This is a genomic window from Kocuria tytonis, assembly GCF_003226895.2.
GTDB lineage: Bacteria > Actinomycetota > Actinomycetes > Actinomycetales > Micrococcaceae > Kocuria > Kocuria tytonis.
The window spans coordinates 1-57671 of the sequence record NZ_PNJG02000006.1 but is presented as its reverse complement, the minus strand read 5'-3'; the positions used below and the strand labels follow the sequence as shown (position 1 = coordinate 57671).

Below are 57671 nucleotides of genomic sequence, written 5' to 3'. Positions count from 1 at the left end.
AGGGTGACCCGGTGGCCCGCTGCCGCGAAGCGGTGCGCGAGGTTGGCGAACGGAACGACATCCCCGCGGCTGCCGATCGCGGATACAGCGACCTTCACCCGATGTGCTCCTCGACGTCGTCTCTGCTTCCGCCCCGGCGACGACGTCGGCGGAACCGCGGGCGAGCGCTCTGTCACGCCCTCCGCTCCATGGTAGTGGTTCGGTGCCGGGGCAGACAGTCGGGGCAGCGGCGTCGGGTCGTGCCTCCCGGCGGACGCGGACCGGGCGCCCCGTCGCTCCCGTGCACCGGGGCGGGACCTCACGCACCCGCCCCGGTGCACCGCGGTTCGACCCGCCGTCCGGCGCACGGGCGCGAACACCCCGGCCGCCATACCGGTGCGCGGGTCAGCGGACCGCGCCGACCACCGCCCGCGGCGCGGTCCCGGGCGCCGCGCTCACACCGGGGCGGGCGGCGTCGTCCTCCCGGGCGAGTTCCGCGCGCACCGTGACGGCCGCGGCCACCAGGCGGTCCAGCGCGGCCTCGGTCTCCGGCCACCCGCGCGTCTTGAGACCGCAGTCCGGGTTGACCCACACGCGGTCGGGGCCGAGCGCGGCGGCGGCGCGGCGGACCCGCCGGACGACCTCCTGGAACGTGGGGACGCGCGGCGAGTGGATGTCCCACACCCCGGGCCCCACGTCCCGGGGGAAGTCCGCGGCGGCGAGACCGGCCACGATGCCCGAGCCGGAGCGCGAGGCCTCCAGCGTGGTGACGTCCGCGTCCAGGGCGTCGATGGCGTCCAGCACCGTCTCGAACTCCGAGTAGCACAGGTGGGTGTGGACCTGGGTTCCGGTGGCCGCACCTCCCGTGGCCAGGCGGAAGGCGTCCACGGACCACCGCAGGTAGTCCGGGCGGTCCGCGTCCCGCAGCGGCAACAGCTCGCGCAGTGCTGGCTCGTCCACCTGGATCACCGCGGTGCCGGCCTCCTCCAGGTCCGCGACCTCGTCCCGCAGGGCAAGCGCGACCTGGTCCGCGACCTCGGCCGCGGGGACGTCGTCCCGCACGAAGGACCACGCGAGGATCGTCACCGGGCCCGTGAGCATGCCCTTGACGGGGCGCTCCGTGAGCGACGCCGCGTAGCGGGTCCAGTCCACGGTGATCGGCGCGGGGCGGGAGACGTCCCCGAACAGGATCGAGGGGCGCGTGCACCGCGAGCCGTAGGACTGCACCCAGCCGTGGCGGGTGGTCACGAAACCGTCGAGCGCCTCGGCGAAGTACTGCACCATGTCGTTGCGCTCCGGCTCGCCGTGCACGAGCACGTCCAGGCCCAGCTCCTCCTGAGCGCGCACCGTGCGGGCGATCTCGGACCGGATGGCTTCCCAGTAGGCGGCGCCGTCCAGGCGACCCGCCCGGTGGGCGGCGCGGGTCGCCCGGATCTCGGCCGTCTGGGGGAAGGAGCCGATGGTCGTGGTGGGCAGCGGGGGCAGCTGCAGGCGCTCGTGCTGCGCCGTCCGGCGCTCCGCGGCGGATGCCCGCACACGGTCCTCGCTGCGCACGGCGGCGGTGCGCTCACGGACCGCCGCACGGTGCGTCGCGGGGTGCGCGGCGCGGCCCGCCCGGATCTCCGCGTCCCGGGCGAGGGTCCCGGCAATCGCCTCCCACCCCTGCTCCACGCCGCGCGCCAGCTCGACCACCTCGGTGACCTTCTGGTCCGCGAAGGCCACCCAGCTGCGCACGTCCGGGTCCAGTTCGGTCTCGCGGGTGACGTCGTGCGGGACGTGCAGCAGGGGCGTGGCCGTGCCCACCGGGACGGGACCGTGCGCCGCGGCACGCAACCGGTCCAGGGTGTTCTTCGCCCGCGCCAGGTCCGTGCGCCACACGGTCCGGCCCCCGACGACGCCGCCCACCACCGGCCGCTCGCCCCACGCCTCGAGCGCGGCTCCACCGGGGACGTCCCCGCGGTCGAGGTCCACCGCGAGAGCGTCCACGGCCGTGCGGGCCAGGGCGAGGTGGGCGTCCTCCCCGGCGTCCCCGTAGCCCACCGTGACCAGCACCGCGGGGTGGTCGGCCAGGGACGTCAACCGGGTGTACGCGGTGGTCACGGCGGAGATGATCCGTGACCGCGGGACGCTCCAGCCGTCCGCGGCCAGTGCCGGCTCGTCCAGCTGCACCCATTCGACGCCGGCCGCGGCCAGCGAGCTGAGGATCGCGACGTACTGGGCCAGCACGTCGTCGAGCCGGGCCAGCGGATCCACCGGGGCGGCGTCGTCGGCGGGGGTCTCCGGGCGGGAGAGCAGCAGCAGGGTCACCGGCCCCACCAGCACGGGGCGGGTCCTGACCCCGGTGCGCCGCAGGGTGTCCCGGTAGCGGGACACCAGACTCTCGGGGTGCGCGTGCAGCGGGGTGTCCGGATCGAGCTCCGGCACGTAGTAGTGGTAGTTGGTGTCGAACCACTTGGTCAGCTCCAGGGGCTCCACCTCGTCCGTCCCCCGGGACAGCGCCGTGATCAGCTCGATGCCGCGCACGGTGTCCGGGGCGGCGGGGGAGAAGCCGTCCGCCCGGAACCGGGCCGGGACCGCACCCAGGGCCAGGGCGGTGTCCAGCACGTGGTCCACGGCGGAGCCCTCGGAGGGGATGGCGTGATCCGCGTCCAGGCCCAGGTCCTTCAGTCGGACGGTCGTGCGCTCCCGCAGCCGGGCGAGGGTGTCCAGCACGGTGGTGGCCGGGTGCTGCACGGAGTCCTGCCAGTAGGACTCGAGCGCGCGCTTCAGCTCGCGGTCCGGGCCGATGCGCGGGTAGCCCAGGATGGTCGCGGACGGCAGCGGGGCGGTGTTCAGGACGGACATGGGATCTCCTCGGGGGTGATGTGGTGCTGACGATGGGGAAAATGGGTGTGCGGGACCCGCGCCGCGTGCGGGTGCGCTCGCGGCGGGAGCGCGGCGGGGTGGGTACTTGCCGGGGCCGGCCGGGTCAGGCGGCGGGGCTACGGCCGCGGTATTCGCGGGCGGCGTCCCGCACGCGCAGGTGCTCCAGGATGGTGAGGGCGGCCTCGGGGCGGTTGAACGTGTACAGGTGGAAGCCGGCGCAGCCCAGGTCCAGGAGGTCGTCGATGAGCGACAGCGTGGCGGCCGTGCCGCGGTGGCGCAGATCCTCGGCGGAGTCCGCGGTCAGGAACTCCGTGAGGTGCCGCGGCACGGGCACCCCCGTGATCTCGGTCATCCGCCGCAGCCGGCGCGGATCCGTCAACGGCATGAGCCCCGCGACCACCGGGAGGTGGATGCCCTCCGAGCGGGCGCGCTCCAGGAAGCGCGCGTAGTCCTCCGGCTCGTAGAGCACCTGCGTGATCGCGTAGTCCGCGCCGGCCTCCTGCTTGTCCCACAGGGAGGCCAGGTCCGCCTCGAAGTCCCGGCCCCGCGCGGGCGAGGGGTAGCACGCCACGGACACGGACAGCGGCCGGTTCCCGGGGCGGAAGCCGCCCCCGAAACGACGCCGCTCCACGTCCCGGACGAGCCGCACGAGTTCCGCGGCGCGGCCGATGCCGCCGGGCGGGGTCTCCCACTCGCCGGCGCCCAGCGGCGGGTCCCCGCGCAGCGCGAGGAGGTCCCGGACGCCGTCGTCCACCAGCCGTTCCACGGACCGTTCCAGCCCGGCGCGGTCCGTGCCGCCGCACGTGAAGTGCGCCATGACGGGGGTTTTCGTGGTGCGGCGCAGATGGCGCAGCGCCGCACGGGACACCCCGCCGCTCGCGGAGTGGCCGTGGGTCACGGAGAAGAAGTCCGGACCGGCCTGCGCCATGGCATCGATGCTCCGCCACACGGTGTCCGGGTCCGCGGTGGGGCGCGGCGGGAAGACCTCGAAGGAGACCAGGGTGGAGCGGCGGGGCCTGCGCACCAGCCAGGACGTGCCCGTGGGCGGTTCCACCGTGGCATCACGAACGTGGTGGGAATCGAGCAGTGGTGCTGACATGTGAGAAATCCTCCGGCGGTAGGACGCCGGAGGACTCCGAGCGCCGTACTTGCCGAGCACGCGGTCGCGTGACGGCCGGATCGTCATCTGGGGCACCCCACTACAGCGGGAGGGTTGCCGTCCGGCCAGCCAGAGCTTTGCGCCGGAACTCATGATCCTTCAGTGGTAGCGAAGGTAGCACGGATGGTGAGTGTGTCAAAGGAGGGGGTGGGGCATCCGGCCCGCCCGCGGGCAGGACGGATCCCCGAGCCGCGGCGCGTGCCGCCTCACCGGGTGGCGGGGGCGGCGGTGCAGCAATCGCGGGCCGCGGTGGCGGTCAGCTGCGCGGGGTCCTGGCAGGACCGTCGATCCCGGGGGAAGCGGCCGTGCTCCCCCGGCCGCGGGGACCGAGAGGGGGGTCGAATTCGTGGTCCGGGTCGTCGTCGGGGCGGTGGTCCTGGTGGAAGAGCCGGACCAGGGAGAGCGTCACGGCCGTGAGCGTGCACGAGCTGGCCACCACCACCAGGAAGAACGGGAGCACGGGCAGGTGGGCGGACCAGTCGTCGTGGACGTAGGACACGGCGTAGGCGAGCACGCCCACCGCCCCGAACACCACGGCCAGGATGTAGAAGATCCGCTCTAGGAGATGCGGTCGCGCAGTTGCCATGGGGGCCTTCTCGACGGGAACCAGGGGGGAGGGCCACGATTCGCGGGGCCGCGACCGTGTGGAGCGCGGAGATGCTCCGTGGTGCGCCGATCATAGCAAGCGAAGACATCGTCGCAGGTGAGACGCCACTCACGTGCTGCTGGGCGCGGTGGTCCGTTCTATGCGTCAGCATGCACGTGCCGGTGCATGCCGGGTGCGTGGGACGTGTCACCACGGCCTCCCCGTCCGTGGTGAACGTCGTGTGCCTCGACGTGCGGACCGGCCGGCACGTCCGCAACGCGAACCAGTGGCGCGTCCCCGCGGTGCTCGCGAACCGGAGTCGACCGTGGCTGTCGGCGGGCGGTGCTAGACAGGAGTCATGGCACACCTCGAGCAACTTCCCCGGGACCTGGTGGACGAGCTGCGCGTCACGGACGCGCGTCCCCTCAGCGGCGGCGACAGCGCCAACGCGTTCCGCCTGGACACCCCGGACGGGCCGCTCTTCGCCAAGACCATGCCCGGATCGCCCGTCGGCGTGCTGCCGGTGGAGGCGGCCGGGCTGGAGGCCCTGCGGGCGGTCGCCCCGGAGGAGGTGCGGGTCCCACGGGTGCACCACGTCAGCGACGCCGCCCTGGTCCTCGAGTGGATCGAGGAGGGTTCGGGTGGGCCGGACCGCGCCGCGGAGCGCAGCATGGGCATCGGTCTGGCCGCCGTCCACGGGGCCCGGGCCCCGCACTTCGGGTGGTTGTCCCCCGAGCTGCCCGAACGCATCGGTTCCGTTCCCGTGGACCTGACCCCCACGAACGACTGGTCGGACTTCCTGCTGCACCGGCGCATCGAGCCCCTGCTGCGCGAGGCGGTCGACTCCGGGAACCTGGACCCGGCGGCGTCGGCGCTGCTGGCCGAGCTAGCGCCCCGTGCGGCCGAGCTCGCCGGCCCGTCCGAGCCCCCGAGCCTGCTCCACGGTGACCTCTGGGCCGGCAACCGCGTGGTGGACCGCTCCGGGGCCAACTGGCTCATCGACCCGTCCTCGTTCTACGGGCACCGCGAGTACGACCTCGCCATGATGCAACTCTTCGGCGGATTCGGCCGCGAGTGCTTCGCCGCGTACGACGACGCCCACCCCCTCGCCGACGGCTGGCACGACCGTGTGCCGTGGTACCAGCTGCCCCCGCTGCTGATCCATGCGATCAGGTTCGGCGGCGGATACGGCGGAGCGGTCATGCGCGCCCTGCGCCGGCTCTCGTGACGGGTGCGGGCCGGCACGTGGTTGGACACGCCTCGCGGCGGTACAGCATGATGCTCACTAGATTGCCAAGTTATCGCTGAGACGAGGGTGTGATGGACGGCAGTGGATCGTGGCACGGTGACGCCGGTCCGCAGTCGCGTGCCCTGCGCCGGGTGATCACGCTGAACCAGGAGATCGGGTACCAGGTGCGCCGCATCATGGGTCTCAAGGACACCGACTACACGGCCATGGCCCTGCTCATGCGCCAGCCCATGGGGCCCACCGAGCTGGCCCGGGCGCTGCACATCACCACGGCCTCCGCGACGGCCATGGTGGACCGGCTCGTGCGGGCCGGTCACGTGGTGCGCGAGCCCCACGAGGCAGACCGCCGCCGGATGACCGTGCGCGCACTGGACGGCTCCAAGGACCAGGTCGCGGGCCACGTGGTGCCCATGATCCACATGGTGGAGGACGAACTGGCCACTCTGGACGACGCCGGGCGAGGAGCGGTCCTGCAGTTCCTCACGGGCACAGCCGTGCGCATGGCGGAGCACCTGAAGCAGCTGCGCGACCGTCCGGTCCAGGTCTCCACGGACGCGAACCGCTCCGAGCCCGCGCGCACCGCAACCACCGCAGCCACTCCCGCGGGAGCCTCCCCCGCGGCCCAGCCGCACTCCGAGACCACCGCGAGGAAAGCATGACCGGGGACCTTCGCAGCTGCGGGCCGCAGCGCACGCTGACGGACGCTGCCGCGGGGCAGCACGGGGTGACGCCGCCGCAGATGCTCCCGGGCGACGACGCCGGCTGGGACCGGTTCCGCGACGCGGTGCACCGCGAGCTGGACGAGTTCTTCGCCGCCCCGGGCAACCGGGTTCCCGCCAGTCCGGGGTTCCCCGTGCTGTGGGAGCGGATCCGCGAGCAGCTGGCGGGCGGCAAGCTCATCCGCCCCCGGCTGACGTACATCGCCTGGCGCTCCTTCACCGCGGCGACCCCGGCGGCGGGCGAGGCCGCCGCCCCGGTGCCGGACGCGCAGTGCGTGCGCCTGGCGGCGTCGTTCGAGATGCTGCATGCCGCGCTGCTGGTGCACGACGACGTCGTGGACCGGGACTGGCGCCGCAGGGGACGGCCCACGGTGGGGGAGCTGTTCCGCCGGGACGCCCTGGCGGCAGGTGCGCCCGAGCACGAGGCGGAGCACGCGGGGGAGTCCGCCGCGATCCTCGCCGGGGACCTGCTGCTGGCGGGAGCCCTGCGACTGGCCACCACGTGCACGTCCCATCCGGAGCGGTCCCGCGCGGTGGCGGACGTGGTGTTCGAGGCCGTGGCGGCCTCCGCAGCGGGGGAGCTGGACGACCTGCTGCTCTCGCTGCACCGCTTCGGGGCGGAGCACCCGGCGGTGCAGGACATCCTGGACATGGAGCGGTTGAAGACCGCCACGTACTCGTTCGAGGCGCCGCTGCGCGCCGGGTCGCTGCTGGCCGGTGCTCCCGCGGAGCTCGCAGAGCGGCTCGCGCACGCCGGGGCCCTGCTGGGCGTGGGGTACCAGGTGGTGGACGACGTCCTGGGGACGTTCGGCGACCCCGAGGTGACCGGCAAGTCCGCGGACGCGGACCTGCGTTCCGGCAAGGCCACGGTGCTCACCGCCCACGGGATGCAGGTGCCGGACGCCCGCCGCGTCCTGGAGGAGCTCGCGGCGGGGGACACCACGGTGGCGGCGGCACGTCGTGCGCTCACCACGTGCGGGGCGAAGGAGGCGGCCGTGGAGCTGGCCACGGACCTCGTGAACCGCGCCCGCACCACACTGGACGAGCTGCCGCTGCCCGCGACCCAGCGTGCCCAGCTCGATGCCCTGTGCCACCACGTCCTGAACCGCAACTCGTAGTGAGGACCCCCATGATGCACCCGGACGTGCCGTCCACCGCGTCGCTGAGCCTGTTCACCGGGACCGCGCTGTCCTCGTCCGGGGTGGTGATCGGCAGGTACTCCACCTCCTTCTCGCTCGCGTGCCGCACCCTGCCGGGGCCCGTGCGCCGGGACATCGCCGGGATCTACGCACTCGTGCGCGTGGCGGACGAGGTGGTGGACGGCACCGCCCGCGCCGCCGGGCTGGACGACGCGCAGGTGAGGGCCGCACTGGACGGCTACGAGGCTGCGGTGAACGCGGCTCTGGCCACCGGGTTCGCCACGGACCTGGTGATCCACGGCTTCGCGGACGTGGCTCGGCGCCACGGCTTCGGCACCGAGCTGACCGCGCCGTTCTTCGCCTCCATGCGCGCGGACCTCTCGGTGGCGGAGCACGACGGTGCCTCGCTCGACTCCTACATCTACGGCTCCGCGGAGGTCGTGGGACTCATGTGCCTGGAGGTGTTCATGGACATGCCCGGGACCCGCGCGGAGACCCCGGAGCAGCGCGAGCTGCTGCGATCCACAGCCCGGCGCCTGGGTGCGGCGTTCCAGAAGGTCAACTTCCTGCGGGACCTCGGTGCGGACCACGAGCAGCTGGGCCGCACCTACTTCCCCGGCGCGGACCCCGAGCACCTGACGGAGGCCCAGAAGGCGGAGCTGCTCGCGGACCTCACCGCGGACCTCGACGCTGCCGTGCCCGGCATCCTCGCGCTGGACCGCCGGGCGCGCCGCGCGGTGGCCATGGCCCACGGACTGTTTCGCGAACTGGCACGGCGGATCGGACGGATCCCCGCGCAGGACCTCTCACGACAGCGCATCAGCGTGCCCAGCGCGGTGAAACTGCGGATCGCGGCGCGCTCCCTCTCGGACTCGGCGGTGGTGGCATGACACGCACAGTGGTGATCGGCGGCGGTTTCGCGGGGCTGGCCACGGCGGGGTTGCTCGCCCGGGACGGCCACAGCGTGACCCTCCTGGAGCAGCGGGACACCCTCGGCGGGCGTTCGGGGCGCTGGTCCGCGGAGGGCTTCACCTTCGACACGGGACCCAGCTGGTACCTCATGCCCGAGGTCATCGACCGGTGGTTCCGGCTCATGGGTTCCAGTGCCGCCGCGGAGCTGGAGCTGCGCCGCCTGAGCCCGGGGTACCGCACGTTCTTCGAGGAGCACCTGGACGAGCCGCCCACGGACGTGGTGAGCGGCCGGGCGGAGGAGCTGTTCGAGCGGTTGGACCCGGGCTCCTCCCGGGCGCTGCGGGAGTACCTGGACTCCGGGGCGGAGGTCTACGAGCTCGCCAAGAAGCACTTCCTCTACACGAACTTCTCCCACCCCACGGATCTCATGACGCCCGAGGTGCTCAAGAACCTGCCGCGGCTGGGCGGGCTGCTGACCACGTCCATGCAGCGCTACGTGGCCCAGCGCTTCAGCGATCCCCGCGAGCGCCAGATCCTGGGGTATCCCGCGGTGTTTCTGGGCGCCGCACCGGACACCGCGCCGGCCATGTACCACCTCATGTCCCACCTGGATCTCACGGACGGGGTGCAGTACCCCGTGGGTGGGTTCGCGGCCCTCGTGGACGCCATGACGCGGCTGGTGCGCGCCGCCGGCGTGGAGGTGGTCACCGGGGCCACGGTCACGGACATCCACGTGGCCGGGGCGTCGGCCACGCTGCGCTCCCGGGTGGGTGCCGCACGCGCACGACGCCGATCGGCCGGCTCGGTGACCGGCGTGAGCTACCGCGCGGCGGCGGCGTCGGGCGGTTCGGGTCACTCCGGTACCGGCACCGGCACCGGCACCGGCACCGGTACCGGGGTCGAGGGTGTCGGATCCGGGTCGGCAGGTTCCGCGGCGGACGGCCCGGGCGGCGTTGGCACCGGGAGCGGTCGGGCGAGCATCCCCGCGGACGTGGTCATCGGCGCCACGGACCTGCACCACGTGCAGACCCGGCTGCTGCCCGGCGAGTACCGCGCCCCGGAGTCCCACTGGAAACGCCGGGACCCGGGCCCCTCGGGCGTGCTCGTGTGCCTGGGCGTGCGCGGGAAGCTGCCCCAGCTGGTGCACCACAACCTGCTGTTCACCGCGGACTGGGACGACAACTTCGCGCGGATCGCGGACGGGACGCCCCTGGCGCAGGAGACGTCCATCTACGTGTCCATGACCTCCGCCACGGACTCCGGTTCCGCCCCGGCGGGGGACGAGAACCTCTTCATCCTGGTGCCCTCCCCCGCGGTTCCGGACTGGGGTCGCGGCGGGGTGCGAACCTCCGAGGTGGACGAGCCCGGCTCGCCGCGCGTGGAGCGGGTGGCGGACGCCGCGATCGCCCAGCTCTCCCGGTGGGCCCGGATCCCGGACCTCGAGGAGCGGATCGTGGTGCGCCGCAGCTACGGCCCCGGGGACTTCGAGGCGCAGTTCAACGCCTGGCACGGGTCCATGCTCGGCCCCGGCCACACCCTCGCCCAGTCCGCGCTGTTCCGCCCCGGTGTCACGGACCCGGGGATCGAGGGACTGTTCTACGCGGGATCGTCCGTGCGGCCGGGCATCGGGGTGCCCATGTGCCTGATCTCCTCCGAGGTGGTGCGGGACGCCGTTCGGGAGCGCGTGGACCGCTGAGACGCCCACGGCCGACGCCGCGCGGAACGGGAGCGGGCGTCGTCGCGGGGTGGAACCGTCAGGACCAGTTGTCCGCGAGCAGCTGCATGGACTGCAGGACGTCCTGCTTCCGCGTGGACAGCGGCGAGATCATGAGCTCGTCCGCATCCGCGTGCTCGGCGAACCGGTGCAGGTAGTCGGTGACGGTGTCCGGGGTGCCCGCGCCCATGTAGCTGAGCATGTGCAGGATCTGGGACGCGGCGGGGGAGGCCATGACCATGTCCATCTCCTCGTCCGTGAACTCGCGGCCGCGGCCCAGCATCATCTTCACGCGGGCCCGCTGCGTGGCCTCGAGCTGGCGTGCGGCGTCCTGCGCGTCCTCGGAGACGATCACGTTCACCGCCGCGATCACGTACGGCTCCGCGAGCTGCTCCGACGGCTGGAACTGCGAGCGGTACGCGGCCACGGCGTCCACCAGGGCGTCCGGCGCGAAGTGCGAGGCGAACGCGTAGGGCAACCCGTAGGCCGCCGCGAGCTGGGCGCCGAACAGCGAGGAGCCCAGGATGGTCAGCGGCACGTTCGTGCCCTCACCGGGCATCGCCTGCACACCCGGGATGAGTGAGTTGCCGGTCAGGTAGCCCCGCAGTTCCTTGACGTCCTGGGGGAAGCTCTCGGCGGATTCGGGGGAACGACGCAGCGCGCGCAGCGTGCGCGGATCCGTCCCGGGAGCGCGGCCGAGCCCCAGGTCGATCCGGCCGGGATGCAGCTCCGCGAGGGTGCCGAACTGTTCCGCGATCGTGAGCGGGGAGTGGTTGGGCAACATGACACCGCCCGAACCCAGCCGGATGCGTTCCGTGTGCGCGGCCACGTGGGCGATCAACACTGCCGGTGCGGAGGACGCGATCGTGGGCATGTTGTGGTGCTCCGCGTACCAGACCCGCGTGTATCCCAACCGTTCCGCGTGCCGGGCAAGGGTCACGGAATCCGTGAAACTCTCACCCACCGATTGGTTCTCGCGCACGGTGGCGAAGTCGATGACCGATAGGGGCAGTGCCATGAATGAAACCCTTTCCAGAGAAAACTTTCTGTGGGAATAACGGGCTCACGGGGCGCGATATTCCGCGGGCCGCTGCTCTCCTGGGTGTGCTGAACAGGTTGTTCGGGGTGGGAGGGGATGAGCGGGGGAGCGGGGTGAGGGAGCGCCTACCGGCAGACTCGGGGCCACCACCGGACCCGGACTTGCCGGTCCAGTTCTCGGGGCGCCCCGCTCGGATCGCCCCAGCCGGCGCCTGGCGGCGCGTGTTGTGGGTGTCGGGGGTCGGTCATAGGCTCACGGGCATGGCCGAGTACGAGGTCACCGAGCTGTTCAGCGTCCCCCGCGAGCCCACCGTGCTCGCGCTCGGGGCCGTGCACGTTCCCGATTGGCTCCCCGTCGCCCGGCAGCACGATCTCGTGGCCGCGTGCCGTGACTGGGTGCGCTCGGCCCCCATGCGTCACCAGGTGATGCCGGGCGGCGGTCGGATGTCCGTGCAATCGGTCATGCTCGGCGCGAATCGGACCCCCTACCGCTACGGGGCCACCGGGGGAGCGGGGGTCGCGGCCCTGCCGGACTGGCTCGTGGACCTGGGTGCGCGGGCCGTGGCGGACGCGTACGGAATGGTGGACGCGGGCGATGTGGGCGTCCCCGGAGTCGAGGACGTCGTCCGCGGTTTCGTCCCCGACTCCGCGCTGGTCAACTACTACGACGGCGCCGCGCACATGGGGATGCACCAGGACAAGGACGAGTTCTCGGCGGCGCCCATCGTGTCCCTGTCCCTGGGGGACACGTGCACGTTCCGCTTCGGCAACACCGAGACCCGCACGGCTCCGTACCGGGACGTGGAACTGCGCTCGGGGGACCTGTTCGTGTTCGGCGGACCCTCCCGGTACGCGTTCCACGGCGTGCCCAAAGTGTTCCCCGGCACGGGTGGCCTGCACCTGGGGTTGAAGAACGGCGGGCGGTTGAACATCACGCTACGCATGACGGGTGGACACCGGCGAGCACGCTGACGTGCTGAGAGCGACCCCATCTGCCGGCACACGAGGGCGGGCGCCCTGCTCGAACGCGAGGGTCTGCGCGCCGCTCGGTCACGAGAACCGGCGCCCCGCTCGGACCCGGGGCCGCGACGGGCGCGATGACACACTGGGGTCATGCAGAACGAGACCCTGGATCCCCGCCCCACGGACGCACAGGTGGAGCGCTACCGCACCCTGGCCGCCGATCACGCGGTGGGGGTGGGCGTGGTGTGCTCGCGCTACCGGGGCAAGGACCACGCGATCACCGTCACGGCGTTCGCGGACGTCTCCTACGATCCGCCCACCATGCTCGTGTGCCTGTACGATATGGGGCGAATGTGCGAGGCCGTGGAGAGCTCCGGGTCCTGGACCCTGTCCCTGCTGAACGCGGATCAGCGGTCCGTGGCGAATTGGCTCGCGAGTCCAGGCAACCCCGTGGACGGACTGCTGGACACCGTCCCGTTCCACCGCACCGAGCGCACGGGGACACCTGTGATCGACGGGTGCCTGAGCTGGTTCGAGCTGGACTCCGTGTCCACCCACACCGCGACAACCCACCTGGTGGTCGTGGGGCGTGTCACGGCTATGGGCCGAGGGGTGGGCGCGGGTGCCGCGGACCGTCCCCTGATCCATTTCGCGAGGGAGTACAAGAGCATCGGGTGATCCCGGCCGCAGGTGGGCGTACGGTGAGAAGTGGGGGATCGCTCGTCGCACGGGGCGCAGCGGTGGTGTCCCCCAATGTGACGTCTCATTGCGCCGTGTGGCCCAGAATGTGGACTACGAAACCATGTGTTGGACATGGGATGCCTGGCAGGATTTAGCCTGTCCGGATAACGGCAGCCGGACCGCCAATCCGGGAACACAGCCGTGTGAGAGGACCCACCATGCCGGACCGCGTCAGCCAAAACACCTCAGTAGATCCCGAGACCCCCGACTCCGCTCAGGGGTTGGACGGTGTCCCGGCATCCGGGGGTGAGGCAGAACGGGTCGCCGCACACGCCGTGGACCTCGTGGCCCCCACGGGGGCGCTGCACAGCGATCCGCGCCTGACGGAAGGGTTCAAGTCCGCGTTCGGTCAGCATCCCGCGGGCATCGCAATCATCACGGTCGCCGGGCCGGAAGGCCCCGTGGGCCTCACGGCGTCCTCCGTCTCCTCCATCTCCGCCGACCCCCCGATCCTTGGCTTCTCGCTGCAGGCCAAGCGCGGTTCGGCAGCCGTCGTGGCAACGGCCGATTCCTTCGTGGTGCATTTCCTGGATTCCGACAACGTGGAACTCGCACGTTCCTTCGCCATTTCGGGTGCACCCCGTTTCGGGGGCGACATGGAGTGGACCATGCTGCCCACAGGCGAGCCCCGCTTGCTCGGGGTGCGCCGCGTGCTGCGGGCCATCCCGCTCGCGCGGATCAAGGCCGGGTCGGCCCTCGTGTTCAATGCCGCCGTCGTGGAGGTCCTGGGTGAAGAGGGCTCGGGCAGCCCGCTCGTGTACCACCAGCGGCAGTTCCACGGCCTCAGCGACAGCTCGGTGCTGGACCTGCACCTCTGACGGGCGGGCCTTCACGGTGCCGTGTGTGACGCTGTTCACCCAAAGTTTTCTCCAGAATAGGTTGACGCATCAAACAGCGGGTCGTAAATTAGTTTCCGAAGCAACCAATTAGGCCGCCCGATGCCAAGGAGAAACGAATGACCACGCTCGAAGGTATGACCCCCGGAACCTGGACCCTGGACCCTGCCCACACGGAGGTCGCGTTCTCCGTCCGCCACGCCGGTATCTCCAAGGTGCGCGGTGTGTTCAGCGACGTCTCCGGTGAACTCAACGTGGCCAAGGACGCTTCGCAGTCCAACGGCCAGGTGGCCGTGGGGATGAACTCCGTGGACACCAAGAACGAGACCCGCGACAACCACGTGCGCTCGGCCGAGTTCTTCGACGTGGAGAACCACCCGCAGATGACCTATAAGATCACCGGCCTGGAGCTCAACGACGGTGAGGGCACCGTGACCGGCGAGCTCACCCTGCGTGGCGTGACCAAGCCCGTGAAGCTGGACGCCGAGTTCAACGGCGTGGCCGTGGACGCCTTCGGCACCACCCGCGCGGGCTTCACCGCCTCCACCTCGATCTCCCGCAAAGAGTTCAATGTGACCTGGAACGCCGCCCTCGAGGCCGGCGGGGTCATGGTCTCCGACAAGGTGCGCATCGACCTGGACGTGGAGTTCACCGCTCCGGAGTCCGCCAACTAAACGACTCGCACCTGAGCATCTCGCGCCCGAGCGACTCGCTCCCCACGTGAACAGTGCCCCACCGGTTGTCCGACCGGCGGGGCACTTGCGTTCCGTGGGGCAGGGGCGCGGCTAGTGCAGCGACTGCACGATGAAGTAGATCAGCGGGACCAGCACGAGCCCCAGCAGGGCGATGCGGCGCACCCGCACCTCCATGCGCGCGGGGTTGATGTGGTGCCTCTCGCGGCCGCTCCGCTCGCTGTCCGCAGGCTGGGCGGCGTCCTCCGCAAGGGGGCCGGGGCGCGCGCCCGCGGGAGCCGCGGCGCCGTCCGGGGTCCGCCCTGGCTCCGAGCCCGGGGAGGACGAGGGCGCCGGGTGCTGCCCCGCGTGCCGTCCCGGTTCCTGCGGGTCCTGGGCCGGGCTCTCGTGCGGGCCGGGTGCCCGGTTCATCGCCACTGCGTGGCCATGATGAGCCCGGAGAGCATGAATCCCAGCCCGATCACGAGGTTCCACACGCCGATCCCCGGGATGGGGACCACGCCTTGGAACAGGTAGTAGGTGATGATCCACAGCAGACCCAGGATCATCAGCCCGATCATGATCACCTTGAACCACAGCGGGGTGGGCCGGTAGTCGTCCGCGCGGCGGGCACGGGCCTCGGCCTTCGCGGCCTTGGCCTCCCGGCGCTCGGCGTCCCGGCGTGCCTTGATGCGGGCCTTCGTCTGCGCGGGGGTCTCCTCCGGCGCGTCTGCGGGAGGGGTGGCCTCGCCCGCGGGAGCCGGCGCGGCGGCGTCGTGCTCCGCAGCGGACGACGACGACGCCGTGCCCGCCGCACGCGCCGCCCGGCCGCGCTTCTTCCGGGAGACGGACTGCGCGTCCGGTGCCCCGGCGGTCTCCGGGGCGTCGTCGAGCTCCGTGGTGTCCTCGGCGGGGGCCGTGTCCGCCACCGCGTCCCGCGCGGCCACGGAGGTGGAGCCGGCGTTGCGCGTGGCCGTGCGCTCGAACGAGGCGGCGGCACTGTTGCGGGGCAGGATCTCAGCGGCCAGGGCCGCGAGCTCCCTGTCGCGTTCCGTGAGGGTGAACTGCTGCGTGTCCTCCTGGGCGTTGCGGGACCTGCCGAAGCGCTTCTTGGGCTGGGACACTGCTGATCAATCCTCCTGCTGCGTGGGCCTCCCGGACCCGGTGCCGTCGGAGCGGGCCCGGGGCCCGTGGCGGCCCGCCGGTGGTCCCGGGTCCGTCCCCGGTGCGGAATCAGCGTTCAGTCTATCCGTCCGTGCGGGCGTAGACTTGCGCGAGTTCTTTCAACCGGTGAACCCGCAGGAGTTCTTGAGTGTCTGTGAAGATTCTCGTCGTGGACAACTACGACAGCTTTGTCTACACGCTGGTGGGTTACCTCCAGCAGCTGGGTGCGCAGACCACGGTGGTGCGCAACGACGACCTCGACGTCGCCGCAGCCACGGCCCTGGCCGGCGAGCACCAGGGCGTGCTGCTGTCCCCGGGGCCGGGTGCACCCGCGGACGCCGGTGTGTGCTCGGACCTGATCCGCTGGGCGGAGCAGACCCGCACCCCGCTCCTGGGCGTGTGCCTGGGCCACCAGGCCCTGGGGGAGGTCTACGGCGCCCGCGTGGGTCACGCACAGCAGCTCATGCACGGCAAGACGTCCCAGCTGGTCCACGGCGGGGACAGCGTGTTCGCGTCCGTCCCCTCCCCGTTCACCGCCACGCGGTACCACTCCCTGGCCGTGGCCGCGGACAGCGTCCCGGACTGCCTGGAGGTCACCGCCACCACGGACGACGGCCAGGTGGTCATGGGGCTCCGGCACCGCACCGCCCCGCTGCACGGCGTGCAGTTCCACCCCGAGTCCGTGCTCACGGAGGGCGGCTACCTCATGCTCGGCAACTGGCTGGAGGAGGTCGGCCAGCACGGCGCGGCCGCCGCGGCCGCGGGGCTGTCCCCGCTCATGACCGCCTGAGCGCCGTTCCGGATCCGCCGGTCACCGCCGTGGGCCGCTGCGCGCCCCGGGCGGCTCCCTGACCACTGCCCGGTCCGGCTCGTCGGACCGCCACGGTCTCGTCACCGCCGGAAGAATTCCGCACCGCCGTGCCCCGGGGAGCTGGGATCAGCCGTTCTCGCCGCTCGTTCCCGTGGGCCGCGGGGTGGGTTGCGGGGCAGGCTGCGTGGCCGTGGGCGCCGGAACGCTCGGCTCCGGTTGCGTGGGCGCTGGCGTGGGCTCCGCGGTCTCCTCCGGGTCCGGGGTTTCCGTCGCGGTCGCCGAGGGCGTGGGAACGGGCGCCGGCGTGGGGGAGACCTTGCGGGCCACCGTGAGGGTGATCGTGGATCCCTGAGCCACGGAGGACCCGGCGGGCGCGGACTGCTCCAGCACGGTGCCGGTCTCGGCCTCCTCCGTCTCGCGGACCACCACGTCGGAGTCGAGCCGGACGTCGTCCGCCTGCAGGGCCCGCTCCGCGTCCGCCCGGCTGCTGCCCACCACGTCCGGGACCGTGACCTTGCCGGAGGACACCTGCAGCCCGACCGCGCTGCCCCTGGCCACGGACGCGCCCGGGGCGGGATCGGAGGAGAGCACCACGTTCTGCGCCGCCGTGGCGCTGTTGACCGTGCTGACGGGACCCACCGTGAGGCCCGCGTGCTGGATGGACTGGCGGGCGTGCTCCAGGGGCCGGCCCGCGAGGTCGCCCGGGACCTGCACGCTCTCCGGGCCCTCGGACACCACCACGGCCACGGGGGAGTTCCGGTCCACCTCGGTGCCGGACGCGGGGTCCGTGCTGATCACGTGCTTGTCGGGCACGCTGTCACTGTGCCTGGTGGTGAACGACGGCTCGAGACCGGCGTCCCGCAGGGTGTTCTCCGCGGTGGTGCTGTCCATGCCCACCACCTGGGGAACACCGACCCGTGCCACCTGCTCCACCCGCTGGCCCTGCCACCACTGGACGCCCAGGACCGTGCCCACCCCGAGCAGCGAGAGCAGCAGGACGAGGACCAGCGGCAGCAGCCAGCGCCGCCGACGGCGCGGCGGTGCGGTGGCCCGGGCGGGCGCGGGGGCGGCGTCGCCGTCGGGATCGAAGCGCCCGGCCTGCGCGGCGGTGAGGTCGGCGGCCTCGGTGTCCTCCGTGTCCTCGCTGCGGCCGGCGGCGGTCACGGCCGCAGCGGGGGCGCCCGCGCCCACGGCCGGCAGGGTCTTGGTGCTGGGGTCGGCGGCGTCGGTGGCGTCCACGGGGCGGGTGGCCCCGAGATCACCGGGCAGCTCGCCCGCGAGCTGCCGCAGGGCCCGGCGCATCTCGGCGGCGTCCGCGAAGCGGTCCTGCGGGTTCTTGGCGAGCGCCCGCTCCATGAAGCGGTCCACGGCGGGGGGCAGCTGCGGATTCAGTGCCGACGGCGCCGGGGGCGCATCCCGCACGTGCTGCGCGGCGATTGCCACGGAGGATTCGCCCACGAACGGGGCGCGGCCGGTGAGCATCTCGAAGAGCACGCACGCGGCGGAGTAGAGGTCCGAGCGGGGGTCCACGGCCACGCCGCGCGCCTGCTCGGGGGAGAGGTACTGGGCGGTGCCGAGCACCGCCTGGGACTGCGTGAGGGCCGCCCGGGTGTCCTCCACGGCGCGCGCGATCCCGAAGTCCATGACCTTCACGCCGCCGTCGGGGGTGACCTTCACGTTGGCGGGCTTGATGTCCCGGTGCACGATCCCGGCGCGGTGGCTGAAGGACAGGGCGTCCATGATCCCGAGCATGTACTCGACGGCCTGTCCGGGGGTGACCCCCGGCCCGTGGATCAGCTCCCGCAGCGTCTGCCCGGGGACGTGCTCCATGACGATGTACGGGCGCAGCACCCCGTCCGGGCCCTGCGGCTGGATCTCCCCGGTGTCGTAGATCGCCACGATGGAGTGGTGGTTCAGGGACGCCACCGCGTGGGCCTCGCGCTGGAACCGCTCGTGGAACGACTCGTCCGCGGCGAGCTCGGGACGCAGGATCTTGATGGCCACCCGCCGCCCCAGCCGGACGTCCTGGCCCACGTGCACCGTGGCCATGCCACCGCGGCCGATGACCTCGCCGACCTCGTAGCGGTCGTTGATGAGGTCAGGAGTCGAAGGCGTCCCCATGGTCCCTACCCGCCCGTGCCGCTGGTCGCGCCACCGGTTGCTCCGGGGTTCGCCACGACCCCCGTGTCCTGCACGGAGGTGCCGGCCCCGGGGGTCGCACCGGCCTGCACGCCGGTCGTGGTGTCCTCCACCGTACCGGCGGAGGGGGCCGCGGTCGGGGCGGCACCGTTGCCGGCGCCGTCGCCCGCGCCGCCGGAGTCCGCGTTGTCGTTCCCCCCGCTCGGGGCCGCGGGGGCGGAGGGGACCGCGCTCTGCGCCGGCGCCGAGGGCGTCTGCTCCTGGGCGGGCTCGGTCCTCGAAGGCGCCGACGACGCGGCGTCACCGCTCGGGACCGCGCCCTGGCCGGCATCGGAGCCGGGGGTCCACGCCACGGTGAGGACCACGGTCGAGCCGATCTCCACCGTGGCCCCGCCCTCGGGATCCGAGGCGACCACGGTGTTGTCCGGCTGTCCCGTGCCCTGCTGCAGCCGCTTGTCCACGTTCACGCCCAGCGCCACGATCTCGTCGGAGACCTGCTCCGCGTTGCGTCCCACGGTCTTGCGGGGCAGGGCGACGGTGTTCGCCCTGGTGGGGCTCACCGTGGAGGACGTGACCGTGCCCGGAGCCGGGGCGTCCGAGGAGTCCCGGGTGGAGAAGAACCACACCCCGGCCAGCAGAAGGACCACGAGCAGCGCCAGCAGCGGCAGCAGCCAGGCCCACACCGAGCGCTTCTCTCGCCCGCCGGGGGACGAACCGCTCGAGCGCCGGGTCTGGTCCACGGCGTCGAACTGGGCGGTGGAGGGGTGGGCGCTGTACCGGGGGTCCGGGCGCGCGGCGGCCGCGGCGGAACCCGTGCCCACGGTGGACGACGCCGCCGTGCCGGACAGCGCCCGGGTGCTCGGTCCGGGGACCGGCGCCATGGCCTCGGTGGGCTGGTCGTCGTCGGAGTAGCTCTCGGAGAGGAACGGCGCCATCCCCGGCACCATGGCCACGGCGGAGCGCACGTCGCCGCGGCGCAGCGCGTCCACGGCGTTGGCGAGCTTGCCCGCGTTCTCCGGGCGGTCCTCCGGGTCCTTGGCGAGCATGGACATGATGAGCGCGCGCACCGGTTCCGGGATGGAGTCCGGCAGCGGCGGAGGGTTGTCGTTGACCTGCGCCAGGGCGATCGCGATCTGCGACTCCCCGGTGAAGGGACGCCGCCCCGCGAGCAGCTCGTAGCCGATGATTCCCAGCGAGTAGATGTCCGAGGGACCCGTGGCGGTCTGGCCGGTGGCCTGCTCGGGCGCGAGGTACTGGGCGGTGCCCATGACCTGGCCCGTGGCCGTCAGCGGCACCTGGTCCGCGAGCCGGGCGATCCCGAAGTCCGTGACCTTCACGCGGTTGTCCGGGGTGATGATCAGGTTCCCGGGCTTCACGTCCCGGTGCACGAGACCCTGGGCGTGGGCGGCGGCCAGCGCGCGAGCGGTCTGACCGATGTAGTTGAGGACCGTGTCAGGGTCCAGCGACTTCTGCCGGTCGATGATGTTGGACAGCGGCTCGCCGGGGACAAGTTCCATGACGAGGAACGCGGAACCCTCGTCCTCGCCGTAGTCGAAGACGTTGGCCACACCCGGGTGGTTCAGCAGCGCCGTGTGGCGGGCCTCCGCCCGGAAGCGCTGCAGGAACGTGGGGTCCCCGTTGTACTCGTCCTTGAGGATCTTCACGGCCACGATGCGGCCCAGGACCTGGTCCTTGGCCTTCCACACCTCGCCCATGCCGCCAATGGCAATTCGTTCCGTGAGCGCGTAACGACCGCCCAGGATGGTGTTCGACGATGGTCTCACTTGTTCAACACCGCCTCGAAGAGTTGCCGTGCGCTGGGGCTGGTCAGGGAGGACCCTGTGGTGACGTCCACGTCCTCGACGACTACTGCCACTGCCAACTGGGGGTCATCGGCGGGCGCGAATCCAGTGAACCACGAATCATTCAATCCGTCCTTGCCGATCTCCGCCGTGCCCGTCTTGCCGGCCACCTTCACCCCGGGAACGGCGGCACCGGAGGCGATGCCGTTGTCCACCACGGAGGTCATCAGGTCCTTGACGGTGTGTGCGGTCTCGGCGTCCGTGGAGCGGCGCAGCTGCTCGGCCTTGAACTGGTCGATCACCGAGAGGTCGGAGGAGCGGACGTTCTTGACCAGGCTGGGCTTCATCATCACACCGTCGTTGGCGATGGCAGCGGAGGCCATGGCCACCTGCAGCGGGGTGGTGCGGACGTCGTACTGGCCGATGGAGGACAGCGCCACCTGCGCCTGGTTCATGTCCTCGGGGAACACGGACGGGGTGACCTGCAGGGGCAGGCTCAGTTCCTGGCCGTACCCGAAGTTCTGTGCGGTCTGGCGGAGCCTGTCCTGGCCCAGGTCCATGGCGATCTGCGCGAACGGCGTGTTGCAGGACTGCTCCAGGGCGAACTGCAGGTTCACCCGCGTGCGGGCCGAGCAGCCGCCCTGCCGGTAGTTCGGCAGGGTCACGTTCGTGTCCGGCAGGGGCAGCTCGCCGGGGTTGTCCAGCGTGGAGTCCGTGGTGTACTTGCCGGACTCCAGGGCCGCCACGGTGTCGATGAGTTTGAACGTGGAACCGGGCGCGTAGAGGTCCCCTCCGATCGCGCGGTTCACGAGCGGCTTGTCCGGATCCGAGTTGAGGTCCTTGGCGGCGGCCACCACCTTGTCCGTGTCGTGGGAGGACATGGTGTTCGCGTCGTAGCTCTTGCGGGAGACCATGGCCTTGACCTCACCCGTCCGGGGGTCCACGGCCACGATCGAGCCGTTGTGCCCGCCCAGGGCGTCGTACGCCACCTGCTGCAGCTCGGGGTCCAGGGTCAGCTCCACGGAGGCGCCCTTGGGCTGGTCCCCGGAGAACAGGGACATCACGCGGTCGTAGAACTGGTCGTCGGAGGCGCCGGAGAGCTCGTCGCCCATGGCGGACTCCAGCCCGGTGGCGCCGTACACCAGGGAGAAGTACCCGGTGAGGTCCGAGTACAGCGGGGAGTCGGAGTAGATCCGCTGGTTCTCGAAGTCGTCGTCCGCGGGGACGGACTTGGCGATCTCCTTGCCGCCCACCAGGATCGAGCCGCGGTCCTGCCCGAACTGCTCGTACAGGGTGCGGTTGTTCCACGGGTTGGCCTGGAGGGCGTCGGCCGCGAAGAACTGCACGTAGGTCAGGGTCAGCAGCAGCACGGTCACGATGGCCACGACCATCAGCCACATCCTGCGGATCGCCTTGTTCACGGGGTCCCTCCTTCCTGCTCGGCCGCGCCCCGGGTGGGCTCGTCGCCGGTGGCCGCGGGCGACGTCGCCCGGGGCGCCGCGCTGCCGGGCCCCCCGGCGCCGTGGCGCCCGGGAGCGGTGGAGCCGCTCGAGCGCTCCGTGATGCGGGACATGGCCTCCGTGGCGGAACCCGAGTCCGGGAAGTCCGGTTCCGCGGCGTCGTGGGGCGCGCCCGAGGACGTCAGCGCCGTGGCACGCGTGGGCTCCGTGAGGGGCTCGCGGTCCGCGGCCCCGGCGGCCACCGGCCCGCGGTCCCGGGCGCGCTGCTCCTCGCGGGCCCGGCGGCGACGCTCGAAGGACGCGAGGTCCTCGTCGGTGGCGGGCCCGGTGACCACCGGGCGGCGGGCGCCGTGGGAGATGGCCAGCAGGATGGCCACGATGATCCAGTTGGACAGCAGCGAGGATCCGCCGGCGGACATGAACGGGGTGGTCAGACCGGTCAGCGGCAGCAGCCGGGTGACACCGCCGATCACGACGAGCAGCTGCAGCACCATCAGGGCGGACAGCCCGGCGGCCAGCAGCTTGCCGAACGCGTCGCGGGTGCCCAGTGCCGCGCGCAGACCGCGCGTGGCGAAGATCAGGAACATGACGAGGATGGCACCGAGCCCGAGCAGGCCGAGCTCCTCGCCGAAGGCCGTGATGATCATGTCCGAGTTGGAGTAGGAGACGAGGTCCGGGCGGCCCTGCCCGAGTCCCTTGCCGAAGAGCCCGCCGGAGGCGAGCCCGAACAGCCCCTGCACGATCTGCGCGGAGCCGCCCGGGGAGCGGTCGTAGACCTCCGGGTTGAAGGCGTCCAGCCACGCGTCCAGGCGCAGGGCCACGTGGGAGAACACGCGGCTGGCCGCGAAGCCGCCCACCGCCATGAGCACCACGCCCAGCACGATCCAGCCCAGGCGGCCGGTGGCCAGGTAGATCATGGCCAGGAACAGGCCGAAGAACATGATGGCGGTGCCCATGTCCTTCTGCAGCACCAGCACGCCGATCGCGATGGCCCACGCCGCGAGCATGGGGGCGACGTCCCGGAAGCGGGGCAGCCGCACGGGGCCGATCTTCCGTCCGGCCAGCAGGATCAGGTCGCGGTTGGTGGAGAGGTAGCCGGCGAAGAAGACGGCCAGCGTGATCTTCGCGATCTCACCGGGCTGGAAGGTGCGTCCGGCCACGGAGATCCACAGCCGGGCGCCGTTGATCTCCACGCCGAGCCCCGGGACCATGGGCAGCACCAGGAGCAGCGCGGAGACCACCAGCATGATGTAGGTGACGTTGCGCAGCCGCCGGTGGTCCTTGAGGAACCACAGCACCACGCAGCACACGAGCATGGCCACGGCGGTCCAGACCACCTGGGTGTTCGCGGCGGTCTGCCCGGTGGAGAGGTCGATGCGGTGGATCATCGCCAGACCCAGCCCGTTCAGCGTCACGGCCAGCGGCAGCAGGTAGGGGTCCGCGTAGCGGGCGCGGATCCATAGCACCACGTGCACCAGCAGCGCACCGATGCCCAGCACGGAACCGCTCAGGACGATGTGCCCCGGGTCCTTGGCCAGCTGCTCGGGGTCCACCAGGATGTTCGCACCCACCCCGATGGCCAGGGCGAGCACCAGGAGCAGCAGCTCGGTGACGCGCCGGGGTCTGGGGCGCACGGCGGGCTCGGGGGAGCGCGCCGGGGTGTTCTCGAGGACGGAGCTCATCAGTTCCCACCCCCCGTGCGTGCCGCGGACCCGGAGGACGTCCTCGGACTCGGCGAGACGGAGCCGGACGGGTCCGGAGTGGGTGTGGTCACGGTCACGCGGCCCGTGGGTCGGGGCTCGGAGCCGCGCGAGGTCTTGAGGTCCGCCACGATCTTCTCGGCCTCGTCGCGGCTGCCCGCGGGGATCGTGGCGCGCACGCGCTCCTGCGCGTACTGGGACAGGGAGTCCACGGGGATGTCCGTGGTGGCGTCCAGCTCGCTCAGGGAGAGGGGCCCCAGGGACTGCGAGACACCCTGGTACACGGCCACCTTCCCGTGGTCCTCGCCCACGTAGTACTGCGAGGACGTCCACGCACGGGCGCCCCACCCGCCCAGCAGCAGGGCCGCGGCCAGGACGACGACGCCCGCGATCCACACCGCGCGGCGCCGCCTGGTCCCCGGGGCCGGGTCCTCGCTGCTGCCCCGCAGCAGGCTGCGGACCTCCGCGGGGTCCGTGGTGACGTCCAGGGTGGGGGTGGCGAGCATCGTGGCCCGGCGCTGGATCGCGGAATCGGAGACCGTGGGGATGCGACCGGTCTGCGTGGCGTTCGCCGCGGCGCCCACCAGCAGGTGGGGCCGCTCGGAGAGGTCCCGGCGCAGCACGGACGCGGAGGACCGCTCGGGGGCGCCGGGGCTCTCCTGGCGTCCGGGTTCGCGGTAGTCGCGCCCGCCGCCGGCCACGGGGGAGTCCATGGGGCCGTCCCAGTGGTCCTCGAAGGGCTCTGCGCGCAGCTGCTCGTCCGAGGTGCGGGACTCGTCCGGAACCGCGCCCTGGCCCTCGCCGGTCATGGGGTGCGCGCCGCCGCCGTCCGGGATCTCGTCCACCTGCACGACCACCACGGTCACGTTGTCCGGCGCGCCCCGGTCCAGGGTCAGCTCCACCAGGGAGTTCACGATCTGGTTGAGGTCCCCCGTGGAGCGCATCACGTTCTCGATGGTCTGCGCGTTCACCACGGCGTTGAGACCGTCCGAGCACAGCAGCCAGCGCTCGCCCACGGCGGGACGCACCGTGCGGACCTCGAGCTCGGGAGAGGCGTCCACGTCACCCAGCACGCGCATGAGCACGTTCTTGTGGGGGTGGGTCTCGGCCTCCTCGGGCCGGAGCCTGCCCTCGTCGATGAGCCGCTGCACGAACGTGTGGTCCGTGGTCACCTGGTGGAAGCCCTCCGCCTCGGAGAGCCGGTAGGCACGGGAGTCGCCGATGTGCGCCACCGAGATCTCGTCCCCGTCCACCAGCAGGGAGGTCACGGTGGTTCCCATCCCGCCCAGGCGGGGATTGGACTGCACGAGCTTCGAGAGGTTCTGGTTGGCGTTCTGGATCTCGTCCGCGAGCACGGTCTCGGCGTCGCCGTCGTGCCCCGCGTGGTCCAGGTGGGTGAGGTCGATCACCGCGGACGCGGAGGCGACGTCGCCGCCCACGTGCCCGCCCATGCCGTCGGCGACGACGGCCAGGTAGCGCCCCGCGTAGGCGGAGTCGTCGTTCTTGGAGCGGACGCGACCCACGTCGGATCGCGCGGCGTAGCGGAAGGCGATGGGCATGGGGTTACGGCCTCAGTTCCATCACGGTGCGGCCCACCCGGAACTGGACGCCCGGTTCCACGGCGGCGGCCCGGGAGAGCTTCTGGCCTTGGACGAACGTGCCGTTGGTGGACCCGAGGTCCTCCAGGAACCAGCGCGAACCCTGGGGGAACAGCCGGGCGTGGCGGCCCGAGGCGTAGTCGTCCTCGAGCGGCACCGTGGCCTCGGTGGAGCGCCCGAGCAGCACGGGGGCCGCCCCGAGCTGGTAGCTGCTGCCGGCCAGCGGTCCCTCGAGCACCACGAGCTGCTGCGGGCGGTGCCGTGAGCCGCCGGTCACGGGGGTGGCCTGCTGCGGCTGCGGCGCGGGCTCGGGGCGACGGCGCTCGGGCTCGTCCGCGGCCACCGCGGCCCGGGTGCGCCCCCGGGACGCGCTGCGGGCCTTGCCGCTCACGGTCAGGTCACGCGCCTGGGACAGGACCACGGCGGCGATGAAGATCCACAGCAGCGCGAGGAAGCCGAAGCGCAGCAGGGTCACGGTCAGTTCGGACACGTCAGCGCCTCTCCTTCGGGACCAGGAGCCGGAAGACCAGCCTGGTGCGTCCCATGGTGATCACGGAGCCGTCCACGAGCTGAGCCCGCCCCTGGATCTTCTGGCCGTCCACGTAGGAGCCGTTGGTGGAGCCGAGGTCCACGGCCAGGAAGTTCTCCCCCTGGCGGCGGATCTCGAGGTGCTTGCGGGAGACTCCCGTGTCCTCCACGGTGATGTCCGCCTGCGCGGAGCGGCCCACGCTCACGCTGTCCGCGTTCAGGGAGAACCGCTCGGATCCCACCTCGATCACCGGCACCCGCGGCAGGGGATCCACCGGCCGGGATGCGGGGGCGGTCTGCGGGGGCGTCCCACGGCGTTGCGCGTGGGGTGCGGGCGCCGGGGGCTGCGGGGCCCGCGCGGACGTTCCGGCATCCGCCGGGGGCTGCGGGGTGCTCGTGCGCTCGAACGAGGACACGATCTCGAACTCGCCGGACTCGAGCTCGGAACGGCGGGTGAAACTCACCCGCACCGCACCCTGGAGCGTGTACGCCTGGGAGCGGGCGTGGCGGATGACCACGTCGCACAGCTCCTCCGCGAGCTGGACGCCCCATTCCTGGGCCCGGGGGAAGTCGTCGTCCGAGAACTCCACCGTGAAGACGTTGGGCGCCATGGTGCGGCCGCCGGAGACGGTGAAGGACTCCTGGTCCAGTTCGCGGCGCAGCGCGCTCGCGATCTCCACGGCCTCCACCCGCTTGCGCGATCCCGCGGTGAAGGCGGTGCGGACCGCCTTCTCGATCCCGTTCTCCAGTCCGGTCCAGAAACCCATCCCGCCTCCTTTCTCGGCCAGCCCGTGGCGGTGCGTTGCGCGCCACCGCAGGGGGAGCGGTGCGGCACGCGGTCGTGGACAGTTCCCTGCATAGTATCCGGCCAGACTGGGCGGGTGGTGACAGCGCCGCCGACGCCGCGTCCCGCAGGTGCAGCACCGGCGGGGGTGCGCCCCGGCGTGCCCACCGGGCGCAGGGCGCGTGCTCCCGGCCGTCACGGCAGGGACGCGGCGAGCTCCACGGCCTCCTTGATGGCGCGCTTGGCGTCCAGCTCCGCGGCCACGTGGGCGCCGCCCACCACGTGCACGGGGCGGTCCGCGGGCAGCTGCGGCACGAGGTCCGCGCGGGGCTCCTGACCGGCGCACAGCACCACGGTGTCCGCGGGCACGAGCAGTTCTACGCGAGCGGGTGCGGTGGCCACCGCCGTGTCCGTGCCGGACGCGGCGGGTGCGCTCCCGGTGCCGTTCGCGCGGTCCGCGCGCGGCGCCGCGGTGCCCGTGGAACGGGTCCCGTCCGCACCCGGGGCGGGCGCGGCCACGTGCGGGTCCGTGTCCGGGACCAGGACGTGGACGCCGTGCTCGTCGATGCGCTGGTACTCCACACCGGTCACGAAGTCCACGTCCGCCATGCGCAGCTCCGCGCGGTGGATCCACCCCGTGGTGGTGCCCAGCCGGGCGCCGGGCTTGCCCGCGGTGCGCTGCAGCACCGTGACACGACGCAGCGGCGCGGCGGGTTCGGGACGCAGCAGGCCGCCGCGGGCCGCGAGGGAGCGGTCCACGCCCCACCCGCGGTAGAAGTCCGATGCGGGGTTGTGGGTGAGGAAGTGGGCGACGTCGAAACCGATGCCGCCGCCGCCGACCACCGCCACCCGCTCGCCCACGGGCGCTCCCGCGAGGACCTCCCGGTAGCCGAGCACGGTGGGTCCGTCCTCGCCCGGGATCCCGGGGACGCGCGGGGTCACGCCGGTGGCGACCACCACCCGGTCGGCGAACTCGAGATCCGCGGCCGTGGCGGTGCGCCCCGTGTGGACGGTGACCCCCAGCTCGGCCAGGCGCGTGCGGAAGTAGCGGATGGTGTGGGCGTAGTCCTCCTTGCCCGGGATGCGCAGGGCCAGCTGGAACTGGCCGCCGATCTCGCCGTGCTCCTCGAAGAGGGTCACACGGTGACCGCGCTGCGCGGCGGCCTCGGCGAACGCGAGACCCGCGGGGCCGGCGCCCACCACGGCGATCCGCTCGGCGGTGCGGGTGGGTCCCAGCACCAGCTCGTCCTCGCGCATAGCCCGCGGGTTGACCAGGCAGGACATCCGCTTGCCGGAGAAGGTGTGGTCCAGGCAGGCCTGGTTGCACGCGATGCACGTGTTGATCTCGTCCGCGCGCTGCGCCCGGGCCTTGGCCACGAACTGTGGATCCGCGAGGAACGGCCGGGCCAGGCACACGAGGTCCGCGTCCCCGCGTTCGATCACGGCCTCCCCGATCTCGGGCGTGTTCATGCGGTTCACCGCGGCCACGGGCACGCTCAGGTGCTCGCGCAGCGCCCGGCTCACCCACGTGAACGCCGCGGGCGGCACGCTCGTGGCGATCGTGGGGATCCGGGCCTCGTGCCAGCCGATGCCCGTGTTGATGATCGACGCCCCCGCGGCCTCGATCTCCCGCCCCAGCTCCAGGACCTGCTCGAACTCCTGGGCGTCCGGCACCAGGTCCAGGGCGGAGAGGCGATACATGACGAGGAAGTCCGGGCCGGTGGCCTCGCGCACGCGGCGCACGATCTCCACCGCGAAGCGCCGGCGGGCGGCGTCGCTCCCGCCCCAGCGGTCCGTGCGCCGGTTCGTGTGCGCCACCAGGAACTCGTTGATCAGGTAGCCCTCGGAGCCCATGATCTCCACGCCGTCGTACCCGGCCTGCTGCGCGAGCGCCGCCGCGCGCGCGAAGTCCTCGACCGTGCGCTGCACGTCCTCGGTGCTGAGCTCCCGCGGGGTCACCCTGTTGATGGGGGCGCGGATGGGCGACGGCGCCACGGCGTCCTCGTGCATCGCGTACCGGCCGCTGTGCATCAGCTGCAGGGCGATCAGTCCGCCCTCCGCGTGGACGGCGTCCGTGACGGTGCGGTGCGGCGGGAGCTGCTCCTCGGCGCTGAGGTGGGCGCCGTCGCGGCGCGCGGCTCCCTCCTCATTGGGGGAGACCCCGCCCGTGACGATCAGACCCGCGCCGCCGCGCACGCGTTCCACGTAGAAGCGCGCGAGCTCGTGCTCACCGCCCGGGACCTCCTCCAGACCGGTGTGCATGGAGCCCATGATCACGCGGTGCGGCAGGGTCAGGGAGCCCACGCGCAGCGGGGACAACAGGTGGGGGTAGGCGCTCATCCGATACTCCAGGTCTCAGGTGTTTCCTCCACCCTAGAACCCGTGAGCTGGATCACCAATCCGGCGCGGGACCAGGACGCAGGCGGGTCCGCGGCGGACCCTGGTGTGTTCGGGGTCCCCTTGTTATTCTGAATTCATCGCAATAAGTCAGGTCGTCGGAGGTTCCGGACCGGAGCCACGGCCCCACCAGGAGGTTGTCATGGCCAAGAAGTCCACCAAGAATGCCGATTTCACCGTTCCGGGTCTGAGCATCGAGCAGGGACACGCGGTCGGGCAGCTGCTGCAGCAGCGGCTGCACGCGCTCAACGACCTGCAGCTGACCCTCAAGCACGCCCACTGGAACGTGGTGGGCCCCAACTTCATCGCCGTGCACGAGATGCTGGACCCCCAGATCGAGGAGGTCCGCGGCTACGTGGACGATCTCGCCGAGCGCATGGCCACCATGGGCGTCTCGCCCACCGGCCTGCCCGGGGCCATCGTGGCCGAGCGCACGTGGGACGACTACAGCGTGGGCCGCGCGCCCGGTGTGGAGCACCTCGCCGCCCTGGACCTCGTGTACGACGGCGTCATCCAGGACCACCGCGAGGCCCTGGCGCGCGTGAGCGACGTGGACCCCATCACCGAGGACATGCTCATCGGCCAGGTCCGGGGCCTGGAACTGTTCCAGTGGTTCATGCGCTCGCACATCGAGTCCGGTTCCGGTGAGCTTCAGAACGCGGGGGTCCGCACCGAGGAGGCCGCCGCGAAGTCCGTGAAGTCCCCGAAGGCGGGCAAGTCCGCCAAGACCGCCCGCGGCGCCAGGAAGAAGTAGTCGCCGCACCGGATGCACGAGGCCCCGGGTCCCGCACCGCGCGGGTGGCCCGGGGCCTCGTGCATGTGGCTCGTGCGTGTGGTGGGACGCGTGCCCGGGGCCTCCCGCCCGCACCCGCCCTCAGTAGGTCAGAGCGAAGACCCACACGCCCAGGGTCATGGTGGTGAGGGTGATCAGCACGAGCGCGATGAGGTTCAGCCCGATCCCACCTTTGATCATCTGGCTCACGGTCACGTAGCCGGAGCCGAAGGCGATGGCGTTGGGCGGGGTGGCCACGGGCAGCATGAACGCGCACGTGGCGGCCAGGGCCACCGGGATGGCCAGCAGCATGGGGTCCACGCCGATGCCCATGGCCACGCCTCCGGCCACGGGCAGGAAGGTGGCGGCGGTGGCGGTGTTGGACGTGAGCTCGGTGAGCAGCAGGATGCCGCCGGCCATCAGGACCACCAGGAGCACCACGGGCAGCCCGCCAAGTCCCTGGGCCTTCTGCCCGATCCACTCGGTCAGACCGGATCCCGAGAACTGCGCGGACAGCGCCAGCCCCCCTCCGAACAGCAGCAGCACACCCCAGGGCAGCTTCACGGCGGACTCCCAGTCCAGCAGCCGCACACCCCGGGCTGCGCCCGCGGGGCACAGGAACAGCAGCAGGCCCACGGTCATGGCGATCCCGGCGTCGGAGATCACGGGCTCCTCGAACAGGACGGGCACCAGGATCCATGCGAGGGCCGCGAGGACGAACAGGGTCAGGACGCGCTTCTCCCCCGAGGACATGGGCCCGAGCTTGTGCAGCTCCTCGCCGATCAGCTCCCTGCCGCCGGGGATCTCGCTGATCTCGGGCTTGAACAGCACCTTGGTGAGCAGCAGCCAGCACAGGGCCAGCAGCACCACGGCCAGGGGCACGCCCACGAGCATCCACTGCCCGAATCCGATCGTGATGTCGTGCGCGTCCGAGAGGTACCCGGCCATGAGCGTGTTGGGCGGGGTGCCGATGATCGTGCCCAGGGATCCGATGGACGCCGCGTACGCGATGCCCAGCATCAGTGCGGTGCCGAAGTTGGACTTGACGATCTCCTCCTTGACCTCGTCGTCCTGGGGGTCCACCTCCGCCGCGGGCTCGGAGGACGGGGTGCCCTGCTGGCCCTCGCCCGAGCCGATCTTGGTCACGAGCAGCAGGACGGACACGCCGATGGGCAGCATCATGACGGCCGTGGCGGTGTTGGACACCCACATGGAGAGGAAGCCGGTGGCCACCATGAACCCGGCGACCATCTGGGAGGGCTTGGTGCCCATGACCTTCACGGTCAGCAGCGCGATGCGCCGGTGCAGGTTCCACCGCTGCATGGCCAGGGCCAGCAGGAACCCGCCCATGAACAGGAAGATGATGTTGTTGCCGTAGGAGGCGCCCACCTTGTCGAACGTGACATCCGTGCCCAGCGTGGGGAACACCACCAGGGGGATCAGAGCGGTGGCGGGCAGTGGCAGCGCCTCGGTCATCCACCACGCGCCCATGAGGACCGCGGTGGCCGCGGTGAGTCTCGCGCCGTGGGGTACGTCCTGCGGCATGAGCGAGTAGACGAGCACGGCGAGGACGAGACCGCCCAGCAGGCCCAGCAGACGGATCCTGCGGGTCCGGGGTTTCTCGGCCTCGGCCCGTTCACCCGGGGACTGGAAGTTCACCTCCTCACCACGGTGCGGATCGGGGTCGAGGCTGCTCAGGTGCGCTCCGGGTACGGCTGGGTGGCTCATGGCGGTCTCCACATCGTCGTGGGGAAGAGGTCCTGCCAGCCTAGGGGAGGACCTGCCGTGCGGCCCGGGCACCGGGCCGTGCGGGCCTGACGTGACAGCGTGTGAAGCGGGCGGACGCGCTCAGGAGACGGTGGCCACCCGGATGGTCTCGGGCAGGTCCTTGATGGCCGCCACGACGTCCGCGGTGACGCCGTTGCCGCAGTCCGTGACCAGGTATCCCATCTGGGCCCTGGTCACCAGCTGCTGCCGGTCCACGTTGATCCCGTGCTCGCCCAGCACGGAGTTCACGCGGGCCAGCACGCCCGGGACGTTGCTGTGGATGTGCAGCAGGCGTGTGCCGTGGATCTCGGGGTCCAGCTGCACCTCCGGGAAGTTCACCGACAGGCTCGTGGTGCCGTAGCGGCAGTAGTCGATCAGCTTCCCGGAGACGAAACCGCCGATGTTCTCCTGCGCCTCCGCCGTGGAGCCGCCCACGTGCGGGGTGAGGATCACGTTGGGCAGCCCCTGCAGCCGCGACTCGAAGGGCTCGCCGGCGGCCTTGGGCTCGGACGGGTACACGTCCAGTCCCGCGCCCGCCAGGTGCCCGGAGACGAGCGCCTCGTGCAGGGCCTCGAGGTCCACCACGTGGCCGCGGGAGAGGTTGAGGAAGATGGAGCGGGGGCGCATCTGCCGGAACTGCTCGCGCCCGAACATGCTGGTGTTGGACTCGCGACCGTCCACGTGCAGGGTCACGGTCTCCACCGTGTTCAGCAGCTGCTCCAGGGAGTCGCACCTGGTGGCGTTGCCCATGGCCAGGCGGTCCACGATGTCGTAGTAGTACACGTCCATGCCGAAGGCCTCGGCCACCACCGAGAGCTGCTTGCCGATGTTGCCGTAGCCCACGATGCCGAGCGTGCGCCCGCGGACCTCGTGGGAGCCCGCGGCGGACTTGTCCCACTCGCCCCGGTGCATCGCGGCGTTCTTGTCCGTGAGGTGGCGGGCCAGGGCGATGATCTCCCCGAGCGCGAGCTCCACCACGGAGCGGGTGTTGGAGAAGGGTGCGTTGAACACGGCCGTGGCGGTGTCCGTGGCGGCGGTGAGATCGATCTGGTTGGTGCCGATGCAGAACGCGCCCACGGCCTGCAGCTGCGGGTGGGCTTCGAGGACCTCGCGGGTGACCTGGGTCTTGGAGCGGATGCCCAGCAGGTCCACGCCCTCCAGCGCCGCGCTGAGCTCCTGCGGGTCCAGTGCGCCCTTGCGGGTCTCCACCTCGAAGCCGCGGCTGCGCAGGGCGTCGGCGGCATCGGCATGAATGTTCTCTAGCAGTAAGGCCTTCACCCGATCATCCTAAGGGGTGGGCTCCGCACCCCGTGGCCTCGTGGCGCCCCACCGCGGACCGCCGCCGACGACGCACCGCGCCTCAGTCGCCGTGCTCCGATCGTGCGCCCACGGGCACCGGGCCGCCGGTGACACCTGGGACCTCACCGACCGTGCTCCGCCCGCGCGCCCGTGGGCACTGGCCGGCTGGTCGATACGGGACCGCCCCGGTCTGCACTCCGCTCGACCGACCGCGGGCACCGGAGGGTGGAACGCGTTCGGCCCCCACCCGGAAGGTGGGGGCCGAACGCGCGGACCGGGCGAAGCGGTGCCCTGCCTCGTGTCAGGTGTTCTCTCGATCAGCCGGCGATCCCGAAGGCCTTGAGGAAGTCGAGCACGATGCCCGCGATGCTGCCGAGGTTCTGGATGATGGGGGAGAAGATGTCCATGATGTGTTTCCTTTGCGCTTGTTGATCAGTGACAGGCACCGGATCACCCCCGAACCGATCAGATCGGTTCCGATCCGGTGGTCACCACGTTACGAAGCCCGAACACCCCGGCGACACCGCCCGACGGCCACATCTGCGCTGGCTGGGTGGACAGTCCGCGCCTGGCCGTCCGGCCAGGACCGGATCCCCCGCACGGGGGACGGCTGCACGCCCGCGCACCGGGTCCCGGGTGCTCAGTCGCGGTAGGCGCTCAGCAGCCGGGAGACCACGGCGTCCATGCCGTACTCGCGGCCAATGGTGTCCCGTGCGGCGCGGCCGGTGCGTTCACGCAGGTCAGGACTGCCCAGTAGCTGACCCAGCGCGTCCTCGAGCGCCCGCTGGGAGTCGTCCACGACCACCCCGGAGCCCGTCCGGCGCACCGTGTCCGCCAAACCGCAGCTGTCCGTAATGACCACGGGCAGTCCGCTGGACATCGCCTCCAGGACCGACATCGGGTAGGGCTCGTCCACGGACGGCAGGACGTAGAGGTCCGAGTTGCGCATCCACTGCGCGGCACCCGCCGAGTCCACCGGGCCCGCCCACGTGAGGCGCTGCCCGAGGCCGGACTCCGCGATCGCCCGGCGCACGGCGTCCCCCTGGCCCTCGTCCGGGCCCACCAGGGTGAAGGTGGCGTGCGGGTACCGGTCCGCGAGGGCACGGGCCGCGGCCACGAACGCGAGCGGCCGCTTGCGCCGCTGCAACCGGGCGAGGAACAGCACGCGGCACGCCTGCCCGGCACGGACCGTGCGCGGCTCAGCACTGACCGGCATGCCGTTGTGCAGCTCCATGAGGTTCACGGGGCCGCGCGCCACCTGCGCCACCTCCTGCTCCTCGCGGGGAGTCAGGTGGAAGATGCGGTGGGCGTCCCGCAGCACCCGGCGGGTCAGCAGGGCGTCGAGCGGGCCCGCAAGGGGATTGTCCGAGGGGTCGATCATGCCGTGGGTCTGCAGCACCGTCCGGGTGCCCGCACGCTGCGCGAGCCACGCGGACGGCAGCGTCAGCAGGTCCCGCGCGGTGTGGACGTGCACCACGTCCGCGCCCGCGGCCGCCCGGCGCACCCACGCGAGCATGGCCGGAGAGGTGAGACCCGCGAAGCCCGCGCCCGGAAGCACGTGGTGCGGCGGGAACAGGGCCGTGCGCACGCCGTCGTGCTCCGTGGGCAGCGGGGTGCCCAGCTCGGAGCCGGTGGCGGCGAGGACGACCTCGTGACCGGCGTCGGCCAGTGCGCGGCACTGGTTCAGGGCCACCGTGGTGGGCCCGCCGTAGGCGTTGGTGCCGGAGACCAGCGCGACGACCTGCAGGATCCGCATGCCGATCACACCCTCGCGGCCGCGGGGGCGAGCACGCGCTCGCCGGCGGGGACGTCACGGGTGACCAGTGCGGTGGCGCCCACCACGGCACCCTCGCCCACGGTCACGCCGCGCAGGACGGTGGCGCGCAGGGCGATCCACGCGCCGTCGGCCACCGTGATGGGGGCGTTGTCGAACTCGAAGGCGGGATCGTCCGCGCGGTGGCTCCCGGTGCACAGCATGGCGCCCTGCGAGATGCACACGTCCGAGCCGATCGTGACGGGCTCCAGGTTCAGCAGCCACGCGCCGACGCCGATCCACGAGTTCTCGCCCACGCTCAGCTTCCAGGGCCAGTGGATCCGCACGTCGTGGCGGATCAAGGTGCCCTCGCCGATCTGCGCCCCGAACGCGCGCAGGATGCGCGTGCGCACGCGCGGGGGGCACAGCACCGAGCGCTGCAGCGGCTCCGCCACGAGCGCCCACGCGGCGCACTGCAGGGTCCCGCGGCCTTTGTCGTAGCCGCGCCCCGTGAAGGTGGCGAGGCGGCGTGTCGTGTGTCCCATGGTCTCCCCTTGTGGTCGAACGGTATGGTGCTCGTGTGCGACGGCCGGGTGCGTGCTCCCCAGCACTCCGCGGCCACCGGCCTCCAAGCTTGGCACACACCCCCGGGGCGGCCCGGGGGAGTTGACCCCACAAGAGGGAACATCCGACGGCCCGCGGAACGTGCCCCGTCAGGGGGCCGGGGTGGCGCCGGGACCCTGTTCGCTGCCCGGGTCGCACGGGCGGTGGGCCGGTGAGTGCGCACGTGGCAGGCGCCCCGGGCCGGGTGACCGGTAGTTGTCGCAGTCATGGGATTTCTCGTGCGATATTCGTGCATTCCCTGCTGGGGCGGGAGTGCGCTGCATCTTTCGCTTCGAAGAAATGGGATTTTTATCCCCCAATGTGGCTACAAAGTTATTCCCGGGAAACTACCGCCGTGTTCATGATGGTGAATTCGGCCGTTAGACTGGCAAACATCTACTGGGGAGAGACGGGTGGGCCGAGGCCGGCCCTTCGCAGTGCTGGGCAGCACTCGGGGGAATGCCGCCGATCCGTCATGACAAGGGGCTGGGAGGACGCATGACGCTGCGAGACTACGTCGATGTAATGAAGAGATGGTGGAAGGTCATTGCCGCGCTGACGCTGGTGGGAGCGCTTGCCGGGGGCCTGCTGTCGCTCGTGCTCCCCGCGAAGTACGTGGCCACGGCCCAGCTCTACGTGTCGATTCCCACGAGTGACTCCGCCACCGAGCTCAACCAGGCGGCCACGTACCTGTCGCGTGAGCTGAAGTCCTACGCCACGGTGGCGACGTCGCCCTACGTCCTCGAGCCCGTCGCCAAGGACACCGGGGTGGGCAAGAGCGTTGCGGACCTCCAGAGCATGCTGGACGTCACCAACCCCACTGCCACCTCCATCATCCAGGTCGATGCCTCCGCGGAAACCCCGGACGAGGCCGAGAAGGTCGCGAACGGCGTCGCCAAGGAACTGACCGAGGGCGTGGGGTCACTGTCCCCGGAGGTCGCGAACAGGGCGGGCGCCGTCAAGGCCACGGTCCTCAGCAAGGCGCAGCGACCGGACAAGGCCAGCGGCATCCCGTCCTGGACCTATCCCCTGATCGGACTGGCCGTGGGTGCCCTGATCGGCGTGGTTCTCGCGTTCATCATGGGAAGTCTCGTCCGCCGCCCCCGCACGGCGGAGGAGCTGCGCAGGATTCCGGGGGCCTCGCTCGTGGCATCCGTGCCGCGGGTCAAGACGCTGAGTGATGCGCGCAGCTTCGAACCCGCCGCGCTCGAGCGGTCCGCGTCCGGGGAGTCGACCCCGCAGATCACCGCGCTGCGGTCGCGACTACAGCAGCGCCACGCCGAGGTGCTGCCGCAGGTGGACGGCTGCGCGGTCCTCACGGTCACGGGTGACCGTTCGGGAGACGGCGCCACCACCGTGGCCCTGGAACTCGCCCGCAGCTTCGTGGGACTCGGCAGCCGGGTGGCGCTCGTGGACGCCCACCTCGCGGACCGCGGGATGACCGAGCTGCTGGCGCAGCAGACCCATCTCGGGATCTGCGACCTCGTGGAGCACCGTGCTCCGGCGAACCAGAGCACCGTGCAGCTCGAACAGGGGCTGACGTTCCTTCCGGCGGGGTCCCCGACCTCCCGTTCCAGCGACCTGGTGTGCTCCGAGCCCATGGTGGCGCTGATCCAGGAGCTGCGCGCCGAGTTCGACGTGGTGATCCTCGACTGCTCGCCGCTGGGTGAATCCGCGGACGCGGTGGTGCTCGGCGAGCTCTCGGACGAGATCCTGCTGGTCACGGTGCCCGGCGGTGTGTCCTCGGACCGGCTGCAGACCGCGGTCGAAGGATTCCGCGGCGCTCCCGTGTCCATCGTGGCCAACAAGGTGCGGTCTTCGCGCGGTCGTTCCGGACTGGTCTGAGAACGGTGGACGCGATGAATCCCGTCGCGAGCGCCGTCGTCCTGCTGACGGCCTCCACGGTGGTGGGCGTGCTGGCTCTCATCCACATCCGCACGCGTCAGGTGGACGGGCTGAACCTGCGGCTGTGGATGGTGCTCAACTTCCTCCTGGCCAACGTCCTCTCGGGGTTCGCCCATGTCCTGGGCTGGTCCAAGGACCGCGGTTTCTACGAGGTGCTCACGGGGGATCCCGTGGGCTCGACCTCGGGGCTGACCGCGGCCGCGTGGGCCACGTTCCTGGGCAGCTGCGCCCTGTGGGCGGGTCTCGTGGTCCCGCGGCCGCACCTCTTCCCGGCACGCGGCGGTTCCTGTGACGTGCCCCGCCGGCCGTTGGATCCCGAGAACCTGTACTCGTTCGCGGCGGCCCACCGGGTGGGCGTCGGGGGAGTGGCCCTCGTGCTCGCCGGGGCCGGTGCGTTCGGTCTGCTGAAGGTCATGGGCGCGACCACCGACCAGACCGGCGGTCGCATCATCGCGGTGGACGGCGGCAATGCACGCTACGCCTTCCTGGCCGGCTGGTTGCCGTGGGCCGTGACCCTCCTGATCCTGGTCCTGGCCTCCCGCAAACGCGCACCGGGTCCCGCGGTGTGGAACATGGTCCTCTTGACGGCAGGTCTCGCAACACTGGCCGTCAGCGCGACGTGGAACGGGGGGCGGGCCGAGATCGCGTACGTGGCCTTCCCGCTGTTGGCTCTCATGCTTCCTCGGATCAACATCCTGCGATGGCCACTGATGGTGGTCGGGGGTGTCGCGCTGGTCGGATTCATCATCCTGACCACCTCGCAGCGAGTGGGCGCCACCACGGATCCCTGGTCCTTCGTCGACTGGCAGTGGGGGAGATTCTCCATGGCGGCCTGGGCATCCAACCACACCGCGCTCCACGGTTCCCTTCACGGTGAGACCGTGTGGAGCGCGCTGATCAGTGTTCCCCTGGCGCTCCTGCACTTCGCGGGCCTGGGCGCGGAGAATCCATTCAGGTCCATGGTCGAGGTTTCCGGCTACGACCTGCTCGGCGGCGAGGACCAGATCTACGTGGTCCCGGGATTCAGCTCCGAGATGATGCTGAACTTCGGGTTGATCGGAGTGGTCGGGGGATACTTTCTCCTGGGGATGTTCTCGGCCGCCGTCTCGGATGCCTACAGCCGCAGTCGCAGCGAGACCAACAGGGTGCTCCTGGCCACCATCGGGTCCACCCTGGTGTTCCAGGGCATCGTGGGCCAGCTGGAATCGTTCGAGGTCTTCGTGACGCTGTCGATCCTGCCGTTGTGGGCGCTCTGGATCGCGGAACGCGTCTTCCGCCGTTCCCACGACACGGGCCAGCCCCTGGAACCGGAGTCCCCGCAGACCGTCCGGGCACCGTGGCAGGGGCGGTCGCTGCACCACTGAGCTCCATCACACCGTGCGGCAGGCAGGGGATGCCTGCGCCGTGCACCACCATTGCTGGGGAGAAGAAATGCCATTTCTGAGCGTCATCATGCCTGCGTACCGGGCGGAGACGACCATCGAGCGCGCCATGCGCTCCACACTGCGCGCCATGCCGCGTGATTCCGAACTCGTGGTCTCGGTGGACGGACCGGACGCCGAGACCGAGCGGGCGGCTCGGCGCGTCACGGACGCCCGCGTCGTCGTGCGGAGCAATCCCGAGAACGTGGGAACCGTGGCGTGCATGCGCCGTGCTCTCGAGTCGACGGACAGCGAGTTCGTGGCCAAGATGGACGCCGATGACCTGTGCATGCCGTGGCGGTTCCGCGTGGAGATGGCGGCCATGCGAAGGGCGGACATCGTGTGCGGCAGCGGGATCCGATTCGGCGGGGGCGCCGTACCGAGGCCTTCGTACCCCGGTTCGCTGACGTCGCAGGAAGTAGGTCTCCTGCTGCCCTTCACCAACCCGCTGTTCCACCCGAGTCTCCTGGCTCGCCGCCAGACCCTGCTGGACGCCAACGCCTACGCCACGGCATCCTCCGCCGAGGACTACGTCCTGTGGTGCGATGCCCTGCTGAACGGTGCACGCGTGGTGAAGGCGGCTGCGCCGGTGATCGGGTACCGGCTCAGCCCGGATCAGATCTCCGGCGCACCCGGCTACGCGCAGCGGGTCATGACGGACCCGGAAGTCGTCCGTGCCTACACCGCGTGGGCGCATGCCTCCGGGAGGCCGTGGCTGGTGGAGAACGGCGGGGCGCCGTTCTACCCGGTGGCCACACGCTCGCAGCTCGACGCCACGGTGGCCGGGATGCGGCCGCGCAACCGCGCCTACGCCCGACGGCAGGTCATGATGAACGCCACCGTGGTGGAGTCCGTCCCGTGCTGAACCAGATCAAGTCGCTCATCGAGCGGATCATCCCGCGGATGTCCTCCGCGATCGTGCTCCTCACGCTCGCGGCCTTCACGTCCCCGCACTACGTGGGCATCTACAACGTGGTCACCCTGCTCTACACGGCGATCCAGGTGACCATCGACTCCGGCGCCCGGTTCGCGGTGATGCGCGTGCTCACGGAGCCCGGGGGCATGCGGATCATGAACCGCTACCGGGTGATCATGCCCGTGGTGGCCTTCGCGATCCTCGCGGGTCTGATGCTCTTCCTGCTGCACAACGGCACGCTGGAGAACTGGGGCGAGTTCTTCCAGGTGCTCCCCGTGGCGCTCGCACCCGGGTTCGGTGCACTGGGTCTGCTCTACGTGGGCACACTGCAGGCCACCAGCCAGTGGGGTGCGCTGGCCCGGCTGCAGCTGCGGGCCGCCCTGCTGGGTCTCACGGTGGGCGGCACCACGCTGGTGCTGACCCACTCGCTGCTGGGCCCGTCCCTGCAGCTGGCCGTCACCGAGGGCGCCTTCGCGGTGCTGTGCTGGCGGCGCGCGCGGCGCAACACCCTGCCCATCCCGCACTCCGCGCCGGGCAAGCAGTCCATCCTCTCGGACATGGGCGCCATGTCCGGCTACGCACTGCTGGCCTGGTTCCAGGGTCAGGCGGAGCGCCTGTTCATGACGGTCTTCGCCGGCACCGCGGTGCTCGGCACGTACACCGCGGGCAGCGCGGTGGGTCGCGCCCCCGGTGACGCACTGGCGGCGTCGACCGCCAACATGGTCCGCGTGGGGGTCGCCGACAAGGAGACCGAGGAGGACGTCCGGGACGCCAGCGACCACTACCTGTTCCGCGCCCTGCTGCTGGCGGTCGTGGGCGTGCTGGCGGCCCAGGTCGCGGCCATCGTGCTCACCCCGCTGCTGGGGGAGAAGTGGATTCCCGCGATGTCCATGGTGCCGTTCATCGCCATGGTGTCCTTCCCGGGCGTGCTCTCGTGGGCCGCCTCGGTGCTGCTCGTGCGCACGGGTAGTGCGTGGAAGACTTTCGTGGGCCCCGTGATCGGCATGGTGTTCGGCGCGGTGATCGCGTGGGTGGCGTCCTTCGACCTGCACCTCGGGGCCACCGTCCTGGTGGCGCGTGAATTCACCGTGGTGCTCGTGGCCTACCTGTTCATCGGCAGGGCGGCGCCCTGGCGCTCGTTCTGGTTCGCGGTGGGGCTCAGCGTGGTGGGCCTCGGGGCCTGCTGGCTCACGCTGCTCTGAGCCGCCCCCAAGCTCTTCTCGGGGCCTGGTCCTGCCGCGGCCGCCGCGCCTCACCGGCAGCGCGTCCCTCCTCGGCGGCCCGCACCTCGCGGTGACCCGCTCCCCGGCCGGTGCCGCACGACGACGCCGCCCGCACCCCACGGTTCGCGGACCATCCGTACCGGCCCGGGCCCGCCGCGGATCGACCGGCGGGAATCCGATCCGGCGGCAGGGGGCGGTACGGGCGGGCACGAAAAAGGCGGGCGGCCCGTGGGGCCGCCCGCCTTCGTCGCGCGGTGGTGCGTTCCGTGGAGCAGTCACATGCCCCTGGCGGAGTCCCGGTGCGCCCGGTACCACGCCACGGTGTCCTCGAGACCCGTGGGCAGGTCGATGGCGGCCGTCCACCCGAGCGACGTCAGGTGGGAGACCTCCATGAGCTTGCGCGGGGTCCCGTCCGGTTTGGAGGCGTCCCAGTGGGTGACGCCCCGATAACCGGTGGCGGTGGCCACGAGCTCGGCGAGTTCCTTGATCGTGACGTCCTCGCCCACTCCCACGTTGACCTGCTGCGGGCCGTCGTAGTGCTCCAGGAGGAAGAGGCACGCGGACGCGAGATCGTCCACGTGCAGGAACTCGCGGCGCGGTGAACCCGAACCCCAGTTGGTGATCTCGGTGTCCCCGTTGCGCACCGCCTCGTCGTAGCGGCGGATCATGGCGGGCAGCACGTGCGAACCGGCGGGGGAGAAGTTGTCCCCGGGTCCGTACAGGTTGGTGGGCATGGCCGAGATCCAGGGCAGCCCGTACTGCCGACGCACGGACTGCACGTGCAGGATGCCCGCGATCTTCGCGATCGCGTACGCATCGTTGGTGGGTTCGAGGTACCCGGTCAGCAGCGCGTTCTCCCGCAGCGGCTGCTCCGCGAGCTTCGGGTAGATGCAGGACGAGCCCAGGAACAGCACGCGCTCCACCCCCGCGGCCCGCGCGGCGTCCAGGACGTTGAGCTGGATGCGCAGGTTGTCGGAGAGGAAGTCCACGGGGCGGGTGCTGTTGGCCCCGATCCCCCCCACCTTCGCGGCCGCCAGGACCAGGTAGCGCGGCGCGTGCCGCGCCATGAAGGCCTCCACGGCGTCGCGGTCCCGCAGGTCCAGCTCCCGGGACGTGGCCCCGATCAGGTTCTCGAATCCCTGGCTCTCCAGGTGACGCCAGATCGCGGAGCCCACCAGGCCCCGGTGCCCCGCCACGTAGAACGGGGCGGAGCGGTCCAGCTCACGGGGCGAGTAGTCGACGTCGTCGGTGGTGCGGGCGTCGGCGGGGTCGCTGACGGTGCGGGGCCAGTCCGGTCCGGTGTGTGTCATGTGCTCCTCGCTGTTCGGCTCCGTGCTCATGCGGCGTGCCCCGGTGCCCAGATCTCCTGCTTGACGGTGTCGATCCACGGGGACCCGGCGCACTCCAGGGCGGTGCGGTCCGCGTCCACCATGATGCGCGCGAGCTCGGGGGCGTGCACGGTGGCCTTCCAGCCGAGCTTCTGCTCCGCCTTGGAGGGATCACCGATCAGGGCGTCCACCTCGGTGGGGCGCAGGTAGCGCTCGTCGAAGCGCACGTGCTTCTCCCAGTCCAGTCCGGCGTGCTCGAACGCGGTCTCCAGGAACTCGCGCACGGTGCTCGGCCGGCCGGTGGCCAGCACGAAGTCCTCGGGCTCGTCCACCTGCAGCATGCGCCACATGCCCTCCACGTACTCGGCGGCGTAGCCCCAGTCGCGGACGGCGTCGAGGTTGCCCATGTACAGGTGCTCCTGCTTGCCCGCGGCGATGGCGGCCACTGCGCGGGTGATCTTGCGGGTCACGAACGTCTCGCCGCGGCGGGGGGACTCGTGGTTGAAGAGGATCCCGTTCACGGCGAACATGTCGTACGCCTCGCGGTAGTTCTTGGTGATCCAGTACGAGTAGATCTTCGCCGCGCCGTAGGGCGAGCGCGGGTAGAAGGGGGTGTCCTCGTTCTGCGGCGGCGGGGTGGCCCCGAACAGCTCGGACGTGGAGGCCTGGTAGAAGCGGCACTTCACACCGGCGCGGCGCACGGCCTCGAGCAGGCGCACGGTGCCGAGCCCCGTGGTGTCACCGGTGTGCTCGGGCTCGTCGAAGGACACGCGCACGTGGGACTGCGCGGCCAGGTTGTAGACCTCGTCCGGGTCGATCTCGCCCATGAGGGTGACCAGGCGGGCCGCGTCGGAGAGGTCCCCGTAGTGCAGGAACATGCGCGCGTCCGTGTTGTGGGGGTCCTGGTACAGGTGGTCGATGCGCGACGTGTTGAAGGTGGACGCGCGGCGGATCAGGCCGTGCACCTCGTAGCCCTTGGACAGCAGCAGTTCCGCCAGATAGGAACCGTCCTGCCCGGTGATGCCCGTGATGAGCGCTTTCTTGCCCATGATGTTCTCTCCCCTAGTGGATGGTGTTCGTCGGGACCGTGGCCCCGGTGTGTCAGGAATTGACGGTGGCGGGCGCCCGGTGCTCCGTTGTGACGGGCAGCAGCTTCGCCACCGCGGAGACGAAGGAGCGCACGGCGGCGCCCCTGCTCAGGACCTCGCGGACGTAGCGGCGCCCCCCGCGGTGGGTGGCTCCGCCGGTGGTGATCCACTCGTCGTGCAGTTGCATGGCGCCTTCCACCAGTGCCTCCGGATCCCCGGGCCGCACCCGGATCCCGGCGTCCGCGGCGGCGAGCTCCGCGGCTGAGGGGCCGGCGGCCTCGACGGCCGCGAGCACGGGGCGGTCCGCGGTGAAGTAGCTGGTGAGCTTGCTGGGCACGCACATCTCCGTGAGCCCGGGACGTTCGTTGACCAGCAGGACGTCCGCCGCGCGCAGCAGCCCGGCGTAGGTGTCGTTGTCCACGCTGGGCAGCACCTCGAAGCGCGGCGTGGTGGTGGCAAGCTGCTCGAGCTGCGGGCGCTGGTGCCCACCGCCCACGAGCACGAAGCGCAGCGGGGCCCCCGTGCGCTCGGCCACCTGAGCGGCCGCGGCCACGTTGGTCAGGTCCTGCTTGGCGCCCATGTTGCCGGTGTGCAGCACCACCACGTCCTCGGGGCCCCAGCCGAACCGCCGCCGCAGGGCATCGGTGTCCACGGTGGGTGCCTCGGAGATGTGGGTCCAGTTGCGCACGGTGGTGATGCGCTCCGCGGCCACTCCCATGTGGCCCCGGAGGTAGTCCGCGAACCGGTCGTGGATCACGACGGCGCCGCTGCACGAGCGCAGGAACGTCCCCTCCACGGCGCGCATCATGTGCGTGACCGGTCCACCGGCCGCACCCGTCTCCGACAGGCCGGCGGTGTAGATGTCGTGCACCCACGCGATCACGGGGGTCCGGGTCAGTGCGGCGCGCACCCGCACGATCGCCGAGGCGAACAGCGCCGGGGTGACGACCACGACGGCGTCGGGCCTGCCCCACGGTGCCGTGGCGGCGCGCAGCCCGAAGACGATCTCCATGCCGAGGCGGCGCAGCTGGCCGGCGTCGTGCGGCACGGGGTGCGGGACGCGCAGGACGGGCACGCCGTCGATGACCTCGTGCGGATCGCCGGTGCGCGGGTACCCGTCGTGGATGCGCCACTGCGGGTAGTGCGGCAGGCCGGTGATGACCTCCACGTCCCAGCCGGACTCGCGCAGGGCCTGGGCCATGCCGGCGGTGTACGGGGCGATGCCCGTGTGTTCCGGTGAATAGTTCAGACCTACGATCAGGACGCGTGGTGACACGCTTTCTCCTCCCCCAATGAAAGCCGGAGCGGCGTCCGGCTCTCCCCCAGTTGCGGCGGACCTCCCCAGGTCCACCGCCATTCCCGGAAATTCAGCGGGAATGCGAAAACATGATCGGCGGTCGCTATCGGCAACCGCCAACCGTTCACCATCATAATCACCGCGCAGAACGCCACGCCGCCACAATGACCACAAATCTGTGTGGGCTCATGTAGGTACAACCGCGTGAAACCACAGGTCGGAACGGGAAAAACAGTCATCTCAATGCAAAAACACACATTAGGGGACGGCGGGCACGGCCACTCCCTCAGGACCCCGGGCTATGATTTGTGAGTGCAAAGCTGCACGATCCCGGCGGGGAACGCGAGGATCGGGCAGGGGAACGCTTCTCGCGGCGGGGGAATCGACCGCGGGAAGGTGCCCGTCGGGAGGGCGGGAGCGAAGCACCGGTGCGCGGCTGAGGCGCATCCGGTGCGGAACTGGGGAGAAACATGCGTATTGCCGGTCAGGCAACTTTTCTGGCGGGGGAGCAGCACACCATTCAGGCGTGGCTCCACGGCCCCGCGGACGGTCGTGTGCGCGGTGCCGTGATCGTGGTGCCCGCCCTGGCCCGCGAGGAGGTGGTGAGCCGCCGCAGCATGCGCCTCGTCGCGGCCCGGGCGGCCGCCGAGGGCTGGCTCGCCATCCGGCTGGCGTGGAGCGGGACCAGCGAGTCCGGTGAGCGCCCCGCGGGCAGCGATCCCGTGGCCGTGTGGCACGAGGACATTGCCGTGGCGTACCGCACCGCTCGTGAACTGGTGGGCCCGGAGCTTCCCGTGCACGGGATCGGCCTGCGGATCGGGGCCGCGATCCTCGCCACGTCCACTCTGCCCTTCGGCACCCGCCTGCTCTGGGAACCGGTCTCCGGCGCCGCGTACATGCGGCAGTACACGGGACTGCGGCGCGTGAGCGGGCTCCCGCTCCCACCCGAGACGGAACACGGCGTGGAGATCGGGGGCATGCACTTCACGGACGAGGAGGCCGAGACCGTCCGGGCCCTGCCGGAGCCCCGACTGGTCGCCGCGCCGGGGCTCGTGCCGGTGCGCGAACAGGACCGCAGGGTGGCCAAGAAGCTCTACGGGGTGGCGACCATCTACGCGAAGGCGAGCCCCGAGGCCATTGCCGCGCTCGTGGCCCGGCTGGAGGACCCGTCCGGTGCTCCCGTGCCTCGCGCCGAATGGGCGGACGTCAGCGGGTGGCGGCCGGTGACCGTAGCCCGGCTGCACGTCGCGGAGTTCGGCGTGGACGTCGAGGAGGAGCTGCTGGAGCTCGGGCCGGACCGGCTCCCGGCGTCCTACACGCATCCGGTGGGCCGGCACGGAACCGGTGCGGGCGCCGTCCTGCTCGCCCCGCCCGCCGTGGATCCCAAGGACGGTCCCACGGGACTGTGGACCGTGCAGGCCCGACGGCTCGCCGCCCGCGGCGTTCCCGCGCTGCGCGTGGAACGCCACCACTGCGGCGACGCCGCCGGACTGGACGAGGTCAAGGACGTCAACCCGTACACGGCCCAGGGCATGTGGGACCTGGACATGGGTGCCGGATGGCTGCGGGAGCGCACGGGTGAGGAGGTCACGGGGGCGGGACTCTGCCTGGGCGGCTGGCTCGTGGCCATGGCCCCGCCCACGAGTGCGATGACCCGGCGCGTGGTGATCAACAACGTGTCGTGGCGGGCCACCGAGCGCTACTACGAGCGGCTCTACCGCAACTGGGACGTGGACGCCGTGCTGGAGAAGCTGCGGACCGCCATGGACGTGGAACTGGCCGAGGGCTGGCGCACCCGGATCAAGAACAGGGTGCGCCGCCGGATGCCCTATCCCGTGTGGCTGGTCCTGGGACGGCGCAACATCCCGAACGTGCCGGAGGTGGTCATGGAGTACGCCACACGAGGTGCCGAGCTGTCCCTGTACTTCGGCCCCGAGGACGGGCTGCTGTTCCGGGGGGAGCGCGGCGAGGAGGGCCTGGCCCGGCTGACACGGCAGGGCCGCCGGATCGAGGTGGTCTACGTCCCCGAGCTGGACCATTCGCTGCAGGCGCACTCCTCGCGCCTCGCCGCACTGCAGATCATCGACGCCGCCGTGGGACTGGGCGGACAGACCGAGGGGAAGGTGGCGCCGTGCGCCGCATGACAGGACACAGCACGAACCCCCGCCGCTCCGGCCGGGGCGCCCTGCGAGTGCTCGTGGCCGGCGCTCTCACGACCGCGCTGCTGACGGCGTGCGGCACGGGTGGACCCGAGCCCGCTGCCACGTCCGCCCCGGCCATGGGCTTCGACGCCCAGGCCGTGAAGCAGACGGGGTTCGCGGACCCGGAGGCGCTCCGGCGGCAGGCGGACGGGATCACCGTCAGCGGGGCACGCGGGCTCTCGCCCCGGGCCGTGGAGCTGGAGGTGCAGACCGATGCCGTCTCCCCCGACGCGCCCGGGGGACGCAACTCCGTGGTGGTCATCACCCCGGAGAACTACGACCCCGCCGTTGCCTACCCCGTGGTGTACATGCTGCCCGGCAGCGGGGCCACGGACGCTCCCGCACTGCAGTGGTACGAAGCCGGGCAGGCGGAGCAGGTCACCGGTGGTCTGCCCGTGATCACGGTCGTCCTCAGTGGCGGCCAGCAGGGGTGGTACACGGACTGGGCCGACCACGAGAAGACGATACAGAACTGGGAGACGTTCCACCTGGAGCAGGTGGTGCCGTGGGTGGACTCGCACCTGTCCACGGCCGCGGACCGCGACCACCGACTGGTCCTCGGCAATTCGATGGGGGGCTACGGCGCCGTGCGCTACGCCGAGGACCGTCCCGATCTCTTCGGGGAGGCCGTCAGCCTGTCCGGTCTGCTGGATCTCTCGTCCTCGGACGCCCGCCAGTACTTCACCGAGGCCTCCCAGCAGAGCACCGGGAAGACGGACTCGGTCTTCGGGGACGGCAGCACCACCACGGACGAGCAGTGGCAGGCCCACGACCCCCTGGCCCAGAGCGGGAAGCTCAAGGACGTGCGCGTGCAGCTCTTCGCGGGCAAGGGCAACGGCCAGGCGGGGGACATCGAACCCGCCCTGCGGGACACCACCGCCGCGTTCGCCCGTGAGCTCGACTCCCGGGGTGTGAAGGGCGAGTACACCGAGTACGGGGCGGCGGGCTCGTGCGACGGCGGGCACACGTTCGAGTGCTGGCGTCCCGCCGCCACGGTGGCCCTGGGCCGCTGGGCGGACCGGCTCCACCTGGAGCGGAGCGCACCCCGGCCGTCGGTGGCTCCCGAGTTCCGGGACGTGACCTCCGGGGGTGCGTCATGACCGTGCCGCACGCTCCCCAAATGGGATGCGACCTGCAGGCGGTCGCTCCGGTGGCCGAGGCGCTGGAGCGGCGTGGCGAGCGCTACCTGCGTGCCGTGTTCTCCCCGGAGGAGGTCGCGGACCTCACCCGGGGAGGGGAGGGCGCGCCGTCGGCGGAGTCCGTGGCGGGGCGCTTCGCCGCCAAGGAGGCCGTGATGAAGGTCCTGCGGCCCGGCGGAGACGACGCCGTGCCCTGGCCCCACATCATGATCCGCTCGGCGGCGCACGGAGAACCCCGGGTGCAGCTGCGGGACTCCGCGCGGCTCCTGGCCCACCGCAGGGGGCTGCGGGAGTGGAGCGTCACCACCTCCCACGACGGCGGCTTCGCCATGGCCGTGGCGCTCGCCGTGTGCTGACCCGGTGCGCCGTGACCTCCCGGGTCACGGCGGAGCACCACCGCGGCGGTCGCGAGGCGCCCGGACCGCGGCACGAAAGACCAAGCAATCAACCGAAAGAGGTTCACACCATGGATTCCACCGCCATCGAGACCACCGTGCGCGAGGTTCTCGCCGAGCAGGGCAAGCTCTCCGAGGACGCGCAGAGCATTGCCGCGGACGCGGACCTGTACCGCGCCGGCATGACCTCGCACGCCTCCGTGAACGTGATGCTGGGCCTGGAGGACGAGTTCGACATCGAGTTCCCCGAGGAGCGCCTGACCAAGGCCACGTTCACGTCCGTGCAGTCCATCACCGACGCCGTGGAGGCGATCCAGAATGACTGAGACCACCGTTCTGACCGAGACCCCCGCGTCGCGGGGCGAGGAGCCCGAGGACCGCGCCGAGCGCGTGGCCGCGCGCGCGGAGGCCGTGGCCCGCGTGGCGCGCGAGTTCGCGGCCGCCGTGGACGAGGAGGGCCGCTTCCCGCGGGAGGCCATTGACGAGGCACGCGCCCAGGGGCTGCTGGCCGCTCCCATCGCGGAGACGGACGGCGGGCTGGGCTACAGCATCACCGAGCTGTGCCGGATGCTGGAGCGCGTGGGCCGGGAGTGCACGTCCACCGCGATGATCCTGGCCATGCACCACTCGCAGGTGCTGTGCCTGACCCGCCACGCGGACACCGACCACCTGCGGGACTTCACCCGCCGGGTGGCGTCCGAGGGGCTGCTACTGGCCTCGGCCACCACCGAGGTGAACATCGGCGGCAACACCCGCACCTCCACGTGCGCGGTGCGCCCGATCGGCGAGGGCCGGGTGGTCCTGCACAAGACCTGCCCCGTGATCTCCTACGGTGCGTACGCGGACGCCATCCTGGTGACCGCCCGCCGCAGCGAGGACGCGGCGTCGAGCGACCAGGTGCTCCTGGTGGTGGAGGCGGCGGACCTGCAGCTGGAGCGCCAGCGCGGCTGGGACGCGCTCGGGATGCGGGGCACGTGCTCCGAGTCCTTCGAGCTGGACGCCACCACCCGTGCGGACGCCATGTTCGCCACGCTGTTCGAGACCATCTCGGCGCAGACCATGCTCCCGGCCGCCCACTGCCTGTGGGCCTCGGCGTGGCTCGGGATGGCCACCCAGGCCGGGCTGACCGCCCGGTCCGTGGTCCAGAAGGCCGCCCGCAAGACCCCGGGGACCACACCGCCCTCGGCACTGCGCCTGGCGGAGCTGGAGGTGCAGCTGCAGTCCATGACGGACGTGGTGCGCGCCTCCGTGGCCCGCTACGAGGCCGCGTGGGAGGACCCCGCCACGTGCGAGTCCATGCAGTTCGCGATCGCCATGAACACGCTGAAGGTCTCCGGCGCGGAGGCCGTGCGGCGGATCGTGGGGGACGCCCTGGTGATCGTGGGGATCACGGGCTTCGCCAACCGCTCGCCCGTGAGCCTGGCCCGGCTGTACCGGGACAGCATCGGTCCGTCACTCATGGTCAACAACGACCGCATCCTGCAGCACACCGCCACCATGCAACTCGTCTCGAGGGGACAACGATGACCATCATGGACACCCACCAGGACCTCGCCACCCAGCAGGACACGTTCCGCGCGGGCCTCGAGGCCAACGACTGGCTGCTGCCCACCCTGGGCGACGGCGTGAACGGGCTCGGGCCCCAGGCCGAGGACGTGGTGCAGGGCATCGCGGCGGCCGCCCGCAGGATCGCGGCGGAGCTCTCCCCGGAGGCGGGGACGCGGCGGCTGCGCTTCCCACCGGTCAACGGCACGCGGCTGCTGGAGCGCACGGACTACGTGGCCTCCTTCCCGCAGCTGCTGGGCACGATCTCCGCGTTCGAGGGGGACAACAAGGCCCACCGCAAGCTGCTCTCGATGTACGAGGACGGCGGCGACTGGTCGGGCGAGCTCTCGCCGGCCGGCCACGCGCTGGTCCCGGCGGTGTGCCACCCGCTGTACGCGTACCTCGAGGGCTCGCAGGTGGACGGCACCGTGTTCGAGCTCATGGGCGAGTGCTACCGCCACGAGCCCAGCCCGGACCCCATGCGCTTCGTGACCTTCCGGATGTTCGAGGCCGTGCGCCTCGGCACCCCGCAGGAGGCGGACGAGCACCGCGAGAAGTGGCTCGCCGCGGGCACGGACCTGCTGCGTGCACTGGGCCTGACGGTCGAGGCGGACACCGCGAACGACCCGTTCTTCGGCCGCGCGGGCAAGCTGCTCAGCGCGGGTCAGCGCGAGGCGCAGCTGAAGTTCGAGATCCTCACGGAGGTCTACCCGGGCCACCCCACGGCGATCGCCTCGGCCAACCTGCACGAGGAGCACTTCGGGGAGGCCTTCGACCTGCACACCGCCGACGGCGCCGTGGCCCACTCCGCGTGCTTCGGCTTCGGTCTGGAGCGCGTGGCACTGGCGCTCGCCGCGAAGCACGGTTTCGACGTCGCCGCGTGGCCCGCCTCCGTGCGCCAGGAGCTGGGTCTGTCATGACCGCACTCACCGAGAACCGCAGTGACGCGCCGGCCAGGGAGTTCGGCGGTCGCCCGTTCGGCACCGGGACCCTGGCCGTGCGTGGGTGCGAGTCGCTCACCGCGGCGGACGCACCCCGGTCCGTGCTGCACGATCCCGCGGAACCGTGGTCACCCACCAACTGCTACATGGACGTGTGGATCGGGCTGACCGCGGTTCTCGGTCTGGACCCGGTCCCCATGCTGGCGGCCGCGTTCAGCGCCGACTTCCTGGGGGACCAGTGGGAGTTCCTGAAGCCCCGCCAGGAGGACATCGAGGAGCTCTACGGGCTCATGGTGGGGGAGTACGACACGTGGCGTCCCCTGTGCGAGCACCTGCAGTGCGCCATGTCCCGCGGGGACGCCCTGATCGTGGAGGTGGACGCGTACCACCTCCCGGACACCGAGGGCGTCTCGTACGGGATGCAGCACTCCAAGACCTCGATCGTCCCGCTGCGCCTGGACCCCGCGGCCGGTGAGCTCGTGTACCTGCACAACGACGGCGTGCACGTCCTCTCCGGCGCGGACCTGGACAACACGCTGGGCCCGGGAGCGCGGTCCGGGATGGTGCCGTTCCCGTACGTGGAGCTGGTCCGCCTGGACGGGATGCACCGTCTGGCGCCGCAGGAGCTGTGGCGCCACGGTGTGGAGCTGGCGCGCGCGCACGTGCGGCGCGCACCGGCCGAGAGCCCGGCCCGCCGGCTCACCGCGGCGATCCGCGACGAGCTGCCCGTGATCGCGGAGCGGGGGATGGACTACTTCCACGTCTACTCCTTCGCCACCACCCGCCAGGCGGGACTCACCGCGGGACTGGCGGCGCACGCGTGCCGCTACCTCGCGGAGGGCGCCGAGCAGTGGCCCGGTGACCTCGGGATCATGACGCTGCTCGAGGCCGCGGAGTCCCTGGACACCGCCGCGGCGGCGGCCAAGACCCTGCAGTTCCAGCTCGCCCGGGTGGCACGGGGCCGCACGCCGCGCATCGACGCGTCCGCCGAGGCGTTCGTGACCGGTTACGACGCCGGCATGGCCGCCGTGCGCCGCGCCCTCGGTTCCGGGGAATGACGCCCGCGCCCGAGCCCGACCCGCTGGCCCGCGCCTCGTGGACGCTGCACCGCAGCGACCCCGGGGCGGAGCCGGACGGGCCCCTGACCCGCGGCATCGCGGCGCGCGTTCCCGGAACCGTCTCCGGCGCGCTCCGTGACGCCCTCGGCGAGAGCGCCGTGGACCCGGTTCTGGACGCGGCCACCCCGGACACCGTGTGGGAGTACCGCACGCGCGTGCACACCCCGGGCGGTCCCCACCGCTTCACCTCCGCGGGGGTGGCCACCGTGGCGCGGCTGCTCGTGGCGGGCCGCGAGGTCCACGCCTCGGACACCGCGTTCGCGCCGTGGAACGTCACGGTGGAGCTGCCCGCCGGCGAGTGCGGGATCACGCTGCGCATCCTGCCCACCACCAGCATCCCGGTTCCGCGGAAACCGCGTGCCCGGTGGCTGTCCCCACTGGTCGCCGACCGTTCCATGCGCTGGCGCCGGACCCCGCTCACGGGTTCCATCGACTGGCCCGGCGCGCGCGAGGTCCTGGGCCCGTGGGGTGGTCTCGACGTGCGGCCCGTGGCGCACCCGGACGCCACCGCCCCGGTGCCTGCCCGGCTTACGGTGCGCGCGGACGACGCCGTGGCCCCGGCACCTGCTGGGCCCGCACAGACCACCGCGGCCGACATCTCCGCCGCCGTCCGTCCGGCCGCCGTGGCAGCACGCCGGCCGGTGGACCCCGCCGTGGCGGTCCGCACCCGGGTGGCAGAGAACGGTGACGGCGTGGTGACGGTGCGCTGGACCGCGCCGCCCGGCGCCGCGCCCGCCACCCCGCCGACGGTGCGCGTGAGCACGCACCCCGTCGGTCCCTCCGGCACCGGGGGACTCGCGGCCGGAGCAGCGGCCCCACACGAGCGCACCACGCGAAATCTCAGCATCATTGGGCCCACGGAGACGGCTGCGATGGACGACCCCGCAGCCGTGGACGGACGCGAGGCCGTGGTGTACGGCGCGGATCTCACCGTGCCGGACCCCCGTCTCTGGTGGCCCCACGGGATGGGGGAGCAGAACCTCTACCGGGTGCGGGTCTCAGCCGGGGACACCGAGCACGGGTTCCTCGTGGGTTTCCGCACCGTCACCGCCGAACCCCGCAACGACAACCTGCAGGGGTTGGCGCTGCGGGTCAACGACGTCCCCGTGTTCGCCCGGGGTGCGGTGTGGCCGGGAGCGGACCCCTTCGAGGTGGCCGCCGCCCCGGAGCGCACCCGGGAGCTGCTCCACCGGCTGCGGGATGCCGGAACCACGATGCTCCGGATTCCCGGCACCGGCTGCCACGAGACCGAGGACTTCCACCGGGCCTGCGACGGACTGGGGCTCATGGTGTGGCAGGACGTCCCACTCGGACCCCTGGACCCGCCTGACGACCCGCAGTGGCGCCACGAACTGCGGCACGAGGTCCGCGCCCTCGCCGCACGCCTCGCGGCCCATCCCTCCACCGCCGTGATCTCCGGCGGCACCGAGGTGATCCAGGCCCCCGTGCTCGCGGGACGACCCGCGCAGCAGTGGGTCCCGGAGATCCTCCTGCACGAGGTTCCCACCGCCGTGGGGGAGGCCGGCGCCCAGGTGGTGGTGGTCCCGTCCTCACCCTGCTCCGACGCCCACCTGGATGCGGCGCAGCGCGCCCACGACGCCGCACGGCACGTCGCCGACGCCGCGGACCGCGACCCCGGGGCCGCGCAGCGCCTCCCCGACGACGTACCGGACCACCCGGGTGCCGCGTCGGATCATGGGGGTGCCATGTCGGCCCGCCCGGGTGCCGCGCCGAACCATCCCGGTGCCGTGCCGGGTTCCTCCGACCCCGCACCGGAACCCTACGGCTCCCGGCCTGAGCCCTCCGATCGCACACCGGGACCCTCCGGCGCACCGAGCGGTGACGCGCGCCCGGCGGGGGAGCGGGCGGCGTCGTCCGCGGAGCCCCCGCGGCGCTCGCCCGTGGACGCGGCGGACGGGGTGTCCCACTACTTCGGGGTGGGCGCCTACGGCCGCCCGCTCGAGGACGCCGTGACCCGAGGGGTGCGCTTCGCCGCGGAGGCGCTGGCCTTCGCCGTGCCGCCCGAGCCGGTCGTGGTGCGCGCGCAGTTCGGCACGGAGGGGCCGCTCGACGGCGCGGACTCCGCCGCCGCGTGGCGGCGCGGTCTCGCGCACGATCCCGGGGCGGCGTGGACCTTCGAGGACACCACCCTGAGCTACGTCCACAGGCTGTTCCTGGACCGGGACAGCGATCCCGACGCCGGCCTGGCAACCCCCGCGCGCCCGGCACCGCAGGAGCCGCCGAACGATCACGCGCGGCGGCTGGAGTACGAGCGCGCCGCCCTGGCCCACGTGTTCCAGCGGACCTTCGCGCAGTGGCGCGGCGCCGGCTCCGCGTGCCGGGGGGCCCTGGTGCTCTCGGCGGTCTCCACCGCGCCGGGCGCCGGCTGGGGCGTGCTGGACGTGACCGGGCGGCCCACCGCCGCGTGGTACGGGATGCGCCGCGCCTGCGCGCCGGTGGCGGTGTGCTTCGTGCCCGCGGGCGGGGACGGTCTGCCCGTGCACGTGTGGAACGACGCCCCCGAACCGCTCACGGCGACGCTCCGGCTGACCGTGGCCACGGTGCGGGGTGGGTGCCAGGATCCGCTTGACGTGCCCGTCACGGTCCCCGCCCACGGCGAGCTGAGGATCCGCGCGGACCTCGCGGACGGCACGTTCCGGGACCTCGACCACGCGTACGGCTTCGGGGAGCGGGAGTACGAGGGGGTCTCCGCGCACCTGCTCGACCGGGAGGGCCGCCTCCTGGCGCGGGACGTCCACCTCAGCGGTGGCCCGCGGCGCAACCACCCCGCCGATCCGGGACTGAGCGCCCGGTGGGTGCGCCGCCCCGCGGTTGGGAGCGGCACCGCAGCCGAGCTGCCGGACGGCCGCACCCGGCACGACCGTGGCCCGGAGGCGGTTAGTGACTTGGCGGCAGCCGGTGGCCCGGGGGCAGACGGTGGTTCGGTGACGGACAGCGGCTCGGAGGCATGGGCGGTGGCCGTCACGGCGGAGGGACTCGCGCGCTTCGTGGCCCTGGACCTCCCCGTGGACGCCGTGGCCGAGGACGGCTACGTCCACGTGCTGCCGGGGGAAACCGTCCACCTCCCGGTGAGCGGGGACGTCACCCGCGCGGTGCGGGCCGCCACGCGGGTGCGGGCACTGGCGGTCCCCGCCACCGCCGTCGATCCCGTGTGAGTCCCGCGAACCCGGACAGGTGCCCCGTGCCGAGCGGCACGGGGCACCTGTCGTGGGGGACCGGCGGCGTCAGCGAGCGGCGGCCGCCCGCCCCGTGACCTCGCCCACCACGTACTCGGTGAGCGTGTTCCGGGAGGCGGTGGCGAACACCGAGTGGTCCAGGGGCTCCAGGAGCAGCATCGCCGACCGGGGACCCGTGCGTCCCGGGGTGGCGTTGGAGTGCGCGGCGTCCGCCGGACCGAACACGGCGTTGACGGTGAGCCCCGGAATGCGGCTCAGCTGCCGCAGCGCGGGGTGCGGCACGTCGATGATCCCCAGGGTCGCCGCGAGCGCGTTGACGCGGGGTGACGCCTCGTGGGCGCGCGCTCGCGTTCCCCGCACCACGGTGCGTGCGGCGTTGCCCACGTGCGTGGTGAGGACGCGGCGCAGGGAGCGCCCGGTGGATCCGGTGGGTGCCGCGGCGGCGTCCTCGGTGGGGGCGGGTGCGTCTTCTCCCGGCAGCCGGGGAGCCAGCGGACCGCTGCGCACCCCCTGGCGCCAGTAGCGCAGCGGCGCCCGCTGCCAGCCGATGTTGTTGATCACGTACAGCGTCAGGCGGCCCGCGAGCTCGGCGGGCAGCTCACGGGCGCACGCCACGAGTCCCCAGGCGCCCAGGCAGATCCCGGCGGCGAACAGGGGACCCTCCGTGAGCTGCCCGATGTGCTCGAGGAGTTCCCGGCACTCCACCACGGTGTGCCGGGCGTACGGGTTGGTGTTCCACGGAGCGTGGTCGTACACGAGCTCCCCGGTGTCCGAGCGCTCGGCCAGCAGACACACGGCGCCCCGCGCGGAAGCCAGCAGTGCCGTGCGCAACCACAGCCCGCCCGCGGCCTCCATGACGTCGGAACCCGGGGACACGAGAGCCAGCCCGGGTGCCGCGGGCGCGCGGTCCAGCGGCTCGGTGATGATGGCGGGGCGCTGCGCGCTCCCGTTCGTGGTGCGGCGCAGGCGCACGGCGGCGCCGTCGACGTCCACCGTGATGTCCTGAGCGGGGGACGGCTCCCGGACCGCCGACCGTGTCTCCGAGCCGCGGGCGGGTGCCTGCGCGCCCACGGCCTGGACCACAGCACTCGTGACCCGGTCGGGAACGGTGGCCGCCCGCGGGTGGACGTCGAGCGGGAGCGGACCGGTCTGCGCCTCGTCCAGCAGCTCGATCCGTCGTGACCCGTCCGCGGTGGGCGCGGGAACGGCCTTGACCGAGGCGGCGCCGGTGGCGGTCAGGTGGAGGTCCATGAGCTCGGTGCCGTCCGTGATCCGGGGCGGCAGGTCCGCCCCGGCCATGCGGCGCAACGCGCTCTGGTGGCGCAGCCACTGCTTGCCGGACACCGGGGCGAGCACGAGCCGGTGCGCCCAGCCGGCGTCGTCGTCCGCGGCGAGCAGGGCACCCGCGAGGCTGAAGCCCACTCCGCTCACGGGCTCGCCCTGACCGGCCCAGTCACGCACCACGCGCAGGTCCTCGGCCCAGAGCTGCGCGTCGGTGGCGTCGATGTGCGCGGGGCTCTGCCCCGTGCCCGACCAGTCGAAGCGCACGACCCGCCAGCCGTCCGCGGCGAGCGCACGGGCGGTGTGCACCACCGTGCGGGTCATCGTGACGCGCTCGCGTCCCGGGGGCGCGGCAAGCACCACCGTGGCCCCCCGGGCAGGCAGGGCCGGCTCGTGGACGTCTACGGCGATCCAGCGCTCCCCCGCGGGCACCCAGCCGTGCGAGACTCCGGCCGTGGTGTCACTCGTGGTCTTGTTGCGCGTGGGCCGCAACGAGCGGCCCAGGCGTGAATACGTCAGCACAGATGTCTCCCCCATGATCGTGATGCCGCGCATCCCGGTTCCCCGGTGACCCCACACCGATCGCCTCGGAGGCGATGAGAACTACACGACGGCATCATGTACTTTTCCATGCTATCCGCCGGTTCTCGGGGGAGCGGGGTCTTCTCCGCCCCCACTTTGGGGTGCATCGTCCCCGCGGGCACCGCGCGCCGCCCACCGGGTGCGGGCCCCGGTGCGTGGCAGACGTGCCGCGCCCATGTCCTCCCGAACGGGACCACGGGTCGCCTAGGATCGCCTCGGGTGCGCGGGACGGTGCGGACCCGGGGCCTGGCGTGGGCGTCCGCACCCGGTGCGGTGACCACCGCGGGTCCTCCGGCACGCAGCACGGGTTCACCCCCGGGAACGGTCACACCATGAAGAGGTACGAATCGCCGCGGCAGCCCGCGGAATACCGGCGGCCACCGGAGGAGGTCCAGGGGCGGCGCGCCGGGCTGGGCATGGACGTGGTGGAGAACATCTTCTTCGGCGTCGTGATGGTGCTGATCTTCGTGTTCGCGGCGGCGATCCTGCGCAGCGCGGGCAACGCGTGGACCCTGATCGGCTACAGCATCGTGTTCTGGGCGCTCATGGCGTACCTCGCCCTGCCGCGCCTGCACCGCACCCTGACCGCCATCTACGTCCCCTCCTACCTCATCGGGCGCACCGTGACACCGGACGGGCTGCTGGGGGACCCCGTGAACCTGGCCGTGAACGGCTCGGAGGAGTAGATCCACTCGGCCATGACGGCGGCGGGGTGGACCCTCGCGGATCCCATCACCCTGGGGTGGGGGATCGTGAAGTCCTCCGTGACCCGCAGGTCCTACCCCGAGGCGCCCGTGAGCCCCCTGCTGCTCTTCGGGAAGGTCCAGGAGTTCGCCTACCAGCAGGAGGTGGACGGCAACGCCGCGCAGCGCCACCACATCCGGTTCTGGCCCTGCCCCGAGGACTGGCCCCTGCCCGGGGGGGGGGGGGGGGGGGGGGGGGGGGC

48 protein-coding genes and 1 riboswitch (1 of these 49 running past the window's edge) are annotated in these 57671 nt (G+C 72.1%); of the genes, 25 read left to right on the top strand and 23 right to left on the bottom strand.

Features of this window, described 5'->3' with window-relative positions; genetic code table 11:
- From C1C97_RS12050 to C1C97_RS12035, 4 genes are all read right to left on the bottom strand, one after another.
- Window positions 1–98, bottom strand: partial view of a glycosyltransferase gene (locus tag C1C97_RS12050; protein ID WP_158591159.1) — the 5' end (the start) only. 1123 nt of this gene lie to the left of the window's left edge; 98 of the gene's 1221 nt are visible here — the first part of the coding sequence; it begins with the start codon at window positions 96–98; the stop codon falls past the left edge of the window.
- Window positions 99–384: 286 nt separating this feature from the next.
- Window positions 385–2823, bottom strand: coding sequence for a 5-methyltetrahydropteroyltriglutamate--homocysteine S-methyltransferase (gene metE / locus C1C97_RS12045; protein WP_110920507.1), 2439 nt, complete (start codon window positions 2821–2823; stop codon window positions 385–387).
- Between the two features lie 124 nt (window positions 2824–2947).
- Window positions 2948–3943: a methylenetetrahydrofolate reductase gene (locus C1C97_RS12040; RefSeq protein ID WP_110920508.1), complete on the bottom strand. Its 996-nt coding sequence runs from the start codon at window positions 3941–3943 to the stop codon at window positions 2948–2950.
- A gap of 40 nt (window positions 3944–3983) precedes the next feature.
- Window positions 3984–4100, bottom strand: a riboswitch (SAM riboswitch).
- 159 nt (window positions 4101–4259) lie between these two features.
- Window positions 4260–4589, bottom strand: coding sequence for a hypothetical protein (locus tag C1C97_RS12035; protein WP_121032075.1), 330 nt, complete (start codon window positions 4587–4589; stop codon window positions 4260–4262).
- A 358-nt stretch (window positions 4590–4947) separates the two neighbouring features.
- Here C1C97_RS12035 and C1C97_RS12030 point away from each other — a divergent pair, with 358 nt between their 5' ends.
- From C1C97_RS12030 to crtI, 5 genes are all read left to right on the top strand, one after another.
- Window positions 4948–5817 (top strand): fructosamine kinase family protein, encoded by an 870-nt coding sequence (locus C1C97_RS12030; protein ID WP_110919982.1) that lies wholly within the window; start codon window positions 4948–4950, stop codon window positions 5815–5817.
- Between the two features lie 92 nt (window positions 5818–5909).
- A complete protein-coding gene (locus tag C1C97_RS12025) occupies window positions 5910–6497 on the top strand; it encodes a MarR family winged helix-turn-helix transcriptional regulator (RefSeq protein WP_121032073.1) in 588 nt (195 codons plus the stop codon).
- On the top strand, window positions 6494–7675 hold the full coding sequence (locus C1C97_RS12020; protein WP_233542925.1) for a polyprenyl synthetase family protein: 1182 nt from the start codon (window positions 6494–6496) through the stop codon (window positions 7673–7675). Before C1C97_RS12025 ends, C1C97_RS12020 begins: the two co-directional genes overlap by 4 nt.
- 11 nt (window positions 7676–7686) lie before the next feature.
- The gene (locus tag C1C97_RS12015; protein ID WP_407657294.1) at window positions 7687–8586 is read left to right on the top strand and encodes a phytoene/squalene synthase family protein; all 900 of its coding nucleotides are present in this window, start codon (window positions 7687–7689) and stop codon (window positions 8584–8586) included.
- Window positions 8583–10304, top strand: coding sequence for a phytoene desaturase family protein (crtI, locus tag C1C97_RS12010; RefSeq protein ID WP_121032071.1), 1722 nt, complete (start codon window positions 8583–8585; stop codon window positions 10302–10304). The genes C1C97_RS12015 and crtI overlap by 4 nt, the downstream gene beginning before the upstream one ends.
- Window positions 10305–10362: 58 nt before the next feature.
- On the opposite strand, the gene C1C97_RS12005 is transcribed toward crtI, so the two are convergent.
- Window positions 10363–11340 (bottom strand): LLM class flavin-dependent oxidoreductase, encoded by a 978-nt coding sequence (locus tag C1C97_RS12005; protein ID WP_121032069.1) that lies wholly within the window; start codon window positions 11338–11340, stop codon window positions 10363–10365.
- 281 nt (window positions 11341–11621) lie between these two features.
- Here C1C97_RS12005 and C1C97_RS12000 point away from each other — a divergent pair, with 281 nt between their 5' ends.
- The 4 genes from C1C97_RS12000 (at window position 11622) to C1C97_RS11985 (ending at window position 14574) form a co-directional block, all read left to right on the top strand.
- Entirely contained in the window at window positions 11622–12332 is a 711-nt protein-coding gene (locus C1C97_RS12000; RefSeq protein WP_058954490.1) for an alpha-ketoglutarate-dependent dioxygenase AlkB family protein, read from the top strand.
- 141 nt (window positions 12333–12473) lie between these two features.
- On the top strand, window positions 12474–13001 hold the full coding sequence (locus tag C1C97_RS11995) for a flavin reductase family protein (RefSeq protein WP_121032067.1): 528 nt from the start codon (window positions 12474–12476) through the stop codon (window positions 12999–13001).
- Between the two features lie 221 nt (window positions 13002–13222).
- A complete protein-coding gene (locus C1C97_RS11990; RefSeq protein ID WP_121032065.1) occupies window positions 13223–13882 on the top strand; it encodes a flavin reductase family protein in 660 nt (219 codons plus the stop codon).
- Between the two features lie 137 nt (window positions 13883–14019).
- A complete protein-coding gene (locus C1C97_RS11985; protein WP_121032063.1) occupies window positions 14020–14574 on the top strand; it encodes a YceI family protein in 555 nt (184 codons plus the stop codon).
- 111 nt (window positions 14575–14685) lie between these two features.
- Here C1C97_RS11985 and C1C97_RS11980 read toward each other — a convergent pair whose 3' ends face one another.
- Window positions 14686–15003 carry a hypothetical protein gene (locus C1C97_RS11980; RefSeq protein WP_147406084.1) on the bottom strand — a complete coding sequence of 106 codons (318 nt, stop codon included), beginning with the start codon at window positions 15001–15003 and terminating at the stop codon, window positions 14686–14688.
- A complete protein-coding gene (locus C1C97_RS11975; protein ID WP_121032059.1) occupies window positions 15000–15695 on the bottom strand; it encodes a cell division protein CrgA in 696 nt (231 codons plus the stop codon). Before C1C97_RS11975 ends, C1C97_RS11980 begins: the two co-directional genes overlap by 4 nt.
- Window positions 15696–15883: 188 nt before the next feature.
- Between C1C97_RS11975 and C1C97_RS11970 the strand changes: the two genes are divergently transcribed.
- On the top strand, window positions 15884–16525 hold the full coding sequence (locus tag C1C97_RS11970) for an anthranilate synthase component II (RefSeq protein WP_110919976.1): 642 nt from the start codon (window positions 15884–15886) through the stop codon (window positions 16523–16525).
- Window positions 16526–16672: 147 nt separating this feature from the next.
- On the opposite strand, the gene pknB is transcribed toward C1C97_RS11970, so the two are convergent.
- The 8 genes from pknB to C1C97_RS11930 form a co-directional block, all read right to left on the bottom strand.
- A complete protein-coding gene (pknB, locus tag C1C97_RS11965; protein ID WP_121032057.1) occupies window positions 16673–18667 on the bottom strand; it encodes a Stk1 family PASTA domain-containing Ser/Thr kinase in 1995 nt (664 codons plus the stop codon).
- Window positions 18668–18672: 5 nt separating this feature from the next.
- Window positions 18673–20469, bottom strand: a complete 1797-nt coding sequence (locus C1C97_RS11960) for a serine/threonine-protein kinase (protein ID WP_110919974.1) — start codon at window positions 20467–20469, stop codon at window positions 18673–18675.
- Window positions 20466–21908: a peptidoglycan D,D-transpeptidase FtsI family protein gene (locus tag C1C97_RS11955; RefSeq protein ID WP_110919973.1), complete on the bottom strand. Its 1443-nt coding sequence runs from the start codon at window positions 21906–21908 to the stop codon at window positions 20466–20468. Before C1C97_RS11955 ends, C1C97_RS11960 begins: the two co-directional genes overlap by 4 nt.
- Window positions 21905–23629 carry an FtsW/RodA/SpoVE family cell cycle protein gene (locus C1C97_RS11950; protein WP_121032055.1) on the bottom strand — a complete coding sequence of 575 codons (1725 nt, stop codon included), beginning with the start codon at window positions 23627–23629 and terminating at the stop codon, window positions 21905–21907. Before C1C97_RS11950 ends, C1C97_RS11955 begins: the two co-directional genes overlap by 4 nt.
- Entirely contained in the window at window positions 23629–25206 is a 1578-nt protein-coding gene (locus C1C97_RS11945) for a PP2C family protein-serine/threonine phosphatase (protein ID WP_110919971.1), read from the bottom strand. The genes C1C97_RS11950 and C1C97_RS11945 overlap by 1 nt, the downstream gene beginning before the upstream one ends.
- 4 nt (window positions 25207–25210) lie before the next feature.
- Window positions 25211–25735, bottom strand: coding sequence for an FHA domain-containing protein FhaB/FipA (locus C1C97_RS11940; protein ID WP_121032053.1), 525 nt, complete (start codon window positions 25733–25735; stop codon window positions 25211–25213).
- Window position 25736: 1 nt separating this feature from the next.
- Entirely contained in the window at window positions 25737–26540 is an 804-nt protein-coding gene (locus C1C97_RS11935; protein WP_121032051.1) for an FhaA domain-containing protein, read from the bottom strand.
- A 212-nt stretch (window positions 26541–26752) separates the two neighbouring features.
- Window positions 26753–28897, bottom strand: coding sequence for an NADPH-dependent 2,4-dienoyl-CoA reductase (locus C1C97_RS11930; protein WP_110920350.1), 2145 nt, complete (start codon window positions 28895–28897; stop codon window positions 26753–26755).
- A gap of 199 nt (window positions 28898–29096) precedes the next feature.
- Here C1C97_RS11930 and C1C97_RS11925 point away from each other — a divergent pair, with 199 nt between their 5' ends.
- Window positions 29097–29708, top strand: coding sequence for a Dps family protein (locus C1C97_RS11925; protein ID WP_110920351.1), 612 nt, complete (start codon window positions 29097–29099; stop codon window positions 29706–29708).
- Window positions 29709–29828: 120 nt separating this feature from the next.
- On the opposite strand, the gene C1C97_RS11920 is transcribed toward C1C97_RS11925, so the two are convergent.
- The 4 genes from C1C97_RS11920 to C1C97_RS11905 all read right to left on the bottom strand — a co-directional run bounded on the left by C1C97_RS11920 (window position 29829) and on the right by C1C97_RS11905 (window position 35090).
- A complete protein-coding gene (locus C1C97_RS11920) occupies window positions 29829–31454 on the bottom strand; it encodes an SLC13 family permease (RefSeq protein ID WP_121032091.1) in 1626 nt (541 codons plus the stop codon).
- A 120-nt stretch (window positions 31455–31574) separates the two neighbouring features.
- Window positions 31575–32771: a phosphoglycerate dehydrogenase gene (gene serA / locus C1C97_RS11915; RefSeq protein WP_121032050.1), complete on the bottom strand. Its 1197-nt coding sequence runs from the start codon at window positions 32769–32771 to the stop codon at window positions 31575–31577.
- 661 nt (window positions 32772–33432) lie between these two features.
- Window positions 33433–34548, bottom strand: a complete 1116-nt coding sequence (locus tag C1C97_RS11910) for a glycosyltransferase (RefSeq protein WP_121032089.1) — start codon at window positions 34546–34548, stop codon at window positions 33433–33435.
- Window positions 34549–34553: 5 nt separating this feature from the next.
- On the bottom strand, window positions 34554–35090 hold the full coding sequence (locus C1C97_RS11905) for an LbetaH domain-containing protein (protein ID WP_110920354.1): 537 nt from the start codon (window positions 35088–35090) through the stop codon (window positions 34554–34556).
- Window positions 35091–35646: 556 nt separating this feature from the next.
- On the opposite strand from C1C97_RS11905, the gene C1C97_RS11900 reads away from it, so the two are divergent.
- The 4 genes from C1C97_RS11900 (at window position 35647) to C1C97_RS11885 (ending at window position 40592) form a co-directional block, all read left to right on the top strand.
- Window positions 35647–36993, top strand: a complete 1347-nt coding sequence (locus C1C97_RS11900) for a polysaccharide biosynthesis tyrosine autokinase (RefSeq protein ID WP_158591158.1) — start codon at window positions 35647–35649, stop codon at window positions 36991–36993.
- A 14-nt stretch (window positions 36994–37007) separates the two neighbouring features.
- Window positions 37008–38417: an oligosaccharide repeat unit polymerase gene (locus C1C97_RS11895; protein WP_121032048.1), complete on the top strand. Its 1410-nt coding sequence runs from the start codon at window positions 37008–37010 to the stop codon at window positions 38415–38417.
- Between the two features lie 67 nt (window positions 38418–38484).
- Window positions 38485–39339: a glycosyltransferase family 2 protein gene (locus C1C97_RS11890; protein ID WP_110920357.1), complete on the top strand. Its 855-nt coding sequence runs from the start codon at window positions 38485–38487 to the stop codon at window positions 39337–39339.
- The gene (locus C1C97_RS11885; RefSeq protein ID WP_110920358.1) at window positions 39333–40592 is read left to right on the top strand and encodes a lipopolysaccharide biosynthesis protein; all 1260 of its coding nucleotides are present in this window, start codon (window positions 39333–39335) and stop codon (window positions 40590–40592) included. Before C1C97_RS11890 ends, C1C97_RS11885 begins: the two co-directional genes overlap by 7 nt.
- A gap of 296 nt (window positions 40593–40888) precedes the next feature.
- Here the strand turns inward: C1C97_RS11885 and C1C97_RS11880 are convergent, their stop codons facing one another.
- The 3 genes from C1C97_RS11880 to C1C97_RS11870 are packed head-to-tail and all read right to left on the bottom strand — an operon-like array spanning window position 40889 to window position 44305.
- Window positions 40889–41923: a GDP-L-fucose synthase family protein gene (locus C1C97_RS11880; protein ID WP_199712263.1), complete on the bottom strand. Its 1035-nt coding sequence runs from the start codon at window positions 41921–41923 to the stop codon at window positions 40889–40891.
- Window positions 41924–41949: 26 nt separating this feature from the next.
- On the bottom strand, window positions 41950–42990 hold the full coding sequence (gene gmd / locus C1C97_RS11875) for a GDP-mannose 4,6-dehydratase (RefSeq protein WP_110920197.1): 1041 nt from the start codon (window positions 42988–42990) through the stop codon (window positions 41950–41952).
- A gap of 52 nt (window positions 42991–43042) precedes the next feature.
- Entirely contained in the window at window positions 43043–44305 is a 1263-nt protein-coding gene (locus tag C1C97_RS11870) for a glycosyltransferase family 4 protein (RefSeq protein ID WP_121032044.1), read from the bottom strand.
- Window positions 44306–44796: 491 nt separating this feature from the next.
- Between C1C97_RS11870 and C1C97_RS11865 the strand changes: the two genes are divergently transcribed.
- The 8 genes from C1C97_RS11865 to C1C97_RS11830 all read left to right on the top strand — a co-directional run bounded on the left by C1C97_RS11865 (window position 44797) and on the right by C1C97_RS11830 (window position 54841).
- The gene (locus C1C97_RS11865; RefSeq protein ID WP_233542924.1) at window positions 44797–46470 is read left to right on the top strand and encodes an alpha/beta hydrolase family protein; all 1674 of its coding nucleotides are present in this window, start codon (window positions 44797–44799) and stop codon (window positions 46468–46470) included.
- On the top strand, window positions 46467–47627 hold the full coding sequence (locus C1C97_RS11860) for an alpha/beta hydrolase (RefSeq protein WP_121032087.1): 1161 nt from the start codon (window positions 46467–46469) through the stop codon (window positions 47625–47627). Before C1C97_RS11865 ends, C1C97_RS11860 begins: the two co-directional genes overlap by 4 nt.
- A 20-nt stretch (window positions 47628–47647) precedes the next feature.
- Complete coding sequence (locus C1C97_RS11855) at window positions 47648–48022, top strand: holo-ACP synthase (protein ID WP_233542923.1); 375 nt, start codon at window positions 47648–47650, stop codon at window positions 48020–48022.
- Window positions 48023–48132: 110 nt separating this feature from the next.
- Window positions 48133–48387, top strand: a complete 255-nt coding sequence (locus C1C97_RS11850) for an acyl carrier protein (protein WP_110920194.1) — start codon at window positions 48133–48135, stop codon at window positions 48385–48387.
- On the top strand, window positions 48380–49588 hold the full coding sequence (locus C1C97_RS11845; RefSeq protein ID WP_121032042.1) for an acyl-CoA dehydrogenase family protein: 1209 nt from the start codon (window positions 48380–48382) through the stop codon (window positions 49586–49588). The genes C1C97_RS11850 and C1C97_RS11845 overlap by 8 nt, the downstream gene beginning before the upstream one ends.
- A 5-nt stretch (window positions 49589–49593) precedes the next feature.
- Window positions 49594–50526, top strand: a complete 933-nt coding sequence (locus C1C97_RS11840; RefSeq protein ID WP_233542922.1) for a class-II aminoacyl-tRNA synthetase family protein — start codon at window positions 49594–49596, stop codon at window positions 50524–50526.
- Window positions 50523–51605 carry a DUF1839 family protein gene (locus C1C97_RS11835; protein ID WP_110920191.1) on the top strand — a complete coding sequence of 361 codons (1083 nt, stop codon included), beginning with the start codon at window positions 50523–50525 and terminating at the stop codon, window positions 51603–51605. Before C1C97_RS11840 ends, C1C97_RS11835 begins: the two co-directional genes overlap by 4 nt.
- A complete protein-coding gene (locus C1C97_RS11830; protein WP_121032040.1) occupies window positions 51602–54841 on the top strand; it encodes a glycoside hydrolase family 2 protein in 3240 nt (1079 codons plus the stop codon). The genes C1C97_RS11835 and C1C97_RS11830 overlap by 4 nt, the downstream gene beginning before the upstream one ends.
- A 69-nt stretch (window positions 54842–54910) precedes the next feature.
- Here C1C97_RS11830 and C1C97_RS11825 read toward each other — a convergent pair whose 3' ends face one another.
- Window positions 54911–56698, bottom strand: a complete 1788-nt coding sequence (locus C1C97_RS11825) for an alpha/beta hydrolase (protein ID WP_121032038.1) — start codon at window positions 56696–56698, stop codon at window positions 54911–54913.
- A gap of 359 nt (window positions 56699–57057) precedes the next feature.
- On the opposite strand from C1C97_RS11825, the gene C1C97_RS12785 reads away from it, so the two are divergent.
- Window positions 57058–57411, top strand: coding sequence for a hypothetical protein (locus C1C97_RS12785; RefSeq protein ID WP_407657293.1), 354 nt, complete (start codon window positions 57058–57060; stop codon window positions 57409–57411).
- Window positions 57412–57423: 12 nt separating this feature from the next.
- On the top strand, window positions 57424–57671 hold a 248-nt coding region (locus C1C97_RS12780; protein WP_407657292.1), incomplete at its 3' end, for an LssY C-terminal domain-containing protein.

Coding starts and splice junctions, on each gene's coding strand:
- metE (WP_110920507.1), bottom strand. CDS start 2,823: ATGTCCGTCCTGAACACCGCCCCGCTGCCGTCCGCGACCATCCTGGGC.
- C1C97_RS12040 (WP_110920508.1), bottom strand. CDS start 3,943: ATGTCAGCACCACTGCTCGATTCCCACCACGTTCGTGATGCCACGGTG.
- C1C97_RS12035 (WP_121032075.1), bottom strand. CDS start 4,589: ATGGCAACTGCGCGACCGCATCTCCTAGAGCGGATCTTCTACATCCTG.
- C1C97_RS12030 (WP_110919982.1), top strand. CDS start 4,948: ATGGCACACCTCGAGCAACTTCCCCGGGACCTGGTGGACGAGCTGCGC.
- C1C97_RS12025 (WP_121032073.1), top strand. CDS start 5,910: ATGGACGGCAGTGGATCGTGGCACGGTGACGCCGGTCCGCAGTCGCGT.
- C1C97_RS12020 (WP_233542925.1), top strand. CDS start 6,494: ATGACCGGGGACCTTCGCAGCTGCGGGCCGCAGCGCACGCTGACGGAC.
- C1C97_RS12015 (WP_407657294.1), top strand. CDS start 7,687: ATGATGCACCCGGACGTGCCGTCCACCGCGTCGCTGAGCCTGTTCACC.
- crtI (WP_121032071.1), top strand. CDS start 8,583: ATGACACGCACAGTGGTGATCGGCGGCGGTTTCGCGGGGCTGGCCACG.
- C1C97_RS12005 (WP_121032069.1), bottom strand. CDS start 11,340: ATGGCACTGCCCCTATCGGTCATCGACTTCGCCACCGTGCGCGAGAAC.
- C1C97_RS12000 (WP_058954490.1), top strand. CDS start 11,622: ATGGCCGAGTACGAGGTCACCGAGCTGTTCAGCGTCCCCCGCGAGCCC.
- C1C97_RS11995 (WP_121032067.1), top strand. CDS start 12,474: ATGCAGAACGAGACCCTGGATCCCCGCCCCACGGACGCACAGGTGGAG.
- C1C97_RS11990 (WP_121032065.1), top strand. CDS start 13,223: ATGCCGGACCGCGTCAGCCAAAACACCTCAGTAGATCCCGAGACCCCC.
- C1C97_RS11985 (WP_121032063.1), top strand. CDS start 14,020: ATGACCACGCTCGAAGGTATGACCCCCGGAACCTGGACCCTGGACCCT.
- C1C97_RS11980 (WP_147406084.1), bottom strand. CDS start 15,003: ATGAACCGGGCACCCGGCCCGCACGAGAGCCCGGCCCAGGACCCGCAG.
- pknB (WP_121032057.1), bottom strand. CDS start 18,667: ATGGGGACGCCTTCGACTCCTGACCTCATCAACGACCGCTACGAGGTC.
- C1C97_RS11950 (WP_121032055.1), bottom strand. CDS start 23,629: ATGAGCTCCGTCCTCGAGAACACCCCGGCGCGCTCCCCCGAGCCCGCC.
- C1C97_RS11945 (WP_110919971.1), bottom strand. CDS start 25,206: ATGCCCATCGCCTTCCGCTACGCCGCGCGATCCGACGTGGGTCGCGTC.
- C1C97_RS11935 (WP_121032051.1), bottom strand. CDS start 26,540: ATGGGTTTCTGGACCGGACTGGAGAACGGGATCGAGAAGGCGGTCCGC.
- C1C97_RS11930 (WP_110920350.1), bottom strand. CDS start 28,897: ATGAGCGCCTACCCCCACCTGTTGTCCCCGCTGCGCGTGGGCTCCCTG.
- C1C97_RS11925 (WP_110920351.1), top strand. CDS start 29,097: ATGGCCAAGAAGTCCACCAAGAATGCCGATTTCACCGTTCCGGGTCTG.
- C1C97_RS11920 (WP_121032091.1), bottom strand. CDS start 31,454: ATGAGCCACCCAGCCGTACCCGGAGCGCACCTGAGCAGCCTCGACCCC.
- C1C97_RS11910 (WP_121032089.1), bottom strand. CDS start 34,548: ATGCGGATCCTGCAGGTCGTCGCGCTGGTCTCCGGCACCAACGCCTAC.
- C1C97_RS11905 (WP_110920354.1), bottom strand. CDS start 35,090: ATGGGACACACGACACGCCGCCTCGCCACCTTCACGGGGCGCGGCTAC.
- C1C97_RS11900 (WP_158591158.1), top strand. CDS start 35,647: ATGACGCTGCGAGACTACGTCGATGTAATGAAGAGATGGTGGAAGGTC.
- C1C97_RS11895 (WP_121032048.1), top strand. CDS start 37,008: ATGAATCCCGTCGCGAGCGCCGTCGTCCTGCTGACGGCCTCCACGGTG.
- C1C97_RS11890 (WP_110920357.1), top strand. CDS start 38,485: ATGCCATTTCTGAGCGTCATCATGCCTGCGTACCGGGCGGAGACGACC.
- C1C97_RS11880 (WP_199712263.1), bottom strand. CDS start 41,923: ATGACACACACCGGACCGGACTGGCCCCGCACCGTCAGCGACCCCGCC.
- gmd (WP_110920197.1), bottom strand. CDS start 42,990: ATGGGCAAGAAAGCGCTCATCACGGGCATCACCGGGCAGGACGGTTCC.
- C1C97_RS11865 (WP_233542924.1), top strand. CDS start 44,797: ATGCGTATTGCCGGTCAGGCAACTTTTCTGGCGGGGGAGCAGCACACC.
- C1C97_RS11860 (WP_121032087.1), top strand. CDS start 46,467: ATGACAGGACACAGCACGAACCCCCGCCGCTCCGGCCGGGGCGCCCTG.
- C1C97_RS11855 (WP_233542923.1), top strand. CDS start 47,648: ATGGGATGCGACCTGCAGGCGGTCGCTCCGGTGGCCGAGGCGCTGGAG.
- C1C97_RS11850 (WP_110920194.1), top strand. CDS start 48,133: ATGGATTCCACCGCCATCGAGACCACCGTGCGCGAGGTTCTCGCCGAG.
- C1C97_RS11845 (WP_121032042.1), top strand. CDS start 48,380: ATGACTGAGACCACCGTTCTGACCGAGACCCCCGCGTCGCGGGGCGAG.
- C1C97_RS11840 (WP_233542922.1), top strand. CDS start 49,594: ATGGACACCCACCAGGACCTCGCCACCCAGCAGGACACGTTCCGCGCG.
- C1C97_RS11835 (WP_110920191.1), top strand. CDS start 50,523: ATGACCGCACTCACCGAGAACCGCAGTGACGCGCCGGCCAGGGAGTTC.
- C1C97_RS11830 (WP_121032040.1), top strand. CDS start 51,602: ATGACGCCCGCGCCCGAGCCCGACCCGCTGGCCCGCGCCTCGTGGACG.
- C1C97_RS11825 (WP_121032038.1), bottom strand. CDS start 56,698: ATGCGCGGCATCACGATCATGGGGGAGACATCTGTGCTGACGTATTCA.
- C1C97_RS12785 (WP_407657293.1), top strand. CDS start 57,058: ATGAAGAGGTACGAATCGCCGCGGCAGCCCGCGGAATACCGGCGGCCA.